Below are 57,671 nucleotides of genomic sequence, written 5' to 3'. Positions count from 1 at the left end.
TTACCCATCATGAAAGAAGCTATGTAGCTGGTTCTACTCTGAATCATACCATTCTGGAAAGTTCCATGGTTATAGCTGCTGTAGAGGATAATACGGAAATTGAAATCACCCCTTCCATTTTTACCGAAAGTAGCAATCCTCAGAATATACCTTTCAAAATCAAGCTGAATGCGGGTCAGACTTATCAGTTGAAAGCTGATGGGGATCTAACCGGAACCACTGTGAAGGTCTTAAATGACGGAGGAACAAACTGCAAGAAAATAGCCTTGTTTTCTGGAAATCGAATGACCAGTTCTGCCAGATGCGGGACTACTGGAGATCATCTTTTTCAGCATACTTATCCAACATCCACATGGGGTAAATCTTATATCCACATACCACTCAAGGACAGGACATCAGGGGAATTCGTAAAGGTTTTAGCCAAGGAAAATGGCACGGAAGTATTTGTGAATGGGGTTTCCAAAGGAAGATTGGATGCCGGAAAACAACTTCGATTGGAGTTTGGGAAAAATGAAGTGGCCTATATTACTACTAGTAAACCTAGCGCTGTGGCGGTGCTTTCGAAAAGTGGGTTTTGCAATGAATTTTTTGCGGCCTCGCTGGGTGATCCTACTTTTTTCCAATACTCACCTAATGAGCAATTGATTACTAATGCCCCATTTTCTACCGGAAAACTCTATGGAAGATTTAATCTAACTGTCGATCATTTTGTCAACTTGATTGTGCCCAAAAAATCTGAATTCAAAACACTTTTGAATGGACAATCCATTGGGAATCAATTTAAGCCCGTGCCGGGGACTGATTTTTCCTATGCCCAGTTTAAGGTTCCCGAAGGAGCTAATTGGGTGAGTAATCCTGATGGATTAATTGGCTATGTCTATGGATCAGGTCAAATAGAATCGTATGGATATTCCATTGGTACGGGTTTGGAGAATATACAGTACGAGGCAGATTCCAAGTATTCATTTGAGGTAATTGGAGAGAAAGTAGCTTGTTTGGGCGAGGAAGGTATTTGGGAAATTAATCCTGAAAACCCAATTTTCACCCAGTTTACCTGGTCATTTGGGGATCAAACTTCCACCAAAGATGGGAAGTCTGTGAAGCACACCTTTGCAAAACCAGGAAAATATTTGGTCAGCGTATTTGCGACTTCCGGAAGTGGGAAATGTGATGAAGAAGAGACTTTCAGATTTGAGGTGGAGGTCAAAGAATCAACAGGCAAATTGGAAGGCCCCGTGTCGGTTTGTCCTTTTGGAGATGAAATAGTTTATACCTTGAAAGATACCTCGAATGTTTCAAAGGTTAATTGGGAAGTCAAGGGTGGAGATATTTTAGAAGAAAGTTTGCTGAGCGTCAAAGTTCTTTGGAAGTCTCCTAATCCAGATGGCTTGGTTTTGGTCCAAACTTTTACCGATGAAGGTTGCCCCGGGAAACCTATAGAATTGAAAGTGGAGGTGACGGATGAAATCAATCCCGCCTTGCCGATAGGCCCTAGCGGACTCTGTGGAGGAGAAACAATTCTTGCCTATTCAGCACCTTATCCCAATGCAGATCATAAATATTTGTGGGAGATAAGTGGAGGAAAGATTATTTCAGGCCAAAATTCCCCAGAGATCAAAGTTGAATGGGATTTACAGGCCAGTGAAAAATGGATTTCCTATGAGGAGACCAGTAAAAAGAATTCTCAGTGTTTTGGAGTTTCAGAAAAATTGGAGGTCAAGCTTTATCCAGAATTTAAAATTGAGAAGTTTAATTCTCTACCTCCAGCTTGTCCAGGAGAATCCAATGGTGAAATTGAAATTTTTCCAACAGGAGGTTCTGGCACTTATGTTTTTACCTGGTCCCATGATTCCAAATTGAAATCAGCAAAGGCAAAAGGTCTTTCTTCCGGAAAATATGAAGTGAAAGTAGAGGATAAGACCGGCTGTGCTGTTGAGACTTTGCTTTTTGAATTGGAAGAGCCTTTACCGCTTAAAATCAATGGAGCAATAGAAACTAATCCAACCAATTGTGATGGAGGAGAGGATGGAGAAGCTATTTTGAAAATTACCGGTGGAAATCCTCCCTACATGATTTTAGGAAAAGAATCGAGTTGGGATGGAAATCGGTTGAGTGTTTTTGGGCTGGCTGCAGGAAAACAAAACCTATTGCTTCAGGATGAAAGAGGATGTACCCTGGAGGTTCCTGTGGAAATTTCCAGTCCTGAACCTATCCAAGTTCTGGCAAAAGTAGAAAACCCAGGATGTGAGGGGAGTTTAGACGGAGTTTTGGAATTGGAAATCAGCGGTGGAACAGGACCCTACCAAGTAATTTGGGATGATGGCAGAACTGGGTCAAGAATTGAAGAATTGCCATTTGGGGAATATTCCTACACTGTTCAGGATGCGAATGGTTGTGTTCTAAGGGGTAGTGCCCGCGTAAATCAGGCTCTCCCAGAGGTGAGAATGCCCACAGGTTTTAATCCCAAAGAAGGGGCATATGGACCAGTTTCCAATTGTAGTGTGTCTTTTGAAATGTGGATTTGGGACCGCTGGGGTAATTTGGTTTTTAAAGGAAGCGATGGATGGAATGGAAAAATTAAAGATACAGAGGCTCCGATCTCGACCTATTCCTATCTGATTCAATACACCTATCAATTGGAAGGATCAAGAAAAACCTCCGAGAAAAGCGGGACTTTCACCCTGATCCGATGAAGTTTTCATTTGAAAAAGAAAGATTTCAAATAGCTTTGTCCAAAATCCTTTTTTAAACCAATGAGAAAAATTTTAATAACAGGAGGGGCCGGATTTATAGGTTCCCATACTGCAGTTGAATTGTGGAATTCCGGTCTTGAGCCCATTATTTTGGATGATTTATCCAATTCATCAGCCGGAGTAATCGATAGTTTGGAAGAAATCACCGGAAAAAGATTCGCTTTTTATCAGGGGGATTGTAATGACAGAAGCCTTCTTGAAAAGATCTCTGGTGAACATGAGATTACAGGGGTTATCCATTTTGCAGCATTCAAAGCAGTAGGAGAGAGCACTGCTTTTCCTTTGAAATACTATAAGAATAATGTGGGTTCTTTGCTGGTCTTATTGGACTGGATGAAAGAAAAAAATATAAAGGACTTGGTTTTTTCTTCCTCTTGCACAGTTTATGGTCAGCCTGAGGTTTTGCCAGTGACTGAAGCTACGCCAAGACAGGAAGCAGAAAGTCCTTATGGAAATACTAAGAAAATCTGTGAGGATATCTTGGTTGATTTTGTGAAAAGTAAGCCTGGAATCCGGGTGATTTCGCTCCGATATTTTAATCCAGTCGGTGCTCATCCCTCATCCAAAATCGGAGAATTACCTCTAGGTACCCCAAATAATCTGGTTCCTTTTATCACCCAAACCGCAGCAGGAATCCGGAAAAAATTGACTGTATTCGGGGATGATTATCCTACTCCGGACGGCAGTTGTATCCGAGACTACATCCACGTGGTAGACCTTGCGGATGCGCATCTGAGAGCCATCAGCTATCTTAAAAATCAAGCAATGGATTTTTACGACGTTTTCAACGTGGGAACTGGTCGGGGCAATTCGGTACTTGAAGTGATTCAAGCATTTGAAAAAGTAAGCGGGGAAAAGCTCAACTTTGAAATAGGACCCCGGAGACCCGGAGATGTCATCCAAGTCTGGGCTGATACCACAAAAATCAACCAAGTCCTCGGATGGTATCCAAAGTTTTCTCTGGAAGATTCTATGCGAGATAGCTGGAACTGGCAGAAAACGCTTTAAAAGAAAAAAGCCATTTATGTAGAAATAAATGGCTTTTTCATTTTAGTATCCCGCTGCTTGACCGTCTTTTCGGGATTCTGAAGCTCCGATATAGACTTTGTTTATTCGGTCAAAATAGATGGCTTGGTATCCTCCATAAGGGCCTACGCTGAATTCGACCCGATGTCCCATTTCCTCTAATTTTCTGATCACCTCATAAGAGAAACCACTCTCCAAATTCAAGGTGCCTCCATTAGTCATTTTCGATCCGGTCGGTTCGGAGGAACCGTTGTGTCTCATTCTAGGCGCATCTCCTGCTTCCTGGAAATTCATCCCGAAGTCAATATGGTTAATGACAATCTGGGTATGACCTTGTGGCTGGACTGATCCACCCATGAGGCCAAAGCTTAAATAAGGTTCACCATCTTTCGTGATAAAAGCAGGGATAATTGTATGAAAAGGTCTTTTTCCTTTCGCCAAGGAATTCCAATGGTTGGGGTCCTGGACATTAAATTGCTGTCCACGGTTTTGTAGAACAAAGCCAAGTCCATCAGGTACCATTCCTGATCCGAATTCATCGTAAATACTTTGGATAAAAGAGACCATGTTTCCATCCTTATCGGCTACCGTGAGATAGGTCGTGTTTCCCAATTCAAGATCTCCTGCTGGATATTCAGTAGCCGCCTTTTCCAGATCGATTAGCTTTCTGCGTTCTGCTGCATATTCTTTGGAGATTAGCTTTTCAACAGGGATTTGGTTGAAGGCAGGGTCGGCATAGAATTTAGCCCGATCTTCGAAAGCCAGTTTTTTAGCTTCTGTGAGTACGTGGAGATATTCCGCGCTTCCAAAGCCCATAGACTTAATATCATAACCTTCCAAAATATTGAGCATTTGAAGCACGGCAATGCCCTGACCATTTGGAGGTAATTCCCAAACATCGTAGCCTCTGTAATTTGTACTTACTGGTTCTACCCATTCGGAAGTATGCTTTTTTAAGTCCTCATAGCTCAAATACCCACCATTTTCCTTCATGAATCGGTCTATGGTTCTAGCAATTTCTCCTTCATAAAAAGCTGATCTACCTTCTTTTGCGATCATTTCATAGGTTCTGGCCAGATCAAGATTTTTAAATACATCCCCCTTTTTAGGGGTAGTTTTTCCATTAGGCATATAGGTTTTTCGAAAACCCGGAATGTCCTGCATGCTAGGCCACATGCCGTTCATTTGCCAAGCGATTACCTCTGAGACAGGAAAACCATTTCTACCATAATCAATCGAGGGTTGAAGTATTTCTTGCATAGAAAGTTTTCCAAATCGCTTATGCATTTCAAACCAACCGTCCACACATCCTGGAACAGAAACTGGAAGTGGACCAAGTAGAGGCACATAGTTTAGGCCCTTTTCTTTAAAGACTTCCATGGTCAAGCTTTCCGGAGCCCGTCCACTTCCGTTGAAACCATAAAGCTTTTTTGTTTTTGCATCCCAAATGATCGCAAATACATCTCCGCCAATTCCGCATGCATTGGGTTCAACTAGACCCAGCATTGCATTCGCAGCAATAGCGGCATCCATTGCTGATCCTCCTTTTTTCAAAATATCCAAAGCGACTTGAGTTGCTAAAGGCTGACTGGTCGCAGCCATCCCATTTTGAGCAAGGATTTCTGATCGGGTTGCAAAATTTCGCCCGGAAACCCGATCTTGGGAATAAGATAAAATTGGCATAAGTGCGCCGAAGGCCAAAGCAGTGATTATTTTTAATTTAATCATATTGAGTGGTTTATCTGGATTCTAAATTAGAAGAGGGTCTTGACATTAAGCTTACCTATAATGTAAAAAATGAAGGCTTAGACCTGAATTGGAATCAAATTATTCTTACCAAAAGCCTTTCTGCCACCTTCTCACTCAGGGTTTCGTGAGGGCGATTCTCATAGCTTACGACCACGCTTGAATCATAGGCTTCTCTGGAGAGAATTTTCAATTCCGTACCCAATGCTAATTTCCTACTGTTCAGAAACTCCAAAAACTCAGTCGAAGAATTCGTCAAAGCGGCCAATTGGACAAGCTGATCAGGTTTGCAGCTAGAAAGTGGGGTAAAATTAACCTGAGGAATTCTCCCCTGAATATCTGGAATAGGGGATCCATGAGGGTCAATGGTAGGGTAGCCCATCATTTCATCCATTTTCTGGAAGAATTTAGGAGCATGAATATGTTCCACTTGCTCGGCGATTTCATGAACTTCCTCCCAGCCGAAACCCATCTTTTTCACCAAAAACATTTCGGTAAGTCTGTGCTTTCGGATAATCAATGCGGCTTCCTTTTCTCCTTCGGGAGTTAAAATGAGTGGTTTATATTTTTCGTATTTCAACCAACCACTTTTCTGAAGACTTTTTACCATGCTATTCGCTGTTGGCAAACTTACCTGAAGGCTATGTGCTAATTCAGAAAGATTTACCTCTCCTTTTGAATTGGAGAGATTAAAAAGGGCTTTAAGGTAATTTTCTTCGGTAGTTGAAGCCATTCAAGGATTGGGTTTTGATCAAGTTCCAAATTAAGGAAAGTTTTAGTGAAAAAATAAATTTGTTAGAGTAGTCTAACTTATTACTTTTGCATATCTAATGCCATGCCTAAATGTCTAAAATCACTTTTCTATGGATTTGTCTATTCTTCTCTATTCAGAAGATTAATGCTCAATTCATCTTAAAAGGAAAGGTTTTGGCTGATTCAAAGCCAATAGAATTTGCGAATATTTTACTTAAAGGAACTTCAAAAGGTACCATCACGGATAGCTTGGGTTTTTTTCATTTGATTGATGTCCCAGCAGGAACCTATCAAATTCAGGTTTCAAGAATTGGCTATGTATCGGAGAGTGTTTCTCTGAGTATTCCTTTTGAAAAAGGAGAATTTTTGTCCATTGAATTAAAGGAAATGGATAATTCATTGGATGAGGTGGTGGTCAGTGGAACACTTCAGGAAGTATCCAAACTCGACAGCCCTGTGCCAGTAGAAGTCTATAAATCAGCTTTTTTCAAGGCTAATCCTACACCATCACTTTTTGAATCTCTTCAAAATGTAAATGGGGTTAGGCCTCAGGTCAATTGCAATGTCTGCAATACGGGTGATATCCATATTAATGGATTGGAGGGGCCATACACTATGGTTTTGATCGATGGGATGCCTATCGTAAGTGGCTTGGCTACGGTGTATGGTTTGACAGGTATTCCTCAGGCGCTTATCGATAGAATTGAAGTTGTCAAAGGACCCGCTTCAACTTTGTATGGTTCCGAAGCAGTTGGAGGCTTGATAAATATCATTACCAAAAAGCCTGAATTGGCTCCCTTGACTTCTCTTGATGTAATGGCAACGAATTGGGGAGAAGTGAATTTGGATTTGGGAATGAAATCCAAGATTGGAAAAAAGATTAATTCCTTGACCGGGCTCAGCACTTTTTGGTATTCCAATCCCATCGATAAAAATCTAGATGGCTTTACCGATGTCCCGCTTCAAAAAAGATTTTCCTTATTTCAGAAATTTCAGGTAGAAAGGAAAGGAGGGAAAGTCTTTTCTCTCGCCGGTCGGTATTTGTATGAAGATAGGTGGGGGGGAGAAATGACTTGGACTCCTGAATTTAGAGGAGGTGATCAGGTTTATGGGGAAAGTATTTACACCAGTCGCTGGGAATTATTTGGGCTATATGATTTCCCTGAGGTAAAGAATTTGGCATTTCAGTTTTCCCTAAATGGCCACCATCAAAATTCAGTTTATGGCAATACACCATACTTGGCAGATCAAAGAATTGGTTTTGGTCAGTTGACTTGGAGAAAAGAAGGTGAGCGGAATAATCTGCTTTTGGGAGCGGCTTATCGCTATACTTTTTACGATGATAATACTCCGGCTACTGGAGGAACTGGACCAGAGAATTCCCCTTCAAAAATCCATCTTCCTGGAGCCTTTGTTCAAAATGAGTTTAAATTTTCAACAAGAAGTTCTTTGCTGGCAGGGATGAGGTATGACTATAACAGTGTTCACGGCAATATTTTTTCTCCTAGAATCAATTTCAAAATTTCCTCATTTGACAAAACCTCTGTGCTCAGATTTTCTGTTGGAAATGGATTTCGGGTAGCCAATGTATTTACAGAGGACCATGCAGCTTTGACAGGGGCGCGGGAAGTTGTTTTCTCAGAGGAATTGGCGCCAGAGAAAAGTTGGAATGGAAATGTGAATTGGGTAAAGAAGTTTTTTACGGACCAAGGAAATTACTTTGGACTTGATGCCTCGGCTTTTTACACCAACTTCTCCAATCGGATTGTACCGGATTATGAGACCAATCCCAATCAAATTATCTATTCCAATTTGGATGGTGGAGCGGTCTCTAAAGGCTTGTCTTTGAATTTTGATGCAGTTCTTAATTCCGGCTTTAAGTTTATGGTCGGAGGGACCTTTATGGATGTAAGCTTGGAAGAAGATGGAGATAAGGTGAGACAGTTGCTTACAGAGCGTTTTAGCGGGGTTTGGACCATTGGATACACTTTTCCTAGCCAAAAACTTTCAATAGACTATACAGGCAATGTATACAGCCCGATGAGGTTGCCTTTGTTAGGTCCTTTAGATAATAGACCGGAATATTCCCCTTGGTGGAGTATTCAGAATATTCAGCTTACTCAAAAAATAGGGGAGAAGTGGGAAGTATATGGAGGGGTTAAAAACCTTTTAAACTTCACTCCACCTGCAAATAGTATAGCGAGAGCTTTTGATCCATTTGACAGTGGAGTGGATTTTGATGATGCCGGTCAAGTGATTCCAACGCCACAAAATCCAAATGCTTTAACTTTTGATCCCACTTACGTTTTTGCCCCTAATCAAGGGATCCGTGGATTCTTTGGATTGAGATTTACTTTGGATTAAATCAAAAAAAATCCCCGCCTTTTAAGCGGGGATGGGTTTTATTTTTCTTCTTCTTTCTCAGGTTTCGGAGCTGACATCTTTTTTACTTTGTCGCCTTCTTTGAGCTCCTTACTTACTATGAAATATGGACCGGAGATCACTTCTTCTCCTTCTTTCAGACCTTCAAGAATCTCAATGTTTTCATAATCTGAGATACCTGTTTTTACTTCTCTCAGCTTGGCTGTCCCGTTTTCACTTACAAATACCAATTCTTTGGACTTGGTAGTACCACCCGCAAGCGTATCTAATTTATCTTCCCTTGTGGTAACTGAAGAAAGAGGCACTGAAAGCGCATTGCTTTTTGAAGTAGTAAGAATTTCCACAGAAGCAGTCATCCCAGGTCTAAATGGATATTTGTTACCAGCTTTCACTAGATCCTCATAAGAGCTGTTTAGGATTCTGATTTTTACTTTGAATTCAGTTACCGCGTCTGCAGAAGCTTTGGTATTAGCAGTATTGGCAATGCTGGTTACAATTCCTTTGAATTTCTTTCCTGCGGTAGAATAAGCATCCACATCAATAATGGTGGTGTCGCCCAAGGAAAGTCTTACAATGTCATTTTCATTTACGTCTACGCGAACTTCCATTCTAGAAAGGTCAGCTATGGTCATCATTTCTGTACCTGCCATTTGCTGAGTTCCTACCACACGTTCACCTTTTTCTACCAATAGACTGGATACAATTCCAGAAACTGGAGAATTTACATTGGTTAATCTGAGGTTTTCTGAAGCTTCGTTCACGGATGCCTGAGAACTTTTTACAATAAATTCAGAAGCCACTACATTTTGTTTTGCCGCTTCCAAGTCTTTTTCCGCAGAGATGTAATTGGCTCTGGCAGTTTCAAAATCTGCTTCAGAAATCGCTTTTTCTTTAAAAAGCTTCTGCTGGCGATCGAAGTTTAACTTCACCTGAGTGTATTGTGCTTCAGATCTCTGCAAGGCCGCCTTGGCCTGAGCCAAGTTTGCCATTTGCTGATTCAAGTTGGCTCGGCTTCTTTCAAGTGCAGATACGAAGTTGTCAGGTCTGATTTTTACCAAAAGTTTTCCTTCAGCAACTGAATCTCCCTCAACCACGTTGAGTTCGATGATTTCACCGGCTACGTCTGGAGAAAGTTTCACTTCCACTTCAGGCTGGATTTCTCCAGATGCACTTACTTTTTCTACTATTGAAGTTCTTTTTACCGTAGCAAATTCTACCTCAGTTTCTTTTACTCCACCAATCCATCCGGCTGATCTGCCGATGACAGCGAAAATTATGATTACACCTACTGCGCCAAGTAGGTAATACAAAAGCTTATTCGATTTTTTGTTGGCCATGGTTTAGTTTAAATTAATGGGGTTACCGAGATAGAAATCAAGAACTTTTATTCTGAAAATATAGGTGTATTTCGCATTCAAAAGATCTGCTTGGGCATTGAACAGGTTGTTTTGAGCTACCTGGAAATCAACCGAGTTGATCGCTCCCAAATCGAATCTTTGCTTCGCAATTCTGAAAGTTTCTTCCAAACTTTTCACTCTAGTCAAAGAAGCTTCATAAGATTGCTCCGATGCCAAGGCTTGATTAAATGCAGTTTCAATATCCTGTCTAAGCTGATTTTTGGCTTGGGTATTATCTACTTCTGCCAAAATCTTTTGAGCTCTTGCTCGCTGAACGGAAGCGCGGTTATTGAAATTGGTGAAAATCGGAATGTTCAATTGCAAGTTGGCAGACTGTGAAAGGTTCCTTTCGATTTGATCTCCGAAAGGTGGGATCTCAGTTTGTCCAAATCCTGGTTGGTCTACATAGTTTGAAAACACGTTTGCACTCAATCCCAAAGTTGGCAAGAAAGCTCCTTTAGCGATTTTTACTCCGTACTCGGCACTTTCAAGATTTGCTTCGCTTACTTTAATTTCAGGCATTAGATCAATGGCAATTTCATAGATTCTTGAAGGATCATTGGTTTCCAAGTCAAAGGTGGTGACCTCAAATCCAGGCTCAATTACCTCGAATTCATCGCTAAATGGAATTTGCATCAATTGAGCTAGACTCAATTTCGCCAAGCGATAGCTGTTTTTAGCGTTGATTACTTCTAATTGGTTGGTTGCATTTTGAGATTGCAAGTCAAGCTGATCAGAAAGTGGGAGAGATCCAGCCTCAACCAATTTGGTTGTTCTTTGAAGTTGCTCAGTAGTCGATTTAAGCTGGTTTTCTGCGATTTTTACCTGCTCCCTATTGAAAACCACATTAATAAATTGATTGATCACATCTAGGGTAACCTGGTTGGTGGTAGCTTGAATGCTAAACTCTCCTGATTCCAAGTCCTTTCTTGCCTGAGCAACAGAATTGTTGACTCTCATTCCTCCGAAAACTGTTACACTCGAGTTTGCGAATAAGTTGATGTTTCCAATTCTGTTGTTTTCAAAGAGGTTGGTTACCGGGTTAATAGATCTACCCCATCTAAATCCAGAGCTAGCTCCGACATTGAAACTTGGGATTCGTTGCCCTTGGTTTTGAAGTAAGGTGGCCTCGTTGATTTGCTGATTGGCAATAGTTCTTTTTAAGGTAAGGTTGTTTTCCAAGGCAATCTCAACGCAAGTTTGAAGATCGTAGGGGCCCGGAGGGATTCCTTCTTGAGAGTTTGCAGTGTGCAAAACCCCAAAAATTGCCATGAAAAGAAAAAAAAGCTTCTTCATATTTAGTTGGTTATGGTCTTCTATTTGAAAATTAATTACAAATCAATGTCTGGAATATAAATCAGTTCTTTGATCCAGGGTAAGGATTGTAAATATTGGGTAGTAATCTTGTTAATTCCAGAGTCCATTTCAATTACATGGCAAGCTAAGTCATTTTTGCCTTTTCTTGAAACAGACATGGTAGCTATGTTTGCTTTTTCTTGAGCTATTACGCTTGAAATAAAGGCAATTGCTCCAGAAATATCCTGGGCCTTGATAATTAGGGTATGCATTTGGGCAGAAAAATTTGCCACAAACCCATCCACTTCGGCAATATTGATCACGCCTCCTCCAAGGCTTTCTCCTTCTACTTCAACAGTTCTTTCTCCCTTTTTGAGATTGAGTTTAATGGTATTTGGATGATGAACAGAGGAATTTCCAATGGATTTGAATTTGTATTTCAACCCTTTTTCTTTGGCAATTTCAAGCGCATTCTTGATTCTCTCGTCGTCGGTTTTGAAATCCATCAATCCCCCAAAAATAGCCCGATCGCTTCCGTGGCCTTCGTAAGTTCTGGCGAATGAATTGTAAAAAGTGATTTCTGCCTCATCAGGAATTCCGCCAAGCACTCTTATTGCTGCTCTGGCTATTCTTACCACTCCCGCAGTATGGGAGGAAGATGGCCCTATCATAATAGGTCCAATCATGTCAAAAACACTACTTTTATTAGCCATGGGTTTTAGTGTTCCAATTTTGGTGCTAGCTACTATTTTCCTACTCGAATATCTAAACTTTTCCTTGAAAAGGTCAAATTTAGAGTAGGAGTAAAGGTTTTTGTAAGAATTTTTAAGAAGGAATTGCAGAACAGAAAATGAAAGTGATCGGTTTCGGACATTTCTCTGAGCGAATTTGGGACATTTTTTTTCTTTCTTTGAAAAAGACCCTAGAGGTTATGAGGTAAGGGTAATAACCTTGAATTTTTCAGTCTTTGTCCGGTTGAGGAATGAAAGCTTTCTGTATTTGGGCTCATTTTTCAAATATTTTGACTTGGATCTTGCTTTTATGTGCACACGTTTGCACCAAACCGCTATATTTATTGACCTTAAATCCTAAAGTTTCAACTAACAATTTTATTTGTAATCAAATTAACCAACCCAACTCTTACCTATGCTTCTTGAACCCATTGACCTAATAGTCTTTTTTGGCTATTGTTTCCTGATTATCGGGATGGGTCTTTTTGTTTCGCGTGAAAAAAAAGGCCATGTTAAAAACTCATCAGATTACTTTCTTGCTTCCAAAGCCCTTCCCTGGTGGGCAGTAGGTGCATCCTTAATTGCTTCAAATATTTCTGCGGAGCAGTTTATCGGGATGTCCGGTTCGGGCTTTGCGCTGGGATTGGCTATTTCTACCTATGAATGGATGGCGGCAGCGACTTTGTTGGTCGTAGCCATTTTCTTCCTTCCTGTATATATCAAGAAGGGGATTTACACCATGCCGGGCTTCCTTTTGGATCGATATGATACCAGAGTCCGTACGACCATGGCGATTTTCTGGTTACTCCTTTATGTATTTGTCAACCTAACCTCTGTGCTTTATTTAGGCGCATTGACCCTAAATACTATTTTGGATGTTCCTCTTTTCACAGGGATAATTGGTCTAGCGGCATTTGCTATGATTTATTCCATTTATGGAGGTTTGAAAGCTGTTGCCTGGACGGATGTAGTCCAAGTTGTATTTCTGATTGCAGGTGGTTTGGCAACTACTTATATCTCCCTAGTTATGGTAGGTGACGGAAGCGCTTGGGAAGGTTTGGGATTGCTTCGCAAAGAAGTTCCGGGACATTTTTCCATGATTCTTTCTAAGGGAGAAATGATGATTTCTGATGGAAAAGGAGGTAGTCGTGATGCCTATTTAGATTTGCCTGGACTTTCAGTTTTGATAGGTGGGATGTGGATTACCAATTTGAGTTATTGGGGATTCAACCAATACATTACCCAAAGAGCTCTTGCTGCAAAGAGCTTGGATGAAGCCCAAAAAGGGATGATTTTCGCTGGCTTTTTGAAGCTTCTGATGCCATTGATCGTGGTAATTCCTGGAATCGCAGCATGGGTAATTGTTAAGAATGGTGGAGATACAAACTTCATCCAGTCCATGACAGATCCGGCTACTGATTTGGTTAAATCCGACCGGGCGTATCCAACCTTACTTCAATTGTTACCAACTGGATTAAAAGGTTTGGCTTTTGCTGCCTTGACTGCAGCAATTGTTTCCTCTCTTGCCTCAATGGCAAATAGTACATCCACGATTTTTACCATGGATATCTACACCAAGTATTTTGGTAAAAATGCCTCTGAATCTACTCAGGTGAAAGTGGGTAGAATTACTGCCTTGGTGGCTTTTGTGATTGCGGCTTTAGTTGCTCCAGCTCTAGGCCAATTGGATCAGGCATTCCAGTTTATTCAGGAGTATACCGGATTCATTTCTCCTGGGGTATTTGCGATTTTCTTCTTTGGTGTTTTCTGGAAAAAGACCACTTCCAATGCTGCTCTTGTGGGGGCTTCCTTGAGTATTCCTCTTTCAGTAGTTTTGAAAATCGTATTCCCGAATCTTCCATTCTTGGATAGAATGGGAGTGGTATTCCTAGTTCTTGCAGCTTTGATGATCATCATTTCCCTGATTGAAGGAAAAGGTAAAGACCATCCAAATAGCATAGAGGTAAATAAAGAGCTATTTAAAACCAGTATTCAATTTAAAATTGGTGCAATTCTAATTGCAGGTATTATTGCAGCCTTATATACGATTTTCTGGTAGAACATGAGACAGTTATTGTTGGGCCTGGATATTGGGAGTAGCTCTGTAAAGGCTTCTCTTTTAGATGCTCAAACTGGTAAAGCCATCGCTTCAAAGGCATTTCCTGAAGAGGAAATGCCTATTAATGCTCCTGAATCCGGTTGGGCCGAGCAAGATCCTGAAATGTGGTGGAAGTATGTAAAAGAATCCACTGCCTTTATCTTCAAAAAAGCGGGAGTCAAAAAAGGAGAATTAAAAGGGATAGGCATTGCCTATCAGATGCATGGTTTGGTTTGTGTAGACAAGGACCAGAAAGTTTTAAGGCCTTCAATTATATGGTGTGATAGCCGTGCAGTAGCAATTGGTGAAAAAGCATTTGAAGGATTGGGAAGTGCCTATTGCCTTCCAAATCTTCTCAACTCACCTGGAAACTTCACTGCTTCCAAGCTACGCTGGGTAATAGAAAACCAACCAGAGATTGCTTCCAAAATCCATAAAATCATGCTTCCTGGAGATTATATTGCCATGAAGCTCACGGGTGAAATTTTGACTTCGGAAACAGGTCTTTCAGAAGGGATTTTCTGGGATTTTAAGGAAAATGACTTGAGTCGAAAATTGCTCAAGCAAATGGAAATTCCTGAAGTGTGGATTCCTAAGGCAGTTCCTTCATTTTCCATTCAAGGAAGAGTTACTGATTCGGCATCCAAGGAAACCGGAATAGAAGCCGGGGTTCCTATTTCATATCGAGCAGGGGACCAACCAAATAATGCTTTTTCTCTCCAAGTTTTAAAGCCTGGAGAATTAGCAACCACTGCCGGGACTTCAGGAACAGTATACGGAGTGGCTGATAAGCCTCTCTATGATCCTCAGTCTCGAGTCAATACTTTCGTGCATGTCAACCATTCACAGAAAAAGCCTTCCTATGGAGTTTTACTTTGTGTAAATGGCACTGGAATTCTGAATTCATGGCTTAAAAAACTCATGGGAGGTTCTCGGATTTCCTATGAAGAAATGAATAGCTTAGGTGGTTCTGTTTATGCTGGTTCCGAAGGATTGGTTTTTATTCCTTTTGGAAATGGAGTAGAAAGAATCATGCAAAACAAACCTGTTGGAGCTCACCTAATTGGCTTGGATTTGCTCAAGCATGACAAAAGACATGTGGTCAGAGCAGCTCAAGAGGGGATAGTTTCTGCCTTGACTTATGGATTTAGAGTGATGAAAAATATGGGAATGAACCTGCAAACAGTAAAAGCAGGTCATGCCAATATGTTTTTGAGTCCTTTATTCAGAAAGACATTTGTTCATATGAACCAGGTAAATCTGGAACTCTATGATACAGACGGAGCTCAGGGTGCAGCAAGGGGTGCAGGAATTGGCGCAGGAATATTTTCCTCTGAAGCTGAGGCCTTTGAGGGCCTTGAATTATTGGAAACTCTGGAGCCTAATCATAATTTTTTCGATTCCTATGAAGAGGTTTATCGAAATTGGGAAATGCAATTAAACCGACTAATCACCTCAGTTAACTAATTAAAAATCAATTTTACCTATTTACCTATTTATCAAAATAACCTAGAAAACCATGTCAAAGACTTATTTTCCAACTATTGGCAAAATTCAATTTGAAGGCAGGGATAGTAATAACCCTATGGCCTTTCGTTTTTATGACGAACACCGAATAGTTGCAGGCAAAAGCATGAAGGAACATTTCAAGTTTGCCATTGCCTATTGGCATTCCTTCTGTGGTACGGGTGGAGACCCATTCGGCCCGGGTACTATTGTTCATCCTTGGGATGCCAACCCTGATCCGATTCAAAGAGCCAAGGATAAAATGGATGCAGCTTTTGAATTCATTTCCAAGATCGGTGTGGATTACTACTGTTTCCATGACATCGATTTGATTGAAGAGGGTGGAAGCTTGGCTGAGTATGAGAAAAGAATGCAAATCATTACAGACTATGCTTTGGCAAAGCAAAAAGAGTCTGGAATCAAATTGCTTTGGGGTACTGCCAATGTTTTCAGCAATCCACGCTATATGAATGGCGCGTCTACCAATCCTAACTTTGATGTTTTGGCTTTCGCAGGAACTCAAGTAAAGAATGCAATTGATGCAACCATCAAATTAGGGGGTGAAAATTACGTGTTCTGGGGCGGTAGAGAAGGATATATGTCTCTTCTTAATACGGACATGAAGCGTGAAAAAGAGCATTTGGCTCGATTCCTCACCATGGCAAGAGATTATGCAAGAAAGAATGGATTCAAAGGAACTTTCTTTATTGAGCCGAAGCCTATGGAGCCAACCAAGCATCAATATGATTACGATTCAGAAACTGTAATTGGATTCTTGAGACATTTTGGATTGGACAAAGACTTTAAATTGAATATTGAAGTAAACCACGCGACTTTGGCTGGCCATACGTTTCAACACGAACTTCAAGTAGCAGCTGACGGTGGTTTCTTGGGTTCCATCGATGCAAACCGAGGAGACTACCAGAATGGTTGGGATACCGATCAATTTGCTTTGAATCTTCAGGAACTGGCAGAATCCATGTTGGTGATTTTAGCAGCCGGAGGCCTTCAGGGCGGTGGTGTAAACTTCGATGCAAAAGTTAGAAGAAACTCTACCGATCCTGATGATCTTTTCTTGGCACATATCGGAAGTATGGATGCATTCGCCAGAGGTTTGTTGATTGCAGCCGATATCATGGAAAAGTCGGACTATTTGGAAAGAAGAAAAGTCAGATACTCAAGTTATGACTCAGGAAACGGAAAAGCTTTTGAGGAAGGAAAACTTACTCTTGAAGATTTGAGAAATCATGCTTTCGCATCGGGTGAACCAAAACAGATTTCGGGCAAACAGGAGTATTTCGAAAATTTGATCAATCGGTTTATTTAACCGAACTTAAAGGGAGGCTCAGTTCTCCCTTTTTTATTAACCCATTTGCTATGAGGAAATATATCTTACTATTCTTGGTCATCCCCTTGTTTATTGCCTGTGGTGGATCCAAGCCAGAATCTGAAGTAAGCTTTCCCAGATTGATTTCTGAAGGAATGGTGATTCAGAGGGATCAGGCAATCAGTCTTTGGGGTAAAGGGATTCCTGGTGAAAAAGTCAGAGCAAGTTTGGCAGGAGCCATTGGAAGTACCACAGTTTTGGAAGATAGTACTTGGAAGGTTTTACTTCCTCCACTACCTGCAGGAGGGCCTTTTGATCTGAATGTCAACATACAAACAGTTAAAAATATTTATGTAGGAGATGTTTGGATTGCAGGAGGTCAATCGAATATGGAATGGCCTTTAAAGTCTGGAGTGGTAGGAGCGGAAGAGGAATTTAATCTTCAGGAATTCCCAAACATCCGTTTTTTCAAAGTTCCAAACGATTATAGTGCTGTTGAAAAGTCGGATGTTTCCGGGGGAGAATGGAAAGTAGCCAATGCTGAAAACCTACCCGATTTTTCTGCGGTGGCCTGGTTTTTTGCCAAGAAAAATAGTTTAGAAAAAAACGTTCCGGTAGGAATCATAGAATCCAATTGGGGAGGAACTCCCGCAGAAGGCTGGACCGAGGCAAAGGTTTTGGCCGCTATACCTGAAAGGTCCTATACCGAAGAAGCTAAAGAAATGGTGGAGAATGCTCCGAAATGGAAAGAGGTCTTTGCTGAGAATGAGAAGCGAAGGGAAATGAGAAATATTTTAGTGAGAAGACCAGATTCACTCAAAGCCGGTGAAGTAGCCTCAATAGCTTATGCAGAATCCGGCTGGTCCACTATCAACCTTCCCAAGGATAATCCCATGGAGCACATTGCTTGGGTTAGAAAAAGGTTTAATCTGACTTCTACTGATGATTTGGTTTTAGTATTTCCCAGAATAGATCAAATGGCCTATCTCTATATTAATGGAGTTCAAGTTCATTATAAAGATTGGGGAGCTGGAATGCCGGATTTGAAAATACCTGCTGACATTCTTAGAAAGGGCCAAAATGTTTTAACTATTCGGGCAGTGAATACCTGGAATAATAGGCCTGCTTTGGGAGAAAAAGACCAGATGTATTTCATTCAAAATGGTAAGAAAATTAATCTGGAAGGGACTTGGAGCTATTCGAATTCGATAGTTGAACCCCAGCTTCCACCCGTAGAATTTTTCAATTGGAAAGCAGGAGTGATGTTTAATGCCATGATTGCCCCATTAACCAATTATCCGATAAAAGGTGTGATTTGGTACCAAGGAGAAAGCAATGCTGGAAGGCCTGAGGAGTACAAAGAATTATTCTCTACCATGATTTCCAATTGGAGAGCAAGATGGAAAATAGGTGACTTCCCTTTCCTATTTGTTCAATTGGCCAATTTCATGGAGAGGCTAGATATCCAGCCTGAAAGTAATTGGGCTTACCTGAGAGACGCACAAACTGCAACTTTGGAATTACCAAAAACCGGAATGGCGGTAATCATTGACATCGGAGAAGAGAAGGATATTCATCCAAGAAACAAAAAGGATGTAGGAGAAAGGCTTTGGCTTCAGGCTGAAAAAGTGGCTTTCGGAGGTAGGAATCTTGCTTCAGGGCCAAAAATTGATAGTATTTACCGAACTGAGAACGATTTAAAACTCCTGTACTCCGAAATTGGCGATGGCTTAAAACTTACTCAAGGTGATTCTGTCAAAGGTTTTATTCTTGAATTGGAGGGAGAAAAATTTGAATCAAATTGGGGGAAGATTACTGGCAAAAATGAAGTGAGCATTCAATTGTCTCCAAATCAAAATCCCATCGGAATTAGATACGCTTGGGCGGATAATCCAGAAGTCAATTTGGTAAACTCTATTGGTCTTCCTGCCTGGCCATTTAAAAAAGGCTTGTAAATCAAAAGGTCTGAAATTTTCAGACCTTTTGATTTTTAATTATCTATACTTTCGACCAGGTCTTTGGCTTTTGCCATTTCCTCTACTTGCTGTTGAAATTTTGGATTTGCAGGCACTTTCACCACATTTTCCAGGAATTCAATCGTGCTGAAAAGTACCCCTTGCCAATCTTCTGAGGTGATGGACGAACCAATCACATGGTCACCAGCTTTTGGAAAGGCTACTTCTTTTTTTAATTCATTAGGCGTTCCAACTTGGGAGTACATTTCCAGCATTTTTGGTACGGAAACCACAAAATCTTGCTCTTTGTCGTTTTTGTAGTAGTATCCTAGAAATAAGGGTTGATGAATTTTTTTAAAAGTAGTTTCATTCATTTCGCTGTACATCAAAACCCCTAAGCTTTCATAGGCATTCATGTGCTGGACTTCCGACCAATATTGAGCTTTCTCCCCGGTTCTTTTCATGTCCATGACTCCGTTTTTGGTCATGGTTTTTTCCATTACTACTTTAGACCAAGGCTTGAATAGGGCTGACAACCGCTCTCCATTGTCCCGAATTGCTGGAGAATAAAGGACTACTGCAGCGATATCAGGTTGCTGGCTAGCTAAAAGAAGGGAAAGAGCTCCACCCATAGAAGTTCCTACAACAATGACTGAATCCCCTAGGCTTTTGCCTATTTGATAGGCCTCCCCGGCTGCATCAGCCAATTTTTGAGCAGTAAGGTATTCCATCCCGTTTGCTCTTCTTATTCCGTGATCAGGTAGTCTGGTGACAAATACATTTGCCCCAAAATGCTCTCCTAGAAACCTGTGAACTGGATCACCTTCCATAGGACCGGCACCAAATCCATGGATGTAAATAATTGAATAAGGAGTTTTTCGCTTGTTTAAACTATCAGCCCATTGGATATAGGCCTCATTTCCCGGTTTTAATCCGATTACGGTGTCCTCTCTGGTCCTGACATAATCTTCTAAATCAGCTAACCTCGTAGGAACTTCTGGGAAATTTATCGTCAAGCTTTGGGTTTCCACTTTTGGCCCAAGCATGTAAACGATAAGTAAGATCATTGCCAAGGCAAAGAGGAAAAGAAATATTTTTTTCAGCATGTTAGCTAGTTTTTAGAACAGGAGAGGAGGAATCAATAAAATACCTGCTTCCATTTTTCAAAAATAAGAAGGTCCTGGTTTTAAGTTGAGAAAAATTTTGAGGGGTGATTTTTAAAATACTTCCGAAATAAACTGAGATTCCTTCGAAAACCCTTAATTCTGAAATCTTTTTTCCTTCTGTAGTCTCTAATAAAAATCCGATATCAGTGCCTACAGGCAGACCTGCAAAGGGTTCCAAGAGAATTACAGAAATATTCGAGATGTTTCTCACTGTGTAGGTTGGAATGCAGCTTAGCGCAAAGGATCTTCCAGGTAAAGATCCAATAGAAGCTCTTTCTTTTGCCTGAAACTCCAATTCAAAATTGAAACTGAAATCCTTTAATAAAACCGTATCTGAAGCTGTAGAATACCTTTGGTTGGTATAGGGTCCGTAAAAAACTTGCTTGATTCCTATAGCGTCTGCCTCGGTGGGTAGGGGGCAACCTTCAATGTAATACTCATCTTCTACACAGGAGGAAAAAGCTAAAAGGAAACAATAGCCTAAGCTAATAGCTAAGGTCAAAGCCAATTTTTGGAAAAGAGAATAGCTAGGTACCTGAGTTTCCATATCCTAAATTTACAATTTATGAATGGATTCAAAACTTGAGAATTTCTAAATATGAGGTAGCAATTAGTTCACTATTTGCGTATTTAGGGGTAAAAATTAATCCAACTATGAAAAAACTTTTCCTAATTCTCATTTCATTCTGTTTGGGCTCACTTTCCATGGCTCAAGAAACCACAGTTCCTTACCGGTCAATTTTTGTAGAGCTAGGAGGAGCGGGGCTTCCATACAGCTTTAATTATGATTTCAGGTTTGACAAAACTCGAATGGATTCTTGGGGTATGCGTGTCGGAATGGGTGGGTATGCCACCTCGAACGATTCATTTTTTTCTTTACCAGTAATGGTAAATAAGCTCTATGGAAAAGGTCCTCATTATTTTGAGATTGGATTGGGAGCTACCTTCTTTGCCTATAATGAGGAATACAATTCCTATTGTAGTGATGGCTTCATAGATTCCAATGGGAATTTTATCTGCAGGAGCTATGAATATGATTACAATTATATTTTGCCGGTAGATGGATCACCAAGCCTAATGGGGACAATGAACTTTGGCTATAGAAAAATCCCCGTAGATGGAGGCTTTACTTGGAGAATCAATCTGACACCGATCTTTAATAACAACGGATTCTGGCCATTGTATGCCGGAGTTGGATTTGGCTATGCATTCTAAAAATTGATTTTGATCAAAAACATGAATCTTAGCGGACAAAACCTGTACGGTCTCGTACAGGTTTTTTGCTTTCAAGTTCTTGATTTTAAAAAGGTTGAAAATTTTTAAAAATTAATTTTCACTAATTCTTCTTGATTCGTGTAACCTTGGTTTTTAAAGATTTTACTTCGGATTGTCCGCTACTGTTACAAGATTTCAATGGTTTTCCCATGATCGACCGTTTTTTCAAGGAAAATTCCAATTCTTAGATTAACGCTGGATTGATATAACTTTTAAAAAACCTTAATACTACTGGCACAATCGATTGCGAAAAATAAGAATGATTTTCTGTTGGTACGCGCTTCGCAGATAGGAAAGCACTAACCTAAACCAACAAACTATTATGAAAACGTTATTAACATTCGCACTTGCAGGAGCACTTTCTATCAGTAGCCTTGCCGCATTCGGAGCCGACGACTTGAGAGCAAACTCAGACGTAAAGGCAAATTTCAAAAAAGTAAACGTCCTTCTTAAAGAAGGTGTGGGAGATGCCAAAGTTGCCATTTATGATCCCAATGGCAAAAGACTTCATCAACAAAAAGTCCATGTAGAAGGACAGGATGTAATTATCCCTTACAACTTGACAGAACTTCCTTGTGGAGAATATAGAGTTGAGATTTTGACTGATGAGGAAAAGGTGGAATATACAGTTGCTACTTTTGAAAAGCCTGCTCAACCTATTCAAGCGCCTTTGGTAGCTTATGGAAAGCAGATTTCTCCAAATACTGTCAATCTAACTGTCATCGGATTGGAAGAGCCCGGCGTGGAAGTGACTATTAAGTATGCCAATAGCAATAAGATTATTACCTCAGAAGAAATCAATCAGCCTGAAGGCTTTCAGAAAAATTACCAACTAAAAGGAGTTTCTCCTGAAGATGTGTATTTCGAATTGAAAGATTCCAAAGGTAGAGTGAAGACAATCTTCTTTGAATAATTTAAACCCCAGCCTTTGAAAGAAAACCCGGGAATTATCTCGGGTTTTTTTATGCCTGAAATTTGGGTATTTTTGCGCCTCTATTGAAAACACGAACGAAATGAAAATCACGGAATTTTTAAAGCACAATTACCGACATTTCAATGCAGCAGCTTTGATCGATGCGGCGGAAGGATACAAAACCCATTTGAATGAAGGTGGAAAGATGATGGTTACCCTCGCAGGTGCTATGTCTACTGCCGAATTGGGAATTTCTTTGGCTGAAATGATCAGACAGGACAAGGTTCAGATTATCTCTTGTACCGGTGCAAATTTGGAAGAGGACGTATTTAATCTGGTAGCTCATGATTATTACGAGCGTGTACCAAATTACCGTGAGTTATCTCCAGAGCAAGAGCAGGAGCTTTTGGATCGTCACATGAACAGAGTAACTGACACTTGTATTCCAGAAATGGAAGCGATGCGAAGAATCGAGAATGTTATTCTTGAAGAGTGGGTTAAAGCTGATCAAGCCGGTGAAAGCTATTTTCCGCATGAGTTTTTCTATAAAATCCTTCTTTCCGGAAAGCTGGAAGGATCTTACCAAATTGATCCTAAGAATAGCTGGTTATTGGAAGCAGCTAAGAAAAATCTTCCAATCATCGTTCCAGGATGGGAAGACTCCACACTTGGAAACATGTACGCAGGTCACGTGATTTCTGGTGATGTGAAAAATGTTCATACTGTTAGAAGTGGAATTGAGTACATGATGTTCTTGGCTGAGTGGTACACAGCTAATGCAACTGAAGAAAGTAAAGTTGGATTTTTCCAAATTGGCGGGGGAATTGCAGGTGATTTCCCTATCTGTGTGGTTCCGATGTTGCATCAGGATTTGCAGAGAGATAGTGTACCTCTTTGGGGATATTTCTGCCAGATTTCCGATTCGACTACTTCTTATGGATCTTATTCTGGAGCAGTTCCAAATGAAAAAATTACTTGGGGTAAACTAGGACTGGATACTCCAAAATTTATCATTGAATCTGATGCAACGATCGTAGCACCACTGGTATTTGCCATTGTGCTGGATCAATAATTATGAAAAATAATAATACCCTTAATCTTAAAGCAAGCAGCCTGGTGTTGCTTGCTTTTTGTTTGCTTACCACCCTACAGGCTCAGGAAATCAAATCTCTTTCCGGTGCAAATTCCCCAAATGACGACACCAATCCGGTTTGGATAGGAAATAATACGCTATTATTTACCCGCGCTTTTCACCCAGAAAATATCGGCGGAATTTCAGATCCAGGTGATATTTGGATGACTCAAAAAGATGATTCCGGAGAATGGAAGACTGCGGTTCATAGAGCGGATTTGAGCAGTTCTGGGTTTGATTTGGCCTTGGGATTAGAAGACGTTTTGACCTTGCTTATTCTAAGACAGGAAAATAACCGAGTTTCAATTCATCAGTATTCCAAGTTTGGAATGGATTGGAATTACCTCAGGAGGGTTAATTTTCCAGAGGTCCAGATCAAAAGTGGTTTCGCTTCTGGAAGAGTCTTAGAAGGAGGGAAGCAAATTCTGTTTTCAGCCCATCTGGAAGGTAGCTTCGGAAACGAAGATATTTATGTTTCGGAAAAATCAGGACCTGTGGAGTGGTCAACTTTGCAAAGTTTGGGTCCTGTGATCAATGGAAAAGGTCAGGATATAGGGCCATATTTTAATTCCCAAAAACAGGAGCTTTTCTTCTCTTCAAACTCCCATCTTGAGGCAACAGGAAAGGACATTCTCATTTCCAAGAAGATTGGCAACACTTGGCAATCTTGGAGTTTGCCGGTTAAATGGGAGCAAATAAGCTCCAGAGGTTCAGAGGCTTCTGTGACTTTGGTAGAAGGAAAAGAAGTTGTTTGGACCAGTACGCAAAATAGTGACGGCTTTGCCGACTTACTTACTTTTGCCACTCCTGTGCCATTGATTTTACCAGAGGAATTTGAAGCACCTAAGCTCCCGGAAAATATTCAGGCGCCAACCGAAATAAAAAGGATTACAATTCTCGAAGAAACTCAAGTTCCTGAAAAAATGGTGGAGAAGGAAGAAGTAATTCCCGTCCAAATTATTGAAAAAGAACCGGCTTTAACCTGGACCATTGTGGACAGAAAGTCAAAAGTTCAACTAACCACATATCAATTAATTGCAATTTCAGATAGCCAAGAATTTCCGATTATGGATTCGATTTTTCTTTCGGAATTAAAGGAAAAAGACTTACTAGCTATCAAAATTTCCGCTTCAGGTTATTTTCCGCTACAAGTGCCAATTTCTCTACTGACTGATAAAACCTCGAATATGGTTCAATTGACTAAAGCTGAACCTGGAAGTATTGTCCTTTTAGAGAATGTAAATTTCAAAAGAGGAACCTCAGAATTGGAGGAAGACGATACGCAGTTGATTTTGGATGACATTGCAAAATTTTTGAATGAAAATCCTGAATTGAAGATCAGAATTAACGGGCATACCGATAATGTGGGTGATCCGGGCCTGAACAAGCAATTATCGCTGGAAAGAGCGGGAAGCGTGAGAGACTTTTTGGTTTTTAAAGGAATTGAATTTGAGCGCCTGAGAATATCAGGTTGGGGAGGAACCCGGCCGATTGCTTCCAATGTGACGGAGTCGGGTAGAGCTAAAAATCGACGAGTCGAATTAGTAGTTGAAGATTAACAAAAACAAAGGCTTCCAAATTTTGGAAGCCTTTACTTTTAAAGAGAATAACCTTCTCGATAAGTCCTTTTTACAAATTGATTTGCTGGATCAAAATTGGTGATTTTCATATTCGCACCATCCCAAACCAGTTTGATTCCTCTGCCCGGATAATCAAATTGATTATCTGAACCTGTTCTAGGAATCCGGTAATCATAGCTTCTAATCGCGAGATTTCCCATCAAAACAGATTCTGTCAGTGGACCAGCTACGGAGAATGGAGAGCTTAGTTTTTTGAATTCCTCAGATCCATGTCCCGCAATACAGGCTTCTACCCAATTGTTGTAATGGCCACTAGAACCTCCCGGTACTCTATATTCCGTTTGTGGTAAGGAGACATCTTTGGTTCTTGAGGTTGGAAGTAATTGTGGATTTGCACCATAGGTAGAACACATCATTTTTCCTTTGGTACCTTCTATGATTACTCCGTTTCCTCCATCACCCATCATTTCATTTGGCCCCAATTCCTCAGGTCTGGTAGGCTGGATACCTCCATCCATCCAGTGGAATTCCAATTCTTCTTTTCCCGGTCTTTCAAATCTTAAGGTAATGTGGGAGGAAGGAGGGCAGCTATCTGGAAAATAGCCTCTCTGGAATTCACCAACATAAACTGATCCCACAGAGCATTCTGCTGATGAGGGATATCCTAGTCCTAAAACTCTAAATGGCGGTTCCATGATGTGACAAGCCATATCTCCCAAAGCGCCAGTTCCGTAATCCCACCAACCTCTCCAGTTGAAGGGTACTAAATTTCCCACGTAGTCTTTATATGGAGCTGTACCTAACCAAAGATCCCAGTCCAAATCAGCAGGAGGGGCGATAGGAGTACTTGGCCATGGAATACCTTGAGGCCATACTGGCCGATTGGTCCAGGTCCAAACCTTAGTTGCTTCTCCGATTAATCCAGCATTATACCATTCCACCATTTGGCGGACCCCATCTCCAGAAGAGCCTTGATTACCCATTTGAGTGACCACCTTGTATTTTTCAGCAGCCTCAGTAAGCATTCTAGCTTCATAAATATCATGGCTCATGGGTTTTTGAACGTAGACATGTTTACCCATTTTCATGGCCATCAAAGCCTGTACTGCATGCATATGGTCTGGTGTAGAAACGGATACGGCATCAATGTTCTTTTCCTCTTTTTCAAGCATGATGCGGTAATCCTTGTAATAGTTTGCCTTAGGATGAGCCTCTCTACTTTGCTTTGCCCTGGTATCGTCCACATCACATAGGGCAATCATATCCACTTTTCCTGAGCTAAAGATTCCTCTTACATCTCCAGCACCCATGCCACCTACTCCTATACTGGCTACTCTCAATCGATCACTGGGGGCGATGAATCCTGGACCGCCAAGAACATGCCTTGGTACTATAAAAAATCCTGCTGCGGCAAGCGCAGAGCCTTTTATGAAATTTCTCCTAGAGGCTAGTTGCTGGTCTGGTTTGTTATTTTTCATGGGTTTGGGGTTTTGATGCAAATTGATCTATTAAAATATCAAAAGATCATTTTTAAATAATAGAAAATATGCTGAAGGTTATTTTTTCGATTTAAAGTCAAATCATCGAGAAAAAGCTAAGTAAGCAGTTTATTTAATTTATTCCATTTTTGGAAAAAAGATTTTTAAAATTTTTAAGTAAGTTTGACCAAAATCAGATCTTATGAAAAAATCAATATTAGGACTGGCTTTGGGATTTTCATTTCTCTTGGTCGGTTGTAAAAAAACACCTCAATTGAGCGAAGCAGGAATAATTCCTATTCCTCAGGAGATCACTAATGGCTCTGGAGCTTTTGAACTCACCTCAGCTTCTGGAATTATGCTGGTGGGTAAAAGTGAAAACTTGACCAGAATAGGTGAATTTTTGGCTGAAAGCCTAAGAAAACCAACAGGTTTTGATCTTCCTGTTTCTTTTGATTCAGGCGAAATTGTTTTGGAATTAACCGGAAGTGAATCATCAGAAGCATACGAATTAGAAATTACTGAAACTGGTGTTAAAATCACCTCCTCAGGTGAGGCAGGCTTGTTTTATGGAATTCAATCATTTCTCCAATTGTTTCCGGCTGAAGTAACCAAAGCTGGAGTTCAGTCAGTTTCTTGGAAAGTTCCAGCCGGAAAAATCAAGGATCAACCAACCTTCGCCTACAGAGGGTCTATGTTGGATGTTGCCCGTCATTTTATCTCTGTAGAAGACGTGAAGTTTTTTATTGATCAAATGGCAACCTATAAGCTAAATTATCTCCATTTGCACCTAACTGATGATCAAGGCTGGAGAATTGAGATTAAGTCTTGGCCAAAACTGACAGAAATCGGAGGTTCCACTGAAGTTGGTGGTACAGAAGGCGGCTTCTATACCCAAGAAGAGTATAAGGAATTAGTGGCTTACGCAGCAGAAAGATTCATTACTGTAGTTCCTGAAGTGGATATTCCAGGTCATACCAATTCGGCTTTAGCATCTTATGCAGAATTAAATCCTGGAGTCAATCTTCCTGATGGAGATTTGACCACAGTAAATAAGCAGGATTTGGATTACGAAATGCCAATGAAAAATCCTCAAGCTTCGGAGCTCTATACCGGAACTGAAGTGGGATGGAGTACATTTTCTTCAAGACTTGAGTTGACTTATGCCTTTGTGGATAGTGTGGTAAGGGAAATTTCTGAATTGACCCCAGGACCTTATTTTCATATTGGAGGAGATGAATCTCATGTAACTGAAAAAGACGATTACGTCTATTTTGTGGAGCGAGTTCAGGACATTGTTTCCAAGTATGGCAAAACTAGTATCGGTTGGGATGAGATCGCGACTGCAAAGCTTCTGCCGGGAAATGTTGCTCAATTCTGGGCAAAAGAGGATAATGCTAAGTTGGCGAAGGATCAAGGAAATTTGGTTTTGATGTCCCCGGCTACCAAAGCTTATCTCGATATGCAATACGATAGTACTACTCGCTTGGGGCTTCATTGGGCCGCTTATATCGAATTGGACTCTGCCTATTTGTGGGAACCTTCTGAATTTGCGGATGGAATAGCTGCTGAAAATATTTTAGGTGTTGAGGCTCCTTTGTGGACTGAAACCATCACGAATCGAGAAGATATCAATTACATGGTCTTTCCAAGGCTTCCAGCTCTTGCGGAGGTTTCCTGGACAGCAAAATCTAATAGAAATTGGGAAAGCTTCAGCAAAAGGGTTGCAATCCACGGAAAACGCTGGGATAATCAGGGAATTGGATTCTACCGATCTCCAAAGGTCAATTGGTAATTTTATTCAAAGGCCCGAGGAAATTTACCTCGGGCTTTTTCATTTTAGTTTAAAAAATATTTTTTTGGTTTTGGTAAATATTGAACCTATTATCGAAATCAAATTCAATTACCAAAGCACTTTCAGATGGAATTCATGGGCGACCTAATTGTCAATTTTAGTAACTGGATATGGGGCCCTCCGATTTTGGTCCTTTTATTAGGAGGAGGAACTTACTTTTTCATCCATTCAGGATTTATTCCATTTCGAAAAATGGGCTATGCAATTGGCTTATTAAGTGGAAAATATGATGATGATTTGGCTCCGGGTCAAATTTCCTCCCGACAGGCCCTTTCTGCCGCTATTGCCTCTACGGTTGGTTTGGGAAATATTTCAGGAGTGGCGATTGCCCTAAATATGGGCGGGCCGGGAGCGATATTTTGGATGTGGATTGCTGCATTTGTGGGTATGGCTACCAAGTTTTATACCTGTTCACTGGCAATCATGTATAGAGGTCATGATTCAGCAGGAGTAATTCAAGGAGGTCCCATGTATGTGATTGATAATGGAATGGGAAAGAAATGGAAATTCTTGTCCTATATCTTTTGTATTGCTGGGGTAATTGGGCTTTTGGCGATTTTTCAGGCCAATCAACTTACAGCGGTAATTCAAGCCGTTCTTTTGGAACCTGATACCATTGAAGAAACTGAAAGGAATCGATGGATAATTGGCATTATATTGATGTTGATGACAGCGGCTGTAATTCTAGGAGGGATTAAAAGAATTGCGGCTGTGGCTTCAGCGATGGTTCCATTTATGGTTGGAATTTATTTCATTACTGTAATCCTGATCGTATCTAAGTTTTATTCCGGAATTCCAGATATGCTGGAGTTGATTTTTGTAGATGCTTTTACCGGAAATGCGGTCATGGGAGGTGCGGTTGGATCCGTGATTATTGTAGGTGCCCGTAGAGCAGCTTTTTCCAATGAAGCGGGGATTGGGACCGCACCTATGGTTCATGGGCAATCCAAAAACAATGAACCTATTCGCGAAGGCTTGATTGCCATGTTGGGGCCATTTATTGATACAGTGGTTGTTTGTACTTTGACTGCTCTTGCCATTTTGCTTACAGGTGTTTGGGAGACAACAGAAAATGACGGAGTGAAGTTGACTTTATCCGCCTTTGAATTAGGTATTCCAGGAATAGGCAAGTATCTGTTGATGCTGTCTGTTTTGGTATTTGCTCTTTCTACCATGTTTACTTATTCCTATTATGGCCATAAGTGTATGAATTACTTATTTGGAGCTGATAAGGCGGATTACTACAATTACTTCTATTTGATCACGATTGTGGTAGGAGCAGTGGCTTCGTTGGAAGTGGTAGTGAGTCTTGTAGATGGAATGTATGCCGTGATGGCTTTCCCAAATATGATTGCGGCCATATACCTAGCACCTAAGGTCAAAGCAGCTACCAAGGATTATTTTGCAAGAATGAAGCAAAAGCAGCTATGAGGTTTTTGGTTGCCCCAAATGCTTTCAAAGGAACTTTGGACGCTACGATGGCAGCTAATGAAATTGCTCATGCGATCCAAAAGGAATATCCTGATTCAAAAGTTGAAATTCAGCCCGTAGCTGATGGTGGAGATGGTACTTGTGCTTTGCTCATAGATTCTTTAAATCTTGAAAAGATTTCTTGTCTCACCCTAGACCCTTTGGGTAGGGGAATTAAAGGAGAATTTGGGTTTGACTCTTCTCAAAAGACATCATATCTGGACGTTTCCACAGCTTCTGGAATTGCTTTATTAAAGGAATCTGAGAAAGACCCAACCATTACTTCCACCTTTGGTACTGGTCTTTTAATCAAAAAAGCCATTGATCTTGGGGCAAAGGAAATCTTCTTAGGGCTTGGAGGAAGTGCTACAGTGGATATGGGTACAGGAATTTTAGCTGCTTTAGGAATTGAATTTTTAGATGAAAAAGGGAGAGCTATAAATCCCATTTCTCCTGGCTTTTTAAGTAAAATCAAGCATATCCAAATCCCTCCGAATCTTCCAAAAATAAAGTTTACCCTTCTTTGTGATGTAAGGAATCCCTTTCTAGGTCAAAATGGAGCAGTCAGAGTTTTCGGTCCTCAAAAAGGCATTTTGGAGAAAGACTTGGATTATTTTGAAGGCGTTTGTAATCAAGTTCTTGATTTATTTAAGGCAAAGAAAAAGAGGGATTGGAAGGATAAAGAGGGGTTTGGTGCAGCTGGTGGAATTGCCTTAGGCTTGGATTTTTTCTTTCCTGTTTCCATTGAATTTGGGGCTACTTATTTTTTTGAAATGGTAAAAATGGAGGAAAAAGTCAGCGATGCAGATTGGATTATCACTGGAGAAGGGAGATATGATAGTCAAAGTGATCAGGGTAAGGCTAGTTTCGAGCTACTTCAACTCGCCAAAAGAAAAGGAAAAAAAATCGCTTTAATTACTTCGGGAAAAGATGCCCGAATGGCTGGCTTTGATCTTGTTTTCGAATTACCAGACTTAGATTTCTCTTCAAAAAATGTCAAAGAAAAAGCCCTTGAAAATTTTAAAAGGCTTTTGCGGGAAGAACTTTCAAAAAAGCTATTTGATTAAACCCTTCTGTAATCTCCTTTCCAGTCTTGAATACTTGATTTGATATCTTTTGGAGAAAGTTTTTTACTGATTGCTTTTTCAATTAGCCCGAGAAGTTCACTGTCACTTGCAAATCTGAGAGCCACGATTTGTCCCATTTTTAATTGATTTTCAAGTTTTTCAAAGGATTCTCCTGTCAAGTGGAAATATCTCATTCTTATTTCACCAAGAATAATTCGATTTTGAAGATTTAGGGCATAAATCCTTGCCAAAAAAGGCAGTAAAACCAATATGATAGCTCCAATCAAATTATAAACTCCATCCCAAAGACCTTGTGAGGTCGAAAAGTCCCAATTATAAATTGTCCATCCCAAATAAATCAAGGTAAGTGGAGTGAGGATGAAATGATGGAAAGGATAATACCTTACGTGGTTCTTGAAGTTTTGCTTTTTCATGATAAATGGGGTAAAAAAAAAGGAGGTAAAACCTCCTTTTCGATTGAATATCAATTAATTAATGTTCAGCTTTCTTTTTCTTAGAGAATGTCTTTCTAGCATCGTAGGCTGAAAGACCAGCTCCTAGTCCGATAAGAATACACACAATTAATAGGAACAGTTGAGCTCCTGACATAATTGGTGAGCTGAAAATATCTAGTAGAATCATGATGTTTGCTTTGAATTTCAGAAGATGGGCGAAGATAAATCTGACTATGGAAATAACCAAAGATCAGTCCCGAATCTTTACCGGAAGATTTTAATCTAAATCATCAAAATCATCTTCTTCTTCGAAGTCATCATCCTCGAAATCTTCTTCCTCCTCATCGAAGTCCACAAAGTTGTCATCGACGAATTCGTTTTCTTCCTCGAGATCATACTCGTCCTCGAAATCATCTTCAAATTCATCCTCTTCTTCGAAGTCGTCTATTTCGTCGAAATCTTCTTCAAAATCCTCCATAGTTTGTTTTTTAAAGGGTTTTAATGATTGAACGGTACGAAATAAGGCAAAAATTTAATTCCATCAATACAGAGGTCTTTAATTTTTTTTCAGTTTTTAGAATCTTCGTTCTTTGCCTTTGTTCTAATCCAATTTACCACAAGTTTTTATTTATGAAATAATCTTATTCCAAAGATTTTACCTTTTTAATTGAAAAAGTTTCCTGTTATAATCAATAAAATGGAATTCAATTCAGTCTTTCATTGACCTATTAATGCACTTGATAAATGTCTTTCTAATTTCTTTTTGAAATGGGGTGGGGGCAAAAAAAAACTGACCAGAGAGTCAGTTGAATATTGTTTGGATATACTTCTTTATCAAAGGTTTTGATAAATAATCCTTGACTATTTGGTATTGGCTTGCTTTGTTGATATCTCTCTCGTCTACCGAGCTGCTCAAAATGTAAATCTGGGCTTGATTATTTTCAGGATGAAAATTATCCAAAAAATCCCAACCTGTCATTTCTGGCATATTAAGGTCGAGAAACAAATAATTAGGATTAATATCAGTAATCTCCTCAAGGGCTCTTTTGGCGCTTTGATACTTAAAGAACTGACAAGGTTCCTTCACATTTTTGGAAATAAGCTTCTCCGTCACAAATGTGCTTATTGGGTCATCGTCTATGAGAACTATTGTCAACATCAAAATGCAAAAATTTGGAGTCGAAATGCATTAATAATTATTCAAAATTATCATGTTATTCCGAATTGACAAATACTTTGCCAAAAAAATTGTACTTATTCAATGAATATTGGCTTTGGGGTTGAACTTTTCTTTGTTTCTGAGCAAATCGAAGAACATTTTAAAATCTGAGGCAAGACTGTAAAGGGGATACTGAAAGGTTGCGGGCTTATTTTTCTCAAAGAAAAAGTGACCAACCCAGGCAAATCCATAGCCCACAAAGGGTATAGAAATTAACCAACTATAATTCCCCGTAGCAATAGCATAGATGAGAATTACGAAAATCAAACCAGTTCCTATAAAATGGAGAATCCTACAAGTGGTATCTTGGTGCTCTTCTAAATAATAGGGGTAAAACTCCTTAAGCGATTGGTGTTTTTTTGAGTCAGTCATTTTGGATTTTATTAAGGGTTAGAAATGTATCAGTAACTTTTTCGAGTGACTTTAGGACTTTGGTTTTTAGGGATTTTGGATTAGAAACCTCAGTAACCGAAGTTAAGGTCATTAAGTATTTATCTTTCTCCGGATCAATGAAATCTACAATGACTTGAAGCAATTCATAATTTGAAGTACTAATTCTAGGCTGATTAAAACTACTATAAGGATTGTATAAAAATGGGTCATAGATCCTGTATCCCCAGTAAGGATAAGGATTTCTATAATTTACTACTTCCCGTTGCCTAGAATCTTCATTGGAATGAAATCGAATAACGACGTCAGGCCTTTCCCTATCGTACACCATTCCAGCTGCTTCAAGCCGGGCTTGAAGTTCCTCCTTTACCAATTCATCAATAAACTTATCTTCGAACCCCTGCATTTCGAGTTCCTTGTTTACAATTACAAAGGATTGATAAGGCTTTGCAATTGGGATTTCAGAGTTTTCTTTAAAAACTTCTATAGAGCTACATGAATTAAGAAAGGCCACGAGTACTAGTAGAATGCCGAATCTAGAATTACATTTCATAGGGGTGATAAATACGGAAGTCAGACTTCAGGAATGAATTTAATTTTTCTTTCTGAACGAAAAAATAGAAGGAATAGTAACAAGAATTTCTTGCCTTAGGTAAGGAATACTATTTTTGACAAAACACGATTATGAGTAGACCTGATTTTGACGATATTTTCATGGAATTGGCGGTAAATCTTGCCAAGCGTTCCCATTGCATAAAAAAACACGTAGGTGCTGTATTGACAAAAGACACCCGAATTATTTCCATCGGGTATAATGGTCCACCTGCAGGAACTCATAACTGTGATGTCGAATTTCCTGAACATGGATGTGCAAGGGATTCCAAAGGAAGTTGTTCCTTGGCTCTACATGCTGAGCAAAACGCTATTCTTTATGCCGTTAAAAACAATACCTCAGTTGATGGTTCTACGCTTTATGTAACTCTAGCACCCTGTCTTCCTTGCGCAAGAATTATATTTTCAATGGGAATTTCGAAGGTTGTTTACCTATTTTCCTATGCTGAGTATAAAGGAATCGGAAGCGATGAGGGGGTGGATTTCTTGAAAAAATTCGGAGTTAAAGTAGACCGATACTCCAAAGAGTTAGTGGTTCAGGACTCTTTGATTTAAATGAAATTCACCTCTGGATTTAAAGCTATTCCAAACTTTTCTAAGATAGACTTTTGGATTTTTTCTGAGAGATCCATGATTTCTTTTCCTATTCCATTGCCATAGTTTACCAATACCAAGGCTTGTTTTTCATGAACTCCGATATCGCCAAGACGGACTCCTTTCCATCCTGCCTTTTCAATTAACCACCCTGCGGGAACTTTAATACCTTCCTCGTTTGGATATCCTGGGATTTCTGGAAATTGAATTTTCAGCTTTTCGTATTGAGCAATTGGTATAGTTGGGTTTTTAAAAAATGACCCAGCATTTCCGATTTTTTTCGGGTCGGGGAGTTTTGATTCTCTGATTTGGATTACAGCCTCGCTAACGGCCTTAATGCTTAATTCCTGAATACCTTTCTCGGCTAGAGTTTCCTTAATAGCCCCGTATTCAATGTGAAATTTGGGTGTTTTATTCAGTTTAAAAGTCACCGAAGTGATAATGTACCTGTCTTTTAATTCATGTTTGAATACACTTTCCCGATAGCCGAATTTGCAAGCTTTGGAATCAAAAGAATGGATTTCAAGAGAATTTCTTTCCAAAGCTTGAAGACTTTGGAAAACTTCCTGAATTTCTACCCCGTAGGCTCCAATATTTTGCATTGGGGAAGCTCCCACAGTTCCTGGGATTAAAGATAAATTCTCCAGTCCAGCCCAACCCTTTGAAATGGAATACATAACCCATTCATGCCAGATTTCTCCGGCCCCAACTTGTACTAAAATCTCTTCCTCAGATTCAGAAACAACTTGAATCCCTTTTAATTCGACTTTCAAAACCAGTCCAGGAAAATCCTTAGTCAAAAGAATATTACTTCCACCTCCTAAAACCAAAACCTCCAGATTCTGGGATTTTGCCCAGGTAAGAGCTGCTTTCAAATCTTCAAGTGTTTTTGCGGAGGAAAAAAATCTGGCCTTTTGATCAATTCCAAAAGTATTGAATGATTTAAGGGAAATGTTTTCTTGTATATTCATGGGCCCAGTCTTCTGATGCGAAATAAACAAGAAAATGGGCAAACTGAAATTAAAATTATGTCCCTCGTCTTGAATTCATGAGAGAAGTTCAGATAAACGGAGTTCGTGTCCGACCTGGTCAGGCTGTAAATATTGAATTACCAATTGCCAAACTTCCTACCCACACGCTTATTGATTTGCCCATATTTATCAGGTCATCAAAGGAGGATGGACCTGTGATTTTGATCTCAGGAGGCGTTCATGGAGACGAAATAAATGGGGTAGTCACGGCTAAAAAAATCCTGGAAGAATTCGATAGTGGGCTTACCTTATTGAAAGGAACATTGATTATAATTCCCTTGGTAAATATCTACGGGTTCCTTTCAAATAGCCGAACCTTCCCTGATGGTAGAGATCTCAACCGAAGTTTTCCAGGAAATAAAAAGGGTTCTTTAGCCTCAAGGATTGCATATATCATGAGTTCTGAAATAATTCCACAGATTGACTTTGGAATTGATTTTCATACAGGTGGAAGGATGCTGTCCAATCATCCCCAGATTCGGGTGGATTTCAAGGATAAGGCTGCTCTGGAGTTAGCTAAGGCCTTTGGGACTCATTTTGTTGTCAATTCAAAGCATATTGAAAAGTCATTCAGGAAAACTGCCTTCAATGCCAAGAAGCACTTATTAGTCTATGAAGGAGGAGAATCCATGCGGCTGGATAATTATGCTATTGAAGAAGGAATTACTGGAACAAAAAGGCTGCTTCATCATTTAGGCATGATTGATTTTGACCAGGCTTCAAAAGACACTGTTGTGTTGAAAGAAAGTGAATGGACCAGAGCTAAAGCTTCAGGGATCTTTTATTCCTCAGTTCGGCTAGGGGATTTTGTGAGAAAGGGTGAAATCATTGCCAGAATCTCGGATCCTTATGGGCAGGTGGTAGTTCCAATAAAAGCAGCTACCAATGGGCATGTCATTGGTCTCAATAACAATCCGGTAATCAATGTAGGAGATGCGGTAATCCATCTCGGGAAGGAATAAAAAAAGCGCCATTTGGCGCTTTTTTAGGATTTGGATTCTTTAGCTAAAGTAAGCTCTCAATCCATCTAATTTTTCTACTAATTCTGCTTCCACCTTTCGGTATTCTTTTGGATCAGCGATGGGAGCATGTACGGAGAAGTAATATTTTATTTTTGGCTCTGTACCTGAAGGACGCGCTGAAATTTTACTTCCATCAGCCAAATAAAACTGCATTACATTCGACTTATCCATATCCAGCTTTTCAACTTGGCCAGTTTTAACATGGGTAACGGTTGAGTTCTTCACATCGATGATCTTTACCACCTCAGAACCGTTCATTTCTTTAGGTGGATTAGTACGGAAGTCTGCCATCAATTTTTGGATTTGTTCGGCTCCGTCTTTTCCTTTTTTGGTAACTGAAATCAAGGATTCCTTGTAAAAACCGAATTGGCTGTAGATTTCTGCCAAAACTTGGAATACATTTTTGCCTTTGGTTTTGTAGTAAGCAACAACCTCTGCTACCATTGCGCAGGCGCTGACTCCGTCTTTATCCCTGACAAAATCCCCAACCAAATAGCCATAAGATTCTTCACCGCCTCCAATAAACTTCTCTTTTCCTTCCAAGTCTCTTATAATAGCAGCTATGTTCTTGAAGCCGGTAAGTACATTGAAACACTTTACTCCAAAACCAGCAGCAATTTCATTGATCAATTCTGTGGTCACAATGGTATTGACCATGAATTGCTTTCCATTCAATTTTCCGGATTCCTTCCACTTAGACAGCAAATAATAGGTCAACAAGGTGCCCGTTTGATTTCCATTCAATAATTCAAATTCACCCTTTTCATTAGGAACCACAGCAGCATATCGATCCCCATCCGGATCGCAGGCCAAAACCAACTCAGCACCAACTTTTTTACCCAATTCAATAGACAGGGTCAAAGCCTCAGCTTCTTCTGGATTGGGGTAAATAACTGTTGGGAAAGTTCCGTCAGGCTCGATTTGCTCTTTTACGACATGGACATTATCAAAGCCGAAAGTCTTTAATGCCGCGGGTACCATTTTGCCTGAGGCTCCATGGATAGGAGAAAAAACTATCGGCATGGATTTCTGGGCTTCGATTTCAGATTTTGAAAGACTTAATTCCCTAACCTTGTCCAGATAAATTTGATCAAAATTTGACTCGATATAATGAATTAAGGAATCGTCCTTATTCCAGTTCACTTGGTCGAAAGAGGTAATTTTCTGGACCTCTTTGATAATGTTAGTGTCGTGAGGGGCTACCACCTGAGCTCCATCTTCCCAGTAAGCTTTATATCCGTTGTATTCTTTAGGATTGTGGGAAGCAGTAATCATTACGCCTGATTTGCAACCGAAATAGCGAACTGCAAATGAAAGCATAGGAGTAGGGCGCATTTCCCTGAAGTAAAGAACCTGGATCCCATTTGCTGTTAAAACATCAGCTGTGGTTTTAGCGAATAGCGTATTATTGATTCTACTGTCATGGGTAATAGCAACTTTAATTACCTGGCCCGGAAAGCATTGAAGAAGGTAGTTTGCAAGGCCTTGGGTAGCCATCCCTACCGTGTACACATTCATGCGGTTGGTACCAACTCCCATCAAGCCCCGAAGTCCTCCGGTGCCAAATTCAAGGTCTTGGTAAAAAGAATCCACCAATTCAGTGGGGTTTTCGGCGATTAATTTTTTGATGCTGACTTTAGTTTCAGCATCTACATTTCCATCCAGCCAACTTTGGGCTCTAGAAAGGATTGCAGGGTCGATAGAACTCATGTTTTTTCAAAAATTTCAGTTGGAATCTAAGATATAGAAAATGTCAAAAATTGCCACGAATCTTAGAAAATAGAAGGGATTTCAGGTGGAATTCCTCTCTTGGATTGACCTGCCCAAGCCTTAAAATTTTTTTACCTAGGTATTAGCGTTATTTTAGACTGTCAATTACCCTCAAAATGAAATTATTCCCTCTTACCTGGATAGCGTTTTTGTTTATCAGTGTTTTTCCAGAAGACCTTATTAAAGAAAATCCTTACAATCAACCTCTTGAGAATAATCCGACAGTTAGAGAATCTACTGTGGATCTTCAAGTGAGAGTAGGGGAAAAGCTATATGTTTTTGGTAAAGCCCAAGGGACCTTGGATAAGGTGAAAGTTGGAATGCACGTATTGCCTTTTTCCCAAAATCAAAAGATTGAAGGGATCCATTCAGATTTTCATCAAGTGACTTGGAAGAGATTGAAGGATGGGTCCATCCAAATCCAATCAACTTACAAGCCCTGGCCAGCTTTATTGACTTGGCTTGTTCTCCCGGATGGAAGACTGAAAATGGAAGCTACTTCAGCTAATACCAATGGAAGACCCTTAGATCAGTTGGGTTTGGGATTTGATTTCCCTGAAGAAGAGTTGAAGAAAATTGCAGTAAACAATCAGGAAATAGGAAAGCCGGAGCAAAATTCAGGATTCAATTCTTTTACCACCGCATGGTTTGAATTCGATTATGTAAAACTTTTAATCCGATCAGAATTAAGCGGCTTGGCTTTAAATACACATTTTGCAACAGCCAATTCTAGTCACTCAGACTTGGTAATTTCCTTTCCAAGCGTTGAATTAAACCCAGCGGAAAGCAATTCACCTGGTCCCAACCCAGGTGCTCAAGCTCCAGCTAGAGCTGTTAGTACTGATTTGAATAAGATGATTTTATGGTTTGATTTTCATTGAGTTATAACTTTCAAATTATTTCATTATGAAGAAATTTTTATTGGCTTCAATACTCTTGGTAAGCCAGTTTGCATTAGGACAAACAGCCAGATTAAAGACCCCGTGGACAGATTTAGTTGATTCTGATTCACCCTTGCAAGAATATCCTAGACCTCAGCTTATCAGGGCAAATTGGCAAAACTTAAATGGACAATGGGATTATGCAATTTTGCCGAAAGGCAGCTTGCCAGAAACCGGTTTCGCAGGAAAAATAACTGTTCCTTTTCCAGTCGAATCTTATCTGTCAGGGGTACAGCAAACTGTTGGACCTGAGAATGAACTTTGGTATGAGAAGTCTTTTGATCTCAATTTGGATAGAAAAAATAAGCGGGTTTTACTTCATTTTGGAGCTTCTGACTGGGAAACAGAAGTCTGGGTAAATGGAGTTTCAGTCGGAAAACATCAAGGAGGTTTTGATGCTTTTTCGTTTGATATCACTGACCAGCTTGAAAAAACCAAAACCCAAAAAATCAGAGTCAGAGTGTGGGATCCAAGTGATTCTGGTCCTCAGCCTAGAGGGAAGCAAGTAAAAGAGCCAAGAGGAATTTGGTATACTCCAGTCACTGGCATCTGGCAAACAGTTTGGCTGGAAACAGTTCCGGAAAGCCATATTTTATCCAGTTATTCAATTACCGACTGGGAAAATGGAGTCCAAGTTTTTTACCCTGAAATATCCAAGTCGAGTGCATCTCAGGAAGTAGAAGTACTAGTGAAGGATGGAGCTACTTTGGTAGGCTCTTATAAGGGAAAAGTCAATTCCCCACTTCCTGTTAAATTGAATAATCCAAAGCCTTGGTCTCCCGAGAATCCGCACTTATATGAAATTTCTATCCGACTTTGGGAAGGAAAGAAGCAGATCGAAGAAGTGAAATCTTATGCAGCCTATCGAGATGTGAGGATGGGAAAAACTGATGACGGTTTTCAGCGGATTTTTCTTAACGGAAAGCCACTTTTCCAATATGGACCTTTGGATCAAGGCTGGTGGCCAGATGGATTGTATACTGCTCCGACGGATAAAGCGCTTCTTTTCGATATAGAAAAGACCAAGGAAATGGGTTTTAACATGATTAGAAAGCATGTGAAAGTAGAACCAGCTCGATGGTATTACCATGCGGACAGGTTGGGAATTTTGGTTTGGCAGGATATGCCGAGTGGGGATATGGGGAATCGCTGGGAAGTTAGACCAGGGGTGATTCGGGAAAATGTAGAGAAAATCCGAACTCCTGAATCTGAGTCAATCTTTAAAACAGAATGGGCTGAAATAATCAAGGAATTCAAATTCTTTCCGTCTATTGTGGTTTGGGTTCCATTTAACGAGGCCTGGGGACAGTTTAAAACCACAGAAATCGTGAATATGACCCGCGAGCTCGATCCAAGTCGTCTGATAAATTCAGCTTCCGGTGGAAATTTCGAAATGGAAGGAACCAAGGTAGTGGGTGATATTTTGGATTTGCATAATTATCCGGATCCAGTAATGCCAGATCCAAAAATCTTCGGCGAAAAATCAATTTTGGTTTTGGGGGAATATGGAGGCTTGGGACTTCCCCTTGAAGGCCATACTTGGCAGCAAAAAGACAATTGGGGCTATCAAAGTTTTTCTACTGCTGATGAATTGAAAGCTCGATATTCTATTCTTTTGGAAGATTTGAGTAAATACATTCCTAGAGGTTTGGCTGCTGCGATCTATACTCAAACCACGGATGTAGAAATTGAAACCAACGGATTGATGACCTATGACCGACAAGTGATAAAAATTCCGCTAGAAGAACTGAAAAAAATGCACAGCAAGCTGTACAAATAAGCTTTAGAAATTTTCAAAAGCCCTCAAAAAGAAAAATTGAGGGCTTTTTTATGCTTTTTCAATCATAGACTTGCTATCGACTCCCAATCTTTTCAAAATGGTAACTACATCGCTTGGCTTAAGCCTGGAAGGTTTGATGTTATTTTTTTCAAAAATTACCAGATTCCCTTCCCAAGGACTTGGAGCAGAAGGAACAAAAATCAAGACCTCTTTTTCATTGATTTCTTCAACCAAAAAGCCAAACATCCAGCCATCAATTGGAACCAGAACGACAGGAAATTCATGATCCATTCCTACACCAACTTTTGCTGCGTAAGTGGATTTCATCAACTGATAGCCAGGAAAGAGGGTTAAAAGATTGTCTTCCAGCCAAAGAATCATTTTTTTTCCAATCCCCTTTTTAGCTAACCAACCAGCTATAAAACACAAAAAGACCAGTAGGATTATACTCAGGGTGAATGCTGAAAAAGGTAATTCAAAAGGAATAATCTCATTCACCCAATGAGACAAAGGCATAATGATTTCAACGGCTTTTTTTAATAAGACTAAAATCAAGACTAAGGGCAAAAGGAAAAATACTCCTCCTTTTACAGTTTGGGTGAATAGGGTAAGTAGAACTTTCATAGCAACAAGATTTTTTGAATTTATGGAATTCTAGGGTCTGAAAACAAAAAAGCCGGATCAGAATTTCTGTCCGGCTATTTTTGACTAGGAAGTAACTTAAAGATTTCCCCGAAGTTCTTGCTCTCGTTCAATTGCTTCGAAAAGAGCTTTGAAATTTCCTTTTCCGAAGGAAGTGGCTCCTTTTCTTTGGATAATCTCGAAAAAGAGGGTTGGTCTGTCCTGAACCGGCTTAGTGAAAATTTGCAATAGATATCCTTCATCATCCCGATCTACCAGGATATTCAAATCTTTCAAAGGCTGTAAATCTTCATCTATTTGACCAACACGATCCAAGAGATCATCATAATATGTGGAAGGAACAACAAGGAATTCAACACCGCGCTTTCTCAATTCGCTTACCGTGTGAATGATGTCATCCGTAGCAATAGCCATATGCTGAACTCCGGCCCCACCATAAAAATCAAGGTATTCTTCAATCTGGGATTTTTTCTTTCCTTCTGCAGGCTCGTTGATTGGAAACTTAATGTATCCGTTTCCATTAGAAACCACCTTTGACATCAAAGCAGAATACTCAGTAGAGATGTCTTGATCATCGAATGTGATCAAAAGCTTGAATCCCATTACGTTCTCATAGAATTCTACCCATTTGTTCATTTCTCCCAGTCCTACGTTTCCTACGCAATGGTCAATGTATTTTAAACCAATGGATTGAGACCGGTAGGTACTTTTTCTTTCCTTAAACCCTGGAAGAAATACGCCTGAATAGTTTTTCCTTTCTACAAAAGTATGGATTGTCTCACCGTAGGTTTTTATGGAGGCCATTTTCACCTCTCCAAATTCGTCTGAATAGACCTTAGGTTCTCCTGCTGATTCAGCTCCTCTAGAGGTCGTTTCTCTCCATGATTTTTCAGCATCATCTACCCAAAGGGCTAATACTTTTACTCCATCCCCATGCTTCTGAATATGATGGGCTATAGGATGATCTGAGGTCAGGGGAGAAGTCAATACCAATCGGATTTTATCCTGCTTCAAAACATAGGAAGCTCGGTCTTTTACACCTGTTTCTGGCCCGGAATAGGCGATCAATTCGAAACCAAAAGCATATTGATAAAAAAGTGCACTTTGCTTGGCGTTGCCGACATATAGCTCGATATGGTCGGTGCCATTAATGGGAAGGAAATCCTCGCTCATGACTGTAGTGTTTTGGGTTTATAATCTTCCTCAAAGGTATAAAACTCTACCAAATATTATTTGGTTTTTGTCAGACTTATTCTTGAGGATTTTTATTCCATAAAACACTGATCCAAGCCATAATCAACCAGGTCAAAGCCCATGATCCAAAAGAAGAATTAAGAGCGAGGAGGACTATGAAAAGGTACCACAATGGTGCAAGGAAAAAGCCGATTAAGAATTTGAAAGTAGAATCGAAAACTCGGTCTTCAATTCTTGGACTGATCCAAAGCCAAATGAAATAAAGAGGGAAGTGGAAAATCTTCATGACTTTGTTTTTCAATCCTGAGGGATCGATATAAGTCTCTAAAATTTGACCCGAACTCAAAAAGCTTTCGACACTGGTTTTGCTCGTTAAGTCAATCTGATTCTCAATAAGGCTTTCCAGCTTTTCATCATATCCTTCATCAGGAATATTTACGATAAGGTTTTTCAGTCTACTCTCCAGGGTTTTGGTGAGAATACCTGATTTTGAGGCAGGCATATCTACCAAAATTGGTTCGCCAAATGTGATTTTCACTTGACTTCCTGATCGTTTGTGTGCGCTAAAGTCAATCCCCACAGGCAAAACCATGGGAATTTTTCCTGGGTATTTTTCCATCAAGCCAAAAGCCATACGGGTAAATCCTTTACTCAAGGGCCGTAAATTCCTCCTAAGGCTATGACTTCCTTCGGCGAATATGATCACCGTCCCATTTTGGGCTAAAATGTCGTAAGTCTTATCAAAAATTTGCTGGTTTTGCTGAATGGTAGAAAAGCCGTCTCTAACCCTAAAAACAGGGAGCATTCGGATAAAATTAAGAATCTTGGCTACCCAGGGATTTTTAAAAACCGAAGCGCGCGTGAGAAACCAGGGGTTTAATCTGGTATGAGTGGCCAATAGAAGGGGATCGATTAATGCGTTTTGATGGTTAGCTACCAAAATGATGGGATATCCTTTTGGGATATTTTCTTTGCCAAGGACCATTATTTTTCGAAAATATCCGTGAAGCGCAATTTTTACTAAAATTCTTAAAATAGCGTTTGCTAGGTTTTTCATGTTTTATTTTTCCAGAGAAGGGCCACTGTCATGCCGGAAATCAGATGCCAGATTCCCCACCAGGCAGCAATGATGGCCATACCACCAAGGCCTTCAAAGTAAGTGAAAATCAAAACCAGCCCCAAACCTGAATTTTGGATTCCTGTTTCGATAGTCAAGGTTTTTACATCAGGGAGGGGCAGTTTTCCCAATTTAGCCGTGAAAAACCCTGCGCCCAATGCAATTAAATTATGCCCTAAAACCCAAAGAAAAATAAGGCCAATGTATTGGATGAAAAGATCAAAGTTCCCAAGAAAGGCAAGTACCACAAATGCGGCAAAAATCAGGATGCTGGTGGGTCTGAGGATAGTAGACGCTAGCTTCCCGAATTTGGGAAAAAATTGACTGGTAAGAATTCCGAGAATCAAAGGGATTCCTAATATCAATCCCACAGTCATAAAAACTTCAGAAATATCCAGACTGATCTCTTGAAGCAAGGATGAAGATGGCGGGTAAAAACCAGCCCAAAGAGCAAAATTTAAAGGAGTCAAAACCACTGAAAACCCAGTGGAGAAGGCTGTAAGCGATACTGAAAGTGCTGTGTTCCCTTTTGCCAAGGAACTTAGAAAGTTTGAAACATTTCCGCCTGGACATGCAGCAACCAAAAACATTCCCAAGGCTACGCTAGGTGGTGGCTTTATTGCAAGGACGAGGAGAAAGGTTAGAAAAGGTAGGATCAAAAATTGAGAAACAATTCCTAGAATAAATCCTTTGGGATTGAGCATCAGGTATTTGAAATCCTTCCAACTCAAATCCAAAGCTACTCCATACATGATCAGGGCTAGGGCAAGATTTAGGAGAAGTAAATCCTTTTGGGAAAAGTTGAGGCTGACTGAATCCAGTTCTGAAATTGACACCCTGCGATTTCTTCAAAATGAAGGAAAAATCAAAATTTCAGGAGGAATCAAATGTCCTATTTATCTATTTGAATTTTGTTTTACAGAAAAATCTATCAGCGAGCTATAAAATTCTGCACGGCCATAAAATATGGCATACCGTAGAAGGACTTTTCAAAATAAACGAATGCACCACATCCCAAATGTGTAAATGCAGGGTTTAGAATATTTTGCCTATGCCCCGGAGATTTCATCCAGAGATTAACAACCGACTTGGCAAAGGAAAGGTAAGTATGTGGAGGGATTTTAGAGGGATTTGAAGCATTGAGGTAGTAGAATTCACCTGGCTTAGCAGGTTTTCCAACTTTCTTGCCTTCTTCATATTGAAGACCAAAAGTGCTACAGATATTTTCTCCGATGTATTTTGGATTTAATCCCGAGCAATTGAGTCTATCCCTGAGCGTTCTTCTGAATCGAATAGGACTGGTATGGGAATAGAAATTGTAATTCACCATGTCCTGAGCATGTCCAGAGGCTGTTTTTTCTACTTCAGGAGAAAACTGAAATGGCTTTAATTGATATTTTTCCCGCTCCAGATTGGTCAGATAAAAAATTGCCGCTTGTAGCAAGGGGTAGTCAAGTTTATTGAAATCTAAAGCTTGGGTTAAAGCTGGAAGACTTAAGAAAGAAGAAGCATTGAATTTTTGATAATCTGACTCTTTCCAGTTTTGGGAATAGGAGAGTAGTGGCAGTAAAAAAAGGGTGCTCAGTAATCGAAGTTTCATTGGGTAATTATTTCCCAATTATGACGAGTGAAGAGCCCAATTATTTTTTCAGCTTCTATTTTTTTCACTAAAGAGCAAAAAAAACAGGCCTAAGCCTGTTTTTAATTGTCCTGTGGAATATTCAGGAGAAGCTTGATCACCTCTTTTGGAGTACAAGCGTTTCCTAACAGTTCATCTTGTAAGACTACTTGGAGGTTGTATTCCAGCTCAAATATCAATCCCTTCACGAATACAGGATCCATATTTAATTGCTTGATAAAGTGATCATTTTTGCGTGGGCCTACTAGGGATATTCCATAAGAATGGAATACTTCTACAGCCTTCTTGAGTTGAGAGAAATGTTGGTTCATGTTTTCAAATTTTAGGCGGTACTAGTTTATACATCACCGGAGTGACAATTCTTGAAAGCAAAGTTGAGCTGACCAATCCTCCGATTAAAACAATAGCCAGAGGAGAAATCAGCGGATTGGTACTCAAAGCAATTGGGATTAATCCTCCGATGGCAGTGATGGTAGTCAGCACTATCGGTAAAAAACGAATCTCTCCTGCTTCACGGATTGCTAAGTCCAAAGGTTTTCCTTCTTTTCTTAATTGATTGGTAAAATCAACCAGCAAAATGGAGGTCTTTACCTCAATTCCTGCTAACGCAATAAGACCTACAATCGCTACAAAGGATAAAGAGTTCCCAGTGATCCAAAGTCCGATTAAAGCTCCTACCATTCCTAGGGGAATAACGGAAAGAACAATGATGGTGCTTTTGAAGGTTCTGAATAGCAAAATTAAAACTGCGATGAAGAGGAAGACCGTAACAATGATCACGCTATTAAATCCGGCAAAGGATTCTTCACGAGTTTCGTATTCCCCACCCATTTTATAGGAATAGCCTTCGGGAAATTGGATTTGATCCATTTTTTGGATTACATCCTTGATTACCCGGTCGTTGAGAAAGTTTTGATCCACGAAAGAAGAGACCGAAACTGCTCTGACTTTATTGTAATGGTCAATCGTCAAGGTGCTGCTCTCCAACTTAAAGTCTGCAACTTGATTTAAAGGAACGGACGATCCAGCTTGATTGTAGATATAAACTCCATTTAGATTTTCCAATGAAGCCTGATCCTCTTTTGGGGAGGTTACCAGAATAGATCTTTCAAAACCTTCCTCATCTGTAAATTGGCCCAGATTCAAACCTGCCAATGACAATCGAACTGTGCGGTCAATTTCAGAAATATTGATTCCCAACTGTCTGGCTTTTTCCTTTTGGATTGTTACCCGAATGTCTGTTTTCAAGTTGGTTACCGGGTTGTTGATATAGATCGTGCCCGGTGTTTCTTGGAGCAATTTTTCGACTTTGAAGGCCAATGACCTCAAAGTATCCAAGTTTTCTCCATACAGTCTGACCTCAACGGGAGCTGTCATCGGTGGACCTTGTTCAAAGTTTTTAACTTCAATCCTCGCTCCAGAATAGGTTGAAAATCTACTTTTCAATTCTTCGATTATTTCCAATTTCCTTGGAGGAGCTGTTTCTGGGTTCAATTGAACAAATATCTGGGCATAGTCCGTACGCTCATTTTCGGGGATTTCATTGTAATAAATCCTGGGATTACCCTTTCCGACATTGGATGCAAAGTTTACCAGTTCCGGAATTTGGATAAGCTCATTTTCTACTTCTCGGGTAATTTGATCGGTGTTCCGGATACTCGATTGAAGTGGGGTAGTGATATTAATTAAGAATTGAGGCTTTTCTGAAGAAGGGAAAAGGCTGAAACCAATTATTGGAAATAGGCTCAAAGAGGCTACAAATATTAATCCTGCAATGCCCAAAGTGACTAAAGGCTTTCTCAAAGCTCTTTCCAAAAGTGGAGCATAACTGGCTTGGATTAGCTTCTGAAACCAATCATAAACCTTATTGCTATGATCAGGTCCTTTGTCTTTTAAAATCCAGGAAGACAAAAATGGAATGATAGTCAAGGAAACCAACATGGAGGCCAAAACACTTAAAATGACCGCCATAGGAAGACTTCTGATAAAGTCACCGGATGCCTCTGGAAGAAAAACTAAGGGCAAAAAGGCGATAATCAAAGTAACCGTACAACCCACCACGGACAAGGAAATCTGTTTTGTAGCTTTTAATGCGGCTTCTTTTTTACTGACTCCTTCCCGGATCCATCTTTCGATATTTTCAACCACCACGATACTGTCATCTACCAACAGCCCCAGTGCCACCACTAATCCGACTATACTCAGCTGATTTAAACCAAAACCTAAAGCATTCAGTAGAACCAAACCAATGGCTAGGGAAAGAGGGATGGAAATCATCACAATGATGGATGCCCGATTTCCCAAAGGAAGGAGGGTAATAAATACCAAGGCGATGGCAATCAGAAAATCGACGCCAAGTCCTCCCAATCTTCTGTTTACATACTCAGCTTGATCAAAAGCCAACACCAAATCAATATTTTGAGGCAATTCGGCTTTTATCTTTTCAATGATTGGAAGGTATTTTTCCTGAACCTTGGTGATGTTGTTTCCTTCTTTTAGCGCTGCAGTGACGAAAATGGATCTATACCCATTTAATCTGGTGATGTGTTTTTCATCTTCAAAATCATTGCTGACTTTGGCAACATCCTGAAGTTGGATAGTCCGACCTTGGTAGGAATAAATGACCGTCTGTGCAATTTCTTCAGCGCTTTTGTAATTGCCGCTAGTTTTTACATTGAAAGTTTTGGTTCCGGCATCTATCTGTCCTCCAGGAATATTGGTCAATTCGCTTTGAATACTTCCAAGGATAGCGTTTAGTGGAATATTCATTTCAGCGATTTTGTCAAGCTGAAGCTCTACTTTGACGGTTTTATCTGGTAGTCCGTGAATGTCAATTTTTTTCAGTTCGGTTATTTTCTCCAGTTCTTCCTGGAGTCTTTCACCTGCCTTATTCAACTGTTCCCGGGAGGCATTTTCGCTGATTAATGCGATTTGGAGAATATTTACATCTGATGGCCTGACCTTTCTGACTTCTATCGAAAAAATGTCCTGAGGTAGGGATGGTCTGAGGATATTTACCTCTCGGACAAGTTCCTGGTATTTTTCATTGACATCTTCTTCGTAATTGTACTCCACAAAAAGAACCGCAACTCCGTCTTTAATTTCGGTTTTGATTTTCTTGATGTTTTCCAAGCCATAGATCACTTTTTCCATAGGATCTACAATCAATTCCTCCATATCTTCTGGACTTGCGCCAGGATAAATTACCACAATGGGATATTGGGGCGATTCAATGACTGGATCCTCACTTCTGGGCATGTTGAAAAAGGTCGTCGCTCCCAATGCAATTACCATCAGGAAGATCACCAGAGTAAACTGGTAATTTTTAACCGCGAATTCTGAGATTTTCATCAGTTCTTAATGGTAATAGTGGAACCATCCGATAAATAAGCGCTTCCAGAGCTGATCAATTGGGAATATCCTTCCAGCCCTTCCAAAACTTCCACTGTTTGTGTAGACAGCTTACCTAATTTGATCTTGACCTTTTTGGCTGTTTTTCCATCGGCGGTTACAAATACATATCCTTCATTTCCTTGCGCATCTAGAAGCGCCTCGTAAGGAATATTCCAGCCGGTCTGTGGGTTTTTGGGAAAAATCTTAGCCTTTGCAAACATCCCTGAGGCAAGATTTAGCTCACTTGAATTATCTGGGCTAATTTCAATCCAGTAGGCTCCTGTGACAGGATCGCTTGCTGGACTTTTGCGGATGACTTTTCCGGAAATTTCCTTGCCCAGGTTATCAAGTTGAATGGAGGCTGAATCACCGGTGGAAATAAGGCTCCAATTGAAATCGTTGACAGAAACTTGCAAGACCCAATTGCCTTGCCCAGCCCCGTTGATTTGTAATACCGGAGCTCCTGAATTAACCAATTGGCCTGGGTTGGCAAATTTTCTAAGCACAAAACCATTTTGGGTAGCCCTGATTTCCGCATAGGAAAGGTTGAATTCAGCAGCTTTTAATTGCTGTCCTGATATATCTAGGGCAGTTTTACTGTTTTGGTATTGCTCAAGAGTAGCCACGCTGTCCCGATAAAGGTTTCCCACTCTTGTAAAATCTCGATGAGCTTTTTCAAAAGCAAGTTTGGCTTGATTAAAGCCCGCTTCCACTTCAGTTCTATCCAAGGTGGCTAGTACTTGTCCTTTTCTGACCTGATCACCTTCCTGGACGTTCATTTTGGAAATGATTCCTCCGACTTTGAAAGCCAACACGGTTTCATTTTTGGTGGAAAAGGTCCCACTCGCCGATATTTCTGTAGAAAAACTACCCGGCTGAATGGAGAGGATTTGGACAGGAATACTCTCGCCTTTCACAAGGGTATCTTCGCTGGTTTCCTTTTTTCCACATGAAAAAAGAATGACCGGAACAAATGCTAGGAGTAAATAAGAATGCTTTTTCATGGCTTTCAATTTGAAGTGGTCAGTTGGCGCTCAAGAGCCGCCAGAGATTTGAGTAGGTTGTAGGAACTGATAGTTTTTTGAAGCGAGGCTTGGGTATATTGATTTCTCGCATCCAGGAATTCGATTAAGGAATTTGCCCCTTCTTTAAATCCCCGATCTACCAATCGGAAATAGGAAACAGAGGATTCCAGCTTCTTTTCGGCTGATTGTAAGGCAGCCTGCTGGGTTAAAACCTCGTTTTTGGCTAATTGGAGATCTAGAGAAAGTTTCTCATTGAGGAGTTCTTTTTGATTTTGAACTGACTTTAAGTTGAGTTCTCCTCGATGAATTTGGTTTCTATTTCTATTTCCTTGATAAAGTGGAACAGTCATATTCAAGCCAAAAAGTAGGTACCTGGATTGCTTGTCAAAGGCCCAATCAAAACTCTGAGAACCCATGTCTGCAAAGGTGTTTAACTTGGGTACCCAGTAATTTTTATTGGATTTCAGGATAGTTTCCTGGATTGATTCTGCCGTTTGGACCTGAAGAAGTTCTGACCTCCCTGAGATATTATTTTCACCCATCAGCTCAGCAAATTCCTTCATATCAAGGGTCTGAGGCTCAAAAACCACTTCGGTTTGAATGGGGCGATTCAAGAGAAAATTCACATAATTCGCTGCATTCTGCCTTTTAGCTTTGGCTTCAATCAAAAGCGCATTGATATTTTCCACTTCACTTTCCGCTCTGAGTACAGAGGAGGGAAGACCTTTTCCATTTTCGAGAAGGATTCGATTATCCCTGAGATTTTGCTCTACCAGGACTTTCGCATTTTCGATTACCTCAATTGCAGTGTGGGCAGTACAAAAAGTATAGTAAGCCATCTTGATGTCTTGAATCAAATTGGCTTCATAAATATCCAACTCGTACTCGGAGAGGATCACTTGTTTTTCCCTGATTTCCTTTTGATAAATCAAATCTGTATTGATCAATGGGAGGGAAGCTCTGACTCTCGCGTCATAAAAGTTATCCGGAAGGAATTGCTCATTAACATTTTCCAGTTGTGGGAATGAATTACTTCCGGTTAGTTGATTTAAGGTCGAATAAACTGGATTTAAAAGATCGCCAATAGGAATGCTGATCGTTCTGCCTCCACTCGCCAAGGTGTAATTTGCTCCAAAATCCACGGTTGGAAGGAAATAACTCTTGGCATCCTTTAAGGCCAAAAGACTTTTTTCCAGCTCAATGTTTTTTTCCCTTAAAACCAAGTTTTGTTCTAGGCCTTCTTGGAGATATTGATTTAAAATACCTTGTCCCCAAGAATTCAAAGGGGAAAAAATCACCAGAAGGTAAAGGATTTTTTTTAGGTAATCTGTTCTAGCTTTATACATCGTTTTTAAATTAAACAGTGTTTAATAGATAGGTAAATTTTTTTAGAGACGATCTATGATTTTATAAAATTCATCCAAAGCATCACTTACAATGCTGTCTTTTCTGGAAGCCAAAACCACATCACATCTTTTCCTAATACTTAGGGAAACCATACCATGAACTACAGACCAGATCATGTATGAAAGGGCTTCCGGGTCATGACCTTTGAAATATCCTAGGTTTATGCTTTCCTGAACTGTTCCTCTTAGAAAATTGAATGTGCCACCACCTTCTTTCCAATCGTCATGTTCTAAGTCGATTACATGATCAATTGGGGCTTCCTTGATAAACATAAGATCATACATATCAGGGTTTTCCAAGGCGAAGCTTACATAAATACTTCCCATGGCTTTGAGGCGCTCAATTGGATTGCGAACTGAAGCCAATACGCTCATTTTGGCCATTAACTGCCGAAAACCTTCTTGATGAAGGGCATGGAAAATTTCGTTTTTATCCCGGAAATAATGGTAAATGATTCCTGGGCTGTACTCGATTTGGTCAGCAATATTTCGAATAGAGGTTTTTTCGAAGCCTTTGATTAAAAAAAGGTCTTTGGCAGCATGAAGGATTTTTTCCCTCAACTCTTCTTTATCTCTCTCTTTTCTATCAGCGATTCCCATTTCAATTTTATTGAACGGTCAAAAATAATTAAACACTGTTTAATAATCCAAAGAAATTCAAAATTATTTTTGTTCTTTCATGGCTTCGCTATCCCATGCATGATCGTTCAAGGAGAATTTTTTATTCAATTCGCTGGAAAGGAAGCTTTCCTGTTGTTCGATTTGCTTCTTGACTTTGGAGATGTATTCTTCCTTATTGCTTTTGTATTGGGCCAGTATTCGCAAAGCATCCTCATCATATTTTCGGAATTGGGCAGCAAGCCGATGCGTGGTGTAGGCTCTAAATCCTAGTTTTTTCAAAGCATCTTCTCCCATTCTGATGGAGGTATCCAGATGCTCCCGGTAGATATTTTCTTCGCCCATTTCAAGATATTCATAAGCATCGAAGCGATTTTTAGCCCGAATCATCAATTCCAAATGAGGATAGTTTTCCTTACAAACCTCGATTAGCTTTTTGTTGGTTTCTTCTGAATTGATAGCAGAAATTAGAATTTTGGCTTCCTCAGCACCCGCAGAATGAAGCATGTCTACTCGTGTTGCATCTCCATAGAAAACCTTGAAACCCATTTTTCTTAAGAGGTCAACTTGGTCTGGATTGTAATCTAGAACTGTCGCTTCTATTCCATTTGCCCTTAGAAAGCGGCCAAGGGTAGAGCCAAAATGAGAGAAGCCTACCAAGATCACATTGTTTTTTTCCTCAAATGAATCTGCCTCACGTTTGGTCTTGGAATCCTTTTTATCCATTCTGGATAGAACAGCTTTATCCAAAACAAGCATTAGAATAGGGGTAAAGGTCATGCTCAGGGCTGTAATGGCCATTAAGCTATCTGAGGATGATGCGGTGAGAATCCCCAATTGAAGGGCAAATGCATAAATGACAAATGAAAATTCACTGACTTGAGCCAAACCAAATGAAAAGCTGAGGTTTTCCTGAAGATTGAGTTTTTTGAATTTTCCTATCGAAAAAAGCACGATCACCTTTAGCAACATCACGCCAAGAGTTCCTGCAAAAATCAGAAATGGATTCTCGATGATTAGGTTAAAATTGATAGTGGCTCCAACTGCCATAAAGAACAAGCCCAAGAGTAAGCCTTTAAAAGGATCCAAATCGGATTCAAGGGCATGCTTATAGGGGGAATTTGCTAAAATGACTCCTGCCAAGAAAGTACCCAAAGCTGGACTTAGCCCTACTAAACCCATTAAAAAGGCAATTCCGACCACAATCAATAAGGCTGAGGCAGTGAATAATTCCCGAAGCTTGGTTTTGGAAACCCAGTTGAGCAAAGGTCCAAAACCAAACCTTCCCAAAAGAACTACCACGCCAATGGCTCCAAAAATCATCAAAGTCTGAACCCATCCAGGTTGATTTTCCAAAATTCCACCGTGAGAATCCCCGCTTTCTACCAGCTGTGCTGTAGCTAAAAGTGGAAGGATAGCCAAAATTGGAATCACTGCGATATCCTGCATCAAAAGAACTCCGAAAGACATTTTGCCTGATTGACTTTCGAGTTGATTCTTTTCTTTTAAGGATTGAAGGACAATTGCTGTTGAAGAAAGAGCCATTGCCATTCCCATTGCAAGGCTCATCTGCCAGGAAATTCCAAATAAAATCGCTACTCCAACGATTAGGAAGGTGGTAACTAAGACTTGGGTAAGTCCGACATTTAAGATTAAATCCCTCATCTTCCAGAGGTTTTTAGGTTCTAATTCAAGCCCAATTAGAAAAAGCATCATGACCACTCCAAACTCAGTGGTATGCATGATATCCTGTCCTGATTGCCCGTCTTGGATAAATCCAAAAGCATAGGGACCGATCAAAATCCCGGCAATCAAATAACCCAGGACCGATCCCATTCCCAATCTTTTAGCAATTGGTACACAGATGATTGCAGCGATTATGTAAATGATCGCATCAAATAAAAATCCTTCCATAGATTATTGCTTTTGAGTGTAAGGAATGGTAATCGTTTCTTCATCCCTGAGCCTAAGGATAAGGTTTTTGTACTCCTCTGTTTTTTGAGAAAGCTGATCTTTAGTGATCCGGTGTGTTCCACCTACCTGAAAATGGGGCAGATATCTCATGTTACATAGATATGCTGTTTGTTCGAAGGGTCGAAGAAATTCCTCCATGGTAAATCTATTTCTTCCTTCATGTGCATAGACTTCCTGTGAGCCCCCTGATGTCACCGCATTGAGCACATATTTGTTTTTCAGATAAATCCCTCCAGGTCCATAGGCCCATCCAAATTCCAGAACCAGATCAATCCATTGTTTTAGAATAGGAGGGCAGGAATACCAGTAAATGGGATGATGCCATACCACTACCTCATACTCAAATAATAGCTCTTGCTCCTCTTGGACATTGATGTTAAAATCTGGGTATAACTCGTACAAATCCCTGATTAAAACATTTTCCAGAGGTCTGACTTTCTCAAGCAAAGCCTGATTGACATCCGAATGCTCGTATTTAGGATGAGCAAAAAGAATTAGGATTTTCCGCATGGAGTAAAACTTTTTATTTCTCGTTGTAAAAATATCCTAGTGCACCACTGGGACATTTCTTGACCTGGTTTACGATTTCTTCACTCGTAGCCTGATCCATATCTATCCAGGGTTTTCGTTTGGGGTTGAAAACTTTAAAAAGTCCCCGGGCACAATTACCGGAATGAATGCATTTTTCTGGCTCCCAGGTTACGGATACTTCTCCGTTTGTGTAGGTTTTGGAATTCGATGACATAGTTTATAGGTTTTGATCAAACCTATATTACCAAAATTGTCTGGTTTATTCCATTTCAGGGCAAAAAGAAAAGCCTGCTATTTTCACAGCAGGCTTTACTCCAAACTCTTTTCCAGCCTAGTTTTGGTCAGAAGATGGCTTTTTCAAAATCAAATAAAAGCAATAGGCAGTGATTGCTAGAATGGATCCCTGAGTGAGGATAGCTATAATTAGTGCGGAAGTATTCATGATTGTAGGCGTTTACGAGTTAAACTAGAATACCAAACCAAAAGACAAATCAATCCAAAAAGGAGAAGTAATTGGGTTCGGGCCAAGCCAGAGTAGAAGATTTTCTTTTTATAGAATTCGGTATCCAAAGGATTTGCTTCCATTTCTAAATAAATGTCCTGAAAGGTAAGCTTTGAGATTAATGATCCCGAATCCAGAGTCCAAGCATTTCCTTGCAGCAGATTTGAGATGGCTCCAGCCCAATCATTATTTTCTGGAGTAATCAAAGCCCCAATGAAAACCAGCAATAAAAGAACAGGGGTCACATAGGTCATTATCCATTTGAAAATCAATGGTATTTTGATGTCAGCTCCTCTGTTGATTTCTTGCCATCCTTTATTCATTCCAAATACCCAGGAAAACAGAATAGTTTCAAGCAAAGCGAAAATGACCAAACTTACCGTTCCTCCCCAATAGTCGTATTCATCGAAATAGCCATAGGAATAAAATAAAACGGTTGGTATTCCCATCAGTAAAGCCACCAATCCAAAAGAAATGGCTCCTTTCACTTTTCCCCAACCAAACTCATCATTCATGAAACCCATCCAAGGTGTTCCCATGGCCAAGGAGGAGGTAATACCTGCAAAAAAGAGTAAGCCAAACCAACAAACCCCAGCAATAACAGCGAAAATTGGCCCCCATTGCTGGAATAAATAAGGCATTGTCTGGAAAGCCATACCAAAACCGGCATTTTCCAATACCCAGTCCATTCCAAGGAATCCCGCTGCAATAGGAATTACAATAGCGCTTCCCAGCAATACCTCAACAAACTCATTGGTAAATCCTGCAGTGACTGAATTTAGGGCTATATCTTCGTTTTCCTTTAAGTATGATGCGTAGCACTGAATGGATCCCATCCCCACAGAAAGTGTAAAGAAAATCTGCCCTGCAGCTGCCAACCATACTTTTGGATCAGCTAAAGAGGAATATTGTGGAGTCCAGAGAAAATTGATTCCATCCCATGCATTTGCCTCGGGAAATTCAGCTGACGCAAAATCAGATCCCATAGTCCATCCTCTAATAGCTAGAATAACACCAAAGAGAATCAATAGGGGCATTCCTATTTTAGCAACTTTTTCAATTCCCCCAAGGCCAGTCGATAGGATGTAAACATTTATCCCTAGGACGAATACATAACTGAATAAAGGAAAAAGAGGGATGCCAAAATCAGAGCCCTGAAGACTGACATAGTGATTGAAAAAGGTGCTCACGGCTTCCTTATCCATTCCGGAAAATGTGCCAACTATGCTATGCAACACATAAATCAAGGTCCAAGACTCGATGTAGGTATAATAAGCCACCACAGCTATGTTGGTGAATATTCCAAAAACTCCAATGTATTTCCAGATGGGTTTAGAGTTCATGGAATCCAGGATATAAGGTGTACTGTGATTGCCCAGTTTTCCTCCGAATCTCCCTATACTCCACTCAGTAAAGAGGAGAGGAATGCCCATTAAAATAAAACAAACCAGATAGGGGATCATAAAGGCCCCTCCACCGTTTTGTACCGCCTGAACTGGAAAGCGTAAGAAATTTCCCAATCCAACTGCATTTCCAGCCATGGCTAAAATCAAACCAGTTCTGGATCCCCAAGATTCATTTTTATTTGGCATAAAATTTTAAAAATGGGGATGGGTTTGAACCACCCCCGATTTATCATTTAAGTTGTTTTTGTAAAATTTCTAACCACTTGTCGGCGAGAAGAGTCTCACCCATAAGGTCAGAAAATAAGTCTCCATTATAAAACTCAAGCTGGATTGAATTCCCGCCTGACTTTTTCGTGAATTCCAAAGCCAAATAATCCAAGATCTGGCGTCCACTGGATTCGTTTTTGGACTCTAGGTTTTTTCGGATTACTCCTACTTTTTTGAAATCATTCAAATCCAGAACAATAGGAGAGAATTCGGGAGTATCTTGAAAATAGATCAAGCAGTTTTTAGCAGGATCAAGTCCGAAAACGTAATAATTTCTCCAGATTTCAGTCAGAGAAAGGTTTGCTCCTTGAGCCTTCGCCAGCTCATTGAGTTTGGATTCCAGAGCCTTAGTTTTTTTCTTTTTCTTGGAAGAATGGTAAACGAATGGTGCGGTGAAGGCACCGAATAATAGAAGTGACAAAACAATTGTCACAGGTTCAATGTCGAACATGTTTAAGAAGATTTTGGTGAAAGGAAATAAAATAGTGCCCTATTGGGCTTAAAAAGACCTTTCTACCAGCTGTGAAAAAACCGGATAAAGGTTTCTTTCACATCAAAAAGTGCTTTGGATTTTTGAAAAAAGGAAGGTGGTAAATAGATGGATCGGACAGCTTTAAATTCCGGAATCCAGGTGGAATTCAATTTGGCACTTAGCCTCCAATCAATTTCAAAGGGAGGAATTTGAGGCCTGTCTTGGGATGCCCTGAAGTGAATATTCTGGGATTGAATTTCACTAACACTTGTGGTTATAGGGGCTTTTTGAGAAGCTTGGTTGAGCTTGGGAGGAAAGGAAAAAACAGCAGTTATGCCAACTATCCAGCAGAAGAATAAAAGGAAGGCAATTCCCTGTTTTTTCATTTTTTTAAACACAAAACCAACTCAAAGGTAAATGAATTGATTTTGATATTTAGAAGTATTCGTAGACTATTTTTTTAGAGAAAATACTCGGACATCTTCAAGTCCCTTACTAAGACTTACCGTCTTCCATGGGGAACCAGGAAATAGGAGTGAGGTCATGGTGATTTCGCTCTCATTTACAAATAATTCGATTGAGGAAGCGTCTATAAATACTCGGATAGTCCTTGCTTCCCAACTCATAGGAGAAGAATGTACAGCGGCAAAGTCTTCATGGAAAGTTGACTTCCCGGCACGGGTTCTGTCGATAGAAACCAATCCAAATTCCTTGGAAAGGATTAATTTTTCCCCGAGTTCATTAGAGAATTCTAGGGTAAATTCA

The 57,671-nt window shown here is 40.1% G+C and carries 50 protein-coding genes (2 of these 50 only partly in view); 18 read left to right on the top strand and 32 right to left on the bottom strand.

Annotation, left to right across the window (positions count from 1 at the left end):
- Together DFQ04_RS04920 and galE are read left to right on the top strand one after the other, a co-directional pair.
- Positions 1-2,693, top strand: the 3' portion of a protein-coding gene (locus DFQ04_RS04920; protein WP_166637252.1) for a PKD domain-containing protein. It extends 205 nt beyond the left edge of the window; the window shows 2,693 of its 2,898 coding nt (coding positions 206-2,898); its start codon lies off the left edge, out of view; the stop codon is at positions 2,691-2,693.
- Between the two features lie 60 nt (positions 2,694-2,753).
- Positions 2,754-3,761, top strand: coding sequence for a UDP-glucose 4-epimerase GalE (gene galE, locus DFQ04_RS04915; RefSeq protein WP_133553256.1), 1,008 nt, complete (start codon positions 2,754-2,756; stop codon positions 3,759-3,761).
- 42 nt (positions 3,762-3,803) lie between these two features.
- Here galE and ggt read toward each other — a convergent pair whose 3' ends face one another.
- Positions 3,804-5,507 (bottom strand): gamma-glutamyltransferase, encoded by a 1,704-nt coding sequence (ggt, locus tag DFQ04_RS04910; RefSeq protein WP_133553255.1) that lies wholly within the window; start codon positions 5,505-5,507, stop codon positions 3,804-3,806.
- A gap of 94 nt (positions 5,508-5,601) precedes the next feature.
- Entirely contained in the window at positions 5,602-6,258 is a 657-nt protein-coding gene (locus DFQ04_RS04905) for a metal-dependent transcriptional regulator (protein WP_133553253.1), read from the bottom strand.
- Between the two features lie 110 nt (positions 6,259-6,368).
- Here DFQ04_RS04905 and DFQ04_RS04900 point away from each other — a divergent pair, with 110 nt between their 5' ends.
- On the top strand, positions 6,369-8,642 hold the full coding sequence (locus DFQ04_RS04900) for a TonB-dependent receptor (RefSeq protein ID WP_166637251.1): 2,274 nt from the start codon (positions 6,369-6,371) through the stop codon (positions 8,640-8,642).
- 38 nt (positions 8,643-8,680) lie between these two features.
- On the opposite strand, the gene DFQ04_RS04895 is transcribed toward DFQ04_RS04900, so the two are convergent.
- The 3 genes from DFQ04_RS04895 to sdaAB are packed head-to-tail and all read right to left on the bottom strand — an operon-like array spanning position 8,681 to position 12,066.
- Positions 8,681-9,997 carry an efflux RND transporter periplasmic adaptor subunit gene (locus DFQ04_RS04895; RefSeq protein ID WP_133553251.1) on the bottom strand — a complete coding sequence of 439 codons (1,317 nt, stop codon included), beginning with the start codon at positions 9,995-9,997 and terminating at the stop codon, positions 8,681-8,683.
- A gap of 3 nt (positions 9,998-10,000) precedes the next feature.
- Positions 10,001-11,353, bottom strand: a complete 1,353-nt coding sequence (locus DFQ04_RS04890; protein WP_133553249.1) for a TolC family protein — start codon at positions 11,351-11,353, stop codon at positions 10,001-10,003.
- Positions 11,354-11,388: 35 nt separating this feature from the next.
- Entirely contained in the window at positions 11,389-12,066 is a 678-nt protein-coding gene (gene sdaAB / locus DFQ04_RS04885; protein WP_133553247.1) for an L-serine ammonia-lyase, iron-sulfur-dependent subunit beta, read from the bottom strand.
- A 433-nt stretch (positions 12,067-12,499) separates the two neighbouring features.
- Here sdaAB and DFQ04_RS04880 point away from each other — a divergent pair, with 433 nt between their 5' ends.
- Genes DFQ04_RS04880 through DFQ04_RS04865 form a run of 4 tightly spaced genes read left to right on the top strand, consistent with a single transcriptional unit; the run spans position 12,500 to position 18,970 of the window.
- Positions 12,500-14,143: a sodium/sugar symporter gene (locus DFQ04_RS04880; protein WP_133553245.1), complete on the top strand. Its 1,644-nt coding sequence runs from the start codon at positions 12,500-12,502 to the stop codon at positions 14,141-14,143.
- Positions 14,144-14,146: 3 nt separating this feature from the next.
- Positions 14,147-15,649, top strand: a complete 1,503-nt coding sequence (locus tag DFQ04_RS04875) for a xylulokinase (protein ID WP_133553243.1) — start codon at positions 14,147-14,149, stop codon at positions 15,647-15,649.
- Between the two features lie 52 nt (positions 15,650-15,701).
- The gene (xylA, locus tag DFQ04_RS04870; protein ID WP_133553241.1) at positions 15,702-17,015 is read left to right on the top strand and encodes a xylose isomerase; all 1,314 of its coding nucleotides are present in this window, start codon (positions 15,702-15,704) and stop codon (positions 17,013-17,015) included.
- A gap of 50 nt (positions 17,016-17,065) precedes the next feature.
- Positions 17,066-18,970, top strand: a complete 1,905-nt coding sequence (locus DFQ04_RS04865; protein ID WP_133553239.1) for a sialate O-acetylesterase — start codon at positions 17,066-17,068, stop codon at positions 18,968-18,970.
- A 35-nt stretch (positions 18,971-19,005) separates the two neighbouring features.
- Here DFQ04_RS04865 and DFQ04_RS04860 read toward each other — a convergent pair whose 3' ends face one another.
- Both DFQ04_RS04860 and DFQ04_RS04855 read right to left on the bottom strand, forming a co-directional pair.
- Positions 19,006-20,076: an alpha/beta hydrolase gene (locus DFQ04_RS04860; RefSeq protein WP_133553237.1), complete on the bottom strand. Its 1,071-nt coding sequence runs from the start codon at positions 20,074-20,076 to the stop codon at positions 19,006-19,008.
- Between the two features lies 1 nt (position 20,077).
- Positions 20,078-20,683: a hypothetical protein gene (locus tag DFQ04_RS04855; RefSeq protein WP_133553235.1), complete on the bottom strand. Its 606-nt coding sequence runs from the start codon at positions 20,681-20,683 to the stop codon at positions 20,078-20,080.
- A gap of 107 nt (positions 20,684-20,790) precedes the next feature.
- Here DFQ04_RS04855 and DFQ04_RS04850 point away from each other — a divergent pair, with 107 nt between their 5' ends.
- The 4 genes from DFQ04_RS04850 (at position 20,791) to DFQ04_RS04835 (ending at position 25,015) form a co-directional block, all read left to right on the top strand.
- Positions 20,791-21,351 carry a hypothetical protein gene (locus DFQ04_RS04850; protein WP_133553233.1) on the top strand — a complete coding sequence of 187 codons (561 nt, stop codon included), beginning with the start codon at positions 20,791-20,793 and terminating at the stop codon, positions 21,349-21,351.
- Positions 21,352-21,733: 382 nt separating this feature from the next.
- Positions 21,734-22,324: a hypothetical protein gene (locus DFQ04_RS04845; protein ID WP_133553231.1), complete on the top strand. Its 591-nt coding sequence runs from the start codon at positions 21,734-21,736 to the stop codon at positions 22,322-22,324.
- A 100-nt stretch (positions 22,325-22,424) separates the two neighbouring features.
- Positions 22,425-23,396 (top strand): deoxyhypusine synthase family protein, encoded by a 972-nt coding sequence (locus tag DFQ04_RS04840; RefSeq protein WP_133553229.1) that lies wholly within the window; start codon positions 22,425-22,427, stop codon positions 23,394-23,396.
- 2 nt (positions 23,397-23,398) lie between these two features.
- The gene (locus DFQ04_RS04835; protein ID WP_133553227.1) at positions 23,399-25,015 is read left to right on the top strand and encodes an OmpA family protein; all 1,617 of its coding nucleotides are present in this window, start codon (positions 23,399-23,401) and stop codon (positions 25,013-25,015) included.
- Positions 25,016-25,053: 38 nt separating this feature from the next.
- Here the strand turns inward: DFQ04_RS04835 and DFQ04_RS04830 are convergent, their stop codons facing one another.
- The gene (locus tag DFQ04_RS04830; RefSeq protein ID WP_133553225.1) at positions 25,054-26,514 is read right to left on the bottom strand and encodes a Gfo/Idh/MocA family protein; all 1,461 of its coding nucleotides are present in this window, start codon (positions 26,512-26,514) and stop codon (positions 25,054-25,056) included.
- A 202-nt stretch (positions 26,515-26,716) separates the two neighbouring features.
- Here DFQ04_RS04830 and DFQ04_RS04825 point away from each other — a divergent pair, with 202 nt between their 5' ends.
- The 3 genes from DFQ04_RS04825 to DFQ04_RS04815 all read left to right on the top strand — a co-directional run bounded on the left by DFQ04_RS04825 (position 26,717) and on the right by DFQ04_RS04815 (position 30,906).
- Complete coding sequence (locus DFQ04_RS04825; RefSeq protein ID WP_133553223.1) at positions 26,717-28,309, top strand: beta-N-acetylhexosaminidase; 1,593 nt, start codon at positions 26,717-26,719, stop codon at positions 28,307-28,309.
- A 135-nt stretch (positions 28,310-28,444) separates the two neighbouring features.
- The gene (locus tag DFQ04_RS04820) at positions 28,445-29,800 is read left to right on the top strand and encodes an alanine/glycine:cation symporter family protein (RefSeq protein ID WP_133553221.1); all 1,356 of its coding nucleotides are present in this window, start codon (positions 28,445-28,447) and stop codon (positions 29,798-29,800) included.
- Complete coding sequence (locus DFQ04_RS04815) at positions 29,797-30,906, top strand: glycerate kinase (protein ID WP_133553219.1); 1,110 nt, start codon at positions 29,797-29,799, stop codon at positions 30,904-30,906. Before DFQ04_RS04820 ends, DFQ04_RS04815 begins: the two co-directional genes overlap by 4 nt.
- On the opposite strand, the gene DFQ04_RS04810 is transcribed toward DFQ04_RS04815, so the two are convergent.
- The 5 genes from DFQ04_RS04810 to DFQ04_RS04790 form a co-directional block, all read right to left on the bottom strand.
- Positions 30,903-31,340: a DUF6526 family protein gene (locus DFQ04_RS04810; RefSeq protein ID WP_133553217.1), complete on the bottom strand. Its 438-nt coding sequence runs from the start codon at positions 31,338-31,340 to the stop codon at positions 30,903-30,905. The two genes, DFQ04_RS04815 and DFQ04_RS04810, sit on opposite strands and share 4 nt — an antisense overlap.
- Positions 31,341-31,638: 298 nt before the next feature.
- Positions 31,639-31,839, bottom strand: coding sequence for a hypothetical protein (locus DFQ04_RS04805; protein ID WP_133553215.1), 201 nt, complete (start codon positions 31,837-31,839; stop codon positions 31,639-31,641).
- Positions 31,840-32,163: 324 nt separating this feature from the next.
- Positions 32,164-32,520: a response regulator gene (locus tag DFQ04_RS04800; RefSeq protein WP_133553213.1), complete on the bottom strand. Its 357-nt coding sequence runs from the start codon at positions 32,518-32,520 to the stop codon at positions 32,164-32,166.
- Positions 32,521-32,619: 99 nt separating this feature from the next.
- On the bottom strand, positions 32,620-32,952 hold the full coding sequence (locus DFQ04_RS04795; protein ID WP_133553211.1) for a DUF962 domain-containing protein: 333 nt from the start codon (positions 32,950-32,952) through the stop codon (positions 32,620-32,622).
- Entirely contained in the window at positions 32,945-33,523 is a 579-nt protein-coding gene (locus DFQ04_RS04790) for a DUF4136 domain-containing protein (protein ID WP_133553209.1), read from the bottom strand. Before DFQ04_RS04790 ends, DFQ04_RS04795 begins: the two co-directional genes overlap by 8 nt.
- Before the next feature lie 131 nt (positions 33,524-33,654).
- Here DFQ04_RS04790 and DFQ04_RS04785 point away from each other — a divergent pair, with 131 nt between their 5' ends.
- Positions 33,655-34,137 (top strand): deoxycytidylate deaminase, encoded by a 483-nt coding sequence (locus DFQ04_RS04785; RefSeq protein WP_133553207.1) that lies wholly within the window; start codon positions 33,655-33,657, stop codon positions 34,135-34,137.
- Here the strand turns inward: DFQ04_RS04785 and murB are convergent.
- Positions 34,134-35,147 carry a UDP-N-acetylmuramate dehydrogenase gene (murB, locus tag DFQ04_RS04780; RefSeq protein ID WP_133553205.1) on the bottom strand — a complete coding sequence of 338 codons (1,014 nt, stop codon included), beginning with the start codon at positions 35,145-35,147 and terminating at the stop codon, positions 34,134-34,136. The genes DFQ04_RS04785 and murB overlap by 4 nt on opposite strands.
- Before the next feature lie 77 nt (positions 35,148-35,224).
- Between murB and DFQ04_RS04775 the strand changes: the two genes are divergently transcribed.
- Positions 35,225-36,169, top strand: a complete 945-nt coding sequence (locus DFQ04_RS04775) for a succinylglutamate desuccinylase/aspartoacylase family protein (protein WP_133553203.1) — start codon at positions 35,225-35,227, stop codon at positions 36,167-36,169.
- Between the two features lie 39 nt (positions 36,170-36,208).
- On the opposite strand, the gene DFQ04_RS04770 is transcribed toward DFQ04_RS04775, so the two are convergent.
- Positions 36,209-37,939, bottom strand: a complete 1,731-nt coding sequence (locus DFQ04_RS04770) for a phospho-sugar mutase (RefSeq protein ID WP_133553201.1) — start codon at positions 37,937-37,939, stop codon at positions 36,209-36,211.
- Between the two features lie 176 nt (positions 37,940-38,115).
- Between DFQ04_RS04770 and DFQ04_RS04765 the strand changes: the two genes are divergently transcribed.
- Positions 38,116-38,880 (top strand): hypothetical protein, encoded by a 765-nt coding sequence (locus DFQ04_RS04765; RefSeq protein ID WP_133553200.1) that lies wholly within the window; start codon positions 38,116-38,118, stop codon positions 38,878-38,880.
- 25 nt (positions 38,881-38,905) lie between these two features.
- Entirely contained in the window at positions 38,906-40,720 is a 1,815-nt protein-coding gene (locus DFQ04_RS04760) for a glycoside hydrolase family 2 protein (protein ID WP_133553198.1), read from the top strand.
- Positions 40,721-40,768: 48 nt separating this feature from the next.
- On the opposite strand, the gene DFQ04_RS04755 is transcribed toward DFQ04_RS04760, so the two are convergent.
- From DFQ04_RS04755 to DFQ04_RS04675, 17 genes are all read right to left on the bottom strand, one after another.
- Complete coding sequence (locus DFQ04_RS04755; protein WP_133553196.1) at positions 40,769-41,344, bottom strand: DUF502 domain-containing protein; 576 nt, start codon at positions 41,342-41,344, stop codon at positions 40,769-40,771.
- A 96-nt stretch (positions 41,345-41,440) separates the two neighbouring features.
- Positions 41,441-42,535 (bottom strand): 4-hydroxyphenylpyruvate dioxygenase, encoded by a 1,095-nt coding sequence (gene hppD / locus DFQ04_RS04750; RefSeq protein ID WP_133553194.1) that lies wholly within the window; start codon positions 42,533-42,535, stop codon positions 41,441-41,443.
- A 76-nt stretch (positions 42,536-42,611) separates the two neighbouring features.
- Complete coding sequence (locus DFQ04_RS04745) at positions 42,612-43,613, bottom strand: 1-acyl-sn-glycerol-3-phosphate acyltransferase (protein WP_133553192.1); 1,002 nt, start codon at positions 43,611-43,613, stop codon at positions 42,612-42,614.
- Positions 43,610-44,503 carry a bile acid:sodium symporter family protein gene (locus tag DFQ04_RS04740; RefSeq protein WP_133554356.1) on the bottom strand — a complete coding sequence of 298 codons (894 nt, stop codon included), beginning with the start codon at positions 44,501-44,503 and terminating at the stop codon, positions 43,610-43,612. The genes DFQ04_RS04745 and DFQ04_RS04740 overlap by 4 nt, the downstream gene beginning before the upstream one ends.
- A 101-nt stretch (positions 44,504-44,604) precedes the next feature.
- Positions 44,605-45,273 (bottom strand): CAP domain-containing protein, encoded by a 669-nt coding sequence (locus DFQ04_RS04735; RefSeq protein WP_133553190.1) that lies wholly within the window; start codon positions 45,271-45,273, stop codon positions 44,605-44,607.
- A 101-nt stretch (positions 45,274-45,374) separates the two neighbouring features.
- Complete coding sequence (locus tag DFQ04_RS04730) at positions 45,375-45,623, bottom strand: acyl carrier protein (RefSeq protein WP_133553188.1); 249 nt, start codon at positions 45,621-45,623, stop codon at positions 45,375-45,377.
- A 4-nt stretch (positions 45,624-45,627) separates the two neighbouring features.
- On the bottom strand, positions 45,628-48,663 hold the full coding sequence (locus DFQ04_RS04725) for an efflux RND transporter permease subunit (RefSeq protein WP_133553186.1): 3,036 nt from the start codon (positions 48,661-48,663) through the stop codon (positions 45,628-45,630).
- The gene (locus DFQ04_RS04720; RefSeq protein ID WP_133553184.1) at positions 48,663-49,709 is read right to left on the bottom strand and encodes an efflux RND transporter periplasmic adaptor subunit; all 1,047 of its coding nucleotides are present in this window, start codon (positions 49,707-49,709) and stop codon (positions 48,663-48,665) included. The genes DFQ04_RS04725 and DFQ04_RS04720 overlap by 1 nt, the downstream gene beginning before the upstream one ends.
- Positions 49,710-49,714: 5 nt before the next feature.
- Positions 49,715-51,076, bottom strand: a complete 1,362-nt coding sequence (locus DFQ04_RS04715) for a TolC family protein (protein ID WP_133553182.1) — start codon at positions 51,074-51,076, stop codon at positions 49,715-49,717.
- Between the two features lie 42 nt (positions 51,077-51,118).
- The gene (locus DFQ04_RS04710; protein ID WP_133553180.1) at positions 51,119-51,736 is read right to left on the bottom strand and encodes a TetR/AcrR family transcriptional regulator; all 618 of its coding nucleotides are present in this window, start codon (positions 51,734-51,736) and stop codon (positions 51,119-51,121) included.
- A gap of 63 nt (positions 51,737-51,799) precedes the next feature.
- Positions 51,800-53,668 (bottom strand): monovalent cation:proton antiporter-2 (CPA2) family protein, encoded by a 1,869-nt coding sequence (locus DFQ04_RS04705; RefSeq protein ID WP_133553178.1) that lies wholly within the window; start codon positions 53,666-53,668, stop codon positions 51,800-51,802.
- A 3-nt stretch (positions 53,669-53,671) separates the two neighbouring features.
- Complete coding sequence (locus DFQ04_RS04700) at positions 53,672-54,238, bottom strand: NAD(P)H-dependent oxidoreductase (protein ID WP_133553176.1); 567 nt, start codon at positions 54,236-54,238, stop codon at positions 53,672-53,674.
- Between the two features lie 13 nt (positions 54,239-54,251).
- On the bottom strand, positions 54,252-54,473 hold the full coding sequence (locus tag DFQ04_RS04695; protein WP_133553174.1) for a (4Fe-4S)-binding protein: 222 nt from the start codon (positions 54,471-54,473) through the stop codon (positions 54,252-54,254).
- 224 nt (positions 54,474-54,697) lie between these two features.
- Positions 54,698-56,353 carry an SLC5/6 family protein gene (locus DFQ04_RS04690; RefSeq protein WP_133553172.1) on the bottom strand — a complete coding sequence of 552 codons (1,656 nt, stop codon included), beginning with the start codon at positions 56,351-56,353 and terminating at the stop codon, positions 54,698-54,700.
- A gap of 43 nt (positions 56,354-56,396) precedes the next feature.
- Positions 56,397-56,885: a hypothetical protein gene (locus DFQ04_RS04685; protein WP_133553170.1), complete on the bottom strand. Its 489-nt coding sequence runs from the start codon at positions 56,883-56,885 to the stop codon at positions 56,397-56,399.
- A 62-nt stretch (positions 56,886-56,947) separates the two neighbouring features.
- Positions 56,948-57,292, bottom strand: coding sequence for a hypothetical protein (locus tag DFQ04_RS04680; protein ID WP_133553168.1), 345 nt, complete (start codon positions 57,290-57,292; stop codon positions 56,948-56,950).
- A 66-nt stretch (positions 57,293-57,358) separates the two neighbouring features.
- Positions 57,359-57,671, bottom strand: the 3' portion of a protein-coding gene (locus tag DFQ04_RS04675) for a glycoside hydrolase family 32 protein (RefSeq protein WP_133553166.1). It continues 1,172 nt past the right edge of the window; 313 of the gene's 1,485 nt are visible here — the last part of the coding sequence; its start codon lies off the right edge, out of view; it ends in the stop codon at positions 57,359-57,361.

It is taken from the genome of Algoriphagus boseongensis (assembly GCF_004362805.1).
In the GTDB taxonomy this organism is placed as follows: Bacteria; Bacteroidota; Bacteroidia; order Cytophagales; family Cyclobacteriaceae; genus Algoriphagus; species Algoriphagus boseongensis.
This window is presented reverse-complemented; position numbering and strand designations above follow the sequence as displayed.

Coding starts and splice junctions, on each gene's coding strand:
- DFQ04_RS04850 (WP_133553233.1), top strand. CDS start 20,791: ATGAAAAAACTTTTCCTAATTCTCATTTCATTCTGTTTGGGCTCACTT.
- DFQ04_RS04815 (WP_133553219.1), top strand. CDS start 29,797: ATGAGGTTTTTGGTTGCCCCAAATGCTTTCAAAGGAACTTTGGACGCT.
- DFQ04_RS04900 (WP_166637251.1), top strand. CDS start 6,369: ATGTCTAAAATCACTTTTCTATGGATTTGTCTATTCTTCTCTATTCAG.
- DFQ04_RS04690 (WP_133553172.1), bottom strand. CDS start 56,353: ATGCCAAATAAAAATGAATCTTGGGGATCCAGAACTGGTTTGATTTTA.
- DFQ04_RS04875 (WP_133553243.1), top strand. CDS start 14,147: ATGAGACAGTTATTGTTGGGCCTGGATATTGGGAGTAGCTCTGTAAAG.
- DFQ04_RS04770 (WP_133553201.1), bottom strand. CDS start 37,939: ATGAGTTCTATCGACCCTGCAATCCTTTCTAGAGCCCAAAGTTGGCTG.
- DFQ04_RS04895 (WP_133553251.1), bottom strand. CDS start 9,997: ATGGCCAACAAAAAATCGAATAAGCTTTTGTATTACCTACTTGGCGCA.
- DFQ04_RS04720 (WP_133553184.1), bottom strand. CDS start 49,709: ATGAAAAAGCATTCTTATTTACTCCTAGCATTTGTTCCGGTCATTCTT.
- DFQ04_RS04680 (WP_133553168.1), bottom strand. CDS start 57,292: ATGAAAAAACAGGGAATTGCCTTCCTTTTATTCTTCTGCTGGATAGTT.
- DFQ04_RS04725 (WP_133553186.1), bottom strand. CDS start 48,663: ATGAAAATCTCAGAATTCGCGGTTAAAAATTACCAGTTTACTCTGGTG.
- DFQ04_RS04830 (WP_133553225.1), bottom strand. CDS start 26,514: ATGAAAAATAACAAACCAGACCAGCAACTAGCCTCTAGGAGAAATTTC.
- DFQ04_RS04760 (WP_133553198.1), top strand. CDS start 38,906: ATGAAGAAATTTTTATTGGCTTCAATACTCTTGGTAAGCCAGTTTGCA.
- sdaAB (WP_133553247.1), bottom strand. CDS start 12,066: ATGGCTAATAAAAGTAGTGTTTTTGACATGATTGGACCTATTATGATA.
- DFQ04_RS04755 (WP_133553196.1), bottom strand. CDS start 41,344: ATGAAAGTTCTACTTACCCTATTCACCCAAACTGTAAAAGGAGGAGTA.
- DFQ04_RS04810 (WP_133553217.1), bottom strand. CDS start 31,340: ATGAAAAAGCAAAACTTCAAGAACCACGTAAGGTATTATCCTTTCCAT.
- DFQ04_RS04745 (WP_133553192.1), bottom strand. CDS start 43,613: ATGAAAAACCTAGCAAACGCTATTTTAAGAATTTTAGTAAAAATTGCG.
- DFQ04_RS04710 (WP_133553180.1), bottom strand. CDS start 51,736: ATGGGAATCGCTGATAGAAAAGAGAGAGATAAAGAAGAGTTGAGGGAA.
- DFQ04_RS04730 (WP_133553188.1), bottom strand. CDS start 45,623: ATGAACCAACATTTCTCTCAACTCAAGAAGGCTGTAGAAGTATTCCAT.
- DFQ04_RS04685 (WP_133553170.1), bottom strand. CDS start 56,885: ATGTTCGACATTGAACCTGTGACAATTGTTTTGTCACTTCTATTATTC.
- DFQ04_RS04905 (WP_133553253.1), bottom strand. CDS start 6,258: ATGGCTTCAACTACCGAAGAAAATTACCTTAAAGCCCTTTTTAATCTC.
- DFQ04_RS04705 (WP_133553178.1), bottom strand. CDS start 53,668: ATGGAAGGATTTTTATTTGATGCGATCATTTACATAATCGCTGCAATC.
- DFQ04_RS04860 (WP_133553237.1), bottom strand. CDS start 20,076: ATGCTGAAAAAAATATTTCTTTTCCTCTTTGCCTTGGCAATGATCTTA.
- DFQ04_RS04800 (WP_133553213.1), bottom strand. CDS start 32,520: ATGTTGACAATAGTTCTCATAGACGATGACCCAATAAGCACATTTGTG.
- DFQ04_RS04855 (WP_133553235.1), bottom strand. CDS start 20,683: ATGGAAACTCAGGTACCTAGCTATTCTCTTTTCCAAAAATTGGCTTTG.
- DFQ04_RS04775 (WP_133553203.1), top strand. CDS start 35,225: ATGAGAGAAGTTCAGATAAACGGAGTTCGTGTCCGACCTGGTCAGGCT.
- DFQ04_RS04845 (WP_133553231.1), top strand. CDS start 21,734: ATGAAAACGTTATTAACATTCGCACTTGCAGGAGCACTTTCTATCAGT.
- DFQ04_RS04890 (WP_133553249.1), bottom strand. CDS start 11,353: ATGAAGAAGCTTTTTTTTCTTTTCATGGCAATTTTTGGGGTTTTGCAC.
- DFQ04_RS04840 (WP_133553229.1), top strand. CDS start 22,425: ATGAAAATCACGGAATTTTTAAAGCACAATTACCGACATTTCAATGCA.
- hppD (WP_133553194.1), bottom strand. CDS start 42,535: ATGAGCGAGGATTTCCTTCCCATTAATGGCACCGACCATATCGAGCTA.
- DFQ04_RS04865 (WP_133553239.1), top strand. CDS start 17,066: ATGAGGAAATATATCTTACTATTCTTGGTCATCCCCTTGTTTATTGCC.
- DFQ04_RS04700 (WP_133553176.1), bottom strand. CDS start 54,238: ATGCGGAAAATCCTAATTCTTTTTGCTCATCCTAAATACGAGCATTCG.
- DFQ04_RS04820 (WP_133553221.1), top strand. CDS start 28,445: ATGGGCGACCTAATTGTCAATTTTAGTAACTGGATATGGGGCCCTCCG.
- DFQ04_RS04825 (WP_133553223.1), top strand. CDS start 26,717: ATGAAAAAATCAATATTAGGACTGGCTTTGGGATTTTCATTTCTCTTG.
- ggt (WP_133553255.1), bottom strand. CDS start 5,507: ATGATTAAATTAAAAATAATCACTGCTTTGGCCTTCGGCGCACTTATG.
- xylA (WP_133553241.1), top strand. CDS start 15,702: ATGTCAAAGACTTATTTTCCAACTATTGGCAAAATTCAATTTGAAGGC.
- DFQ04_RS04785 (WP_133553207.1), top strand. CDS start 33,655: ATGAGTAGACCTGATTTTGACGATATTTTCATGGAATTGGCGGTAAAT.
- DFQ04_RS04835 (WP_133553227.1), top strand. CDS start 23,399: ATGAAAAATAATAATACCCTTAATCTTAAAGCAAGCAGCCTGGTGTTG.
- DFQ04_RS04735 (WP_133553190.1), bottom strand. CDS start 45,273: ATGAAACTTCGATTACTGAGCACCCTTTTTTTACTGCCACTACTCTCC.
- DFQ04_RS04765 (WP_133553200.1), top strand. CDS start 38,116: ATGAAATTATTCCCTCTTACCTGGATAGCGTTTTTGTTTATCAGTGTT.
- DFQ04_RS04790 (WP_133553209.1), bottom strand. CDS start 33,523: ATGAAATGTAATTCTAGATTCGGCATTCTACTAGTACTCGTGGCCTTT.
- DFQ04_RS04795 (WP_133553211.1), bottom strand. CDS start 32,952: ATGACTGACTCAAAAAAACACCAATCGCTTAAGGAGTTTTACCCCTAT.
- galE (WP_133553256.1), top strand. CDS start 2,754: ATGAGAAAAATTTTAATAACAGGAGGGGCCGGATTTATAGGTTCCCAT.
- DFQ04_RS04880 (WP_133553245.1), top strand. CDS start 12,500: ATGCTTCTTGAACCCATTGACCTAATAGTCTTTTTTGGCTATTGTTTC.
- DFQ04_RS04715 (WP_133553182.1), bottom strand. CDS start 51,076: ATGTATAAAGCTAGAACAGATTACCTAAAAAAAATCCTTTACCTTCTG.
- DFQ04_RS04805 (WP_133553215.1), bottom strand. CDS start 31,839: ATGGAGGATTTTGAAGAAGATTTCGACGAAATAGACGACTTCGAAGAA.
- DFQ04_RS04695 (WP_133553174.1), bottom strand. CDS start 54,473: ATGTCATCGAATTCCAAAACCTACACAAACGGAGAAGTATCCGTAACC.
- murB (WP_133553205.1), bottom strand. CDS start 35,147: ATGAATATACAAGAAAACATTTCCCTTAAATCATTCAATACTTTTGGA.